The sequence below is a fragment of the Sphingobium fontiphilum genome, from assembly GCF_014196635.1.
GTDB classification, from domain to species: Bacteria; Pseudomonadota; Alphaproteobacteria; order Sphingomonadales; family Sphingomonadaceae; genus Sphingobium; species Sphingobium fontiphilum.
Genome location: NZ_JACIEB010000004.1, coordinates 224,700 through 279,032, shown reverse-complemented (window position 1 = coordinate 279,032; position 54,333 = coordinate 224,700). Strand labels below are relative to the sequence as shown.

Here is a 54,333-nt window from a genome sequence, read left to right as displayed (position 1 = left end):
GCGACATCGAGCTGCGCACCGTGGACGTCCACATCCGCCGCCTGCGCAAGGCGATCAATGCGGATGGCCATTTCCACGACATCATCCGCACCGTGCGATCGGCCGGTTACGCGCTGGATACCGAAGGGGCGGCCTGAGCCGTATCAGTCGGCGTCGGCCGCCAGATAGACGCGGTTGCGGCCATGTTCCTTGGCCAGATAAAGCGCGCGATCAGCGGCCTTGAGCGCGGCGCGCGGGTCTTCATAGGCGTGGACATTGGCGACGCCTGCTGAAAAGCTGATCTTTTCCATGCGTTCGCCGTTCGAGCGGTTGACCAGGTTGCGGCTGGCGAGATCGGCGCGCACCCCGTCGACCAGTTCGCACGCTTCCGGCGCGGTCTTGCCCCGGAACAGCATCACGAACTCCTCGCCGCCATGGCGAGCGACATGGCAACGGTCGTTCGACACCTTCGCCAGCAACCCGGCGACGAATTTCAGCACCCGATCGCCCGTGTCATGGCCGTGGGTGTCGTTGATGATCTTGAAATGGTCAATGTCGCAAAAGGCGACGCTGATCTGTTCGCCCTGGGCCTGGGCGAGCAGCAATTCTTCCTTCAGCACCGATTCGAAGGCCCGGCGGTTGGGGAGCCCGGTCAGATGGTCATGTTCGGCGGCGCGGCGCGCGCTTTCCAGGCTGGATTTGAGCGCCTGCGTCTGCTTCTGGCTTTCGCGCATCTGGTTTTCGACCTGGCGGGTCTTTTCAACCATCGACCGGGTCAGGTTGACCAGTCGCGACAGCACCGGAGCGGCATTCTCGCCATCGGCCAGACCCTTGGCCTGTTCCTGCAGGGCGGCGCCATAATCCTTGGCCGAATTGCGCGATTCGTGGACGAGACCGCCGAACTGGGCAAGATTTTCCTCGACCTTGTCGAGCATGGTCGCGAGCGATTCGGGCGTCACTTCGTCGGCGCGCTGTTCGGCGACGACGCTTTCGACCCAGCCGTTGGTGATCTTGCCGCGCTCCATCAGCACCGCCTTGATCGCCTTTTCCACACCGATATTGGCGCCGGTCATATAATCCAGCGCGACGCTGAAATTGAGCGGGGTCAGATCAAGGTCGTGGGCGAACAGGAAATCGCCGATGTCGCTGTATAGCTGGCGGCGGCGATTGATTTCGCGCATCATCGAATTGTTGGCGTTGCGCGCCGGCGGCCCCGGCTCGGGTTCATCCTCGCTCTTGCCTGAAAGCCCCCTTGCCCACCGCGTCAGGCGGTCGGTCAGTCCATGCTGCGCATTGGCGGAAGATGATGTCGCGTTTGCCATGCCCGTCATAACGACAGCAGAACGACAAGGTTAAGGGCGCGGCAAAGATTTTCACGGGAGGCTGGCGGCCCCCCTCAAATATCGGCGGCGATCAGCCAGTCGCGGAACAGGTGAACAGCCCGCGTCTGCAGCGCGCGCGGGCGGCAGACGAAGAAATAGCGATAGGGACTTTCAACCGAAGTGGTCGGCAAAAGGCGCACCAGCCGGGGATCGGCCGCTTCGCGGAAATGGCTGCTGTGCATGACCGCAACCCCCAGCCCCTGCGCCGCCGCCTCCAGCATCAACTGGCCCGAATCATAGCTGTCGATGGCGGCTGGTTGCAGGTCGGGCAGGTTGACCGCTTCCTTCCAGGCTTCGAACGCCAGCGCCATGTCGCGGTGGAGAAGCACGGTCTGGCCCGCCAGATCCGCCGGGTTGGCCAGAACATGCGGCCCTTCCGCCAGCGCCTTCGCACCGATCAGATAGACTTCGTCGCGATCCAGTTCGTGGGCGTAGAGCGCCGGGTCGATATCCTTCGCCAGCACGATCGCGGCATCCAGCCCCTCGCCCAGGCGCGCGACGGCGTGAGGCGTGGTTTCGATGTCGAGGTGAAGTTGCGGGTGCATCTGGCGCAGTCGCCCCAGATGCGGGAAGAGCCGCTGGGTCGCGAACAGGGGCATGACCGCCAGCCGCAGCCGCAACTGGTTGCCGCCATTCTGGATATTTTCCAGCGCCTGGCTCATCGCGTCGAGCGCGGGCGCCAGCTCCTCCAGCAGCCGCTGCCCCTCCGCATTGATTTCCAGCGCCTGATGCTTGCGATCGAACAGCGGGCGGCCAATGAACCGCTCGAGCGCCTGCACACGGCGGCTGAGCGCCGGAGTCGACAAGGCAAGTTCTTCCGCCGCCGCCTTGACCGAACCAAGGCGCGCGACCTGAACAAAGGCCTCCAGGGCCGTCAGGGGCGGTAAACGTCGCATTTCCGTCTTTTCAATCCGAAGCCTTCTGGCTGTTGCGTCGCGTCATTCCTGCTTATCGTTACGCAATCAAGCCCGTTCCTTCATCCTGCCGCGCATGATCCTGAAAAGTCGCGCACAAGGCAAGATGCAATATGGGCAACGGCCCGATCAAATTTTGCACTTGCGAAATATCATGCTGCAGTGCATATAGAAAAGGCCTTTCAGGCATCCTCTCCTAAAACTTCCGGGCCGGCGTTCGCGTCGGCCCTTTTTTTTGTGCGCCGATAGGGTCTTACACCCGGGCCGATCCGTTCCTACCTACAGGCCACAAAGCAGCAGGAACGAGGATCGCCATGGCCGATCAGGAACAGGAACAGCGCCGGATACAGGTGGCCAACGCCCGACCGGAAGATGCGGGACGCGGCCTTGCGCGCATACCGGTCGCGGTCATGGCCCAGCTTTCGCTGAGCGAAGGCGACGCGATCGAGATCGTGGGCAAGCGCAGCACGCCCGCGCGCGTGGTTCGCCCCTATAAGGAGGACGAAGGGCTGGACGTGATCCGGCTGGACGGCCTGCAACGCGCCAACGCCGGCGTCGGATCGGGCGATTTCGTCGCCATCAACCGCATTGATCCGCGCCCGGCGCAGCGCGTCGTGTTCGCACCCGCACAAGATAATTTGCGGCTCCAGGGCAATCCCGAGGCATTGAAGCGCGTCTTTTTCAAACGGCCGCTGACCGCCGGCGATGTCGTCGCCACGGCGGGGCAGCAACAGGTCGACCGGGCCGACATGCCCGCCCATCTGCGCCAGATGCTGGCGGCGCCCGCCTATGCGCTTCAGGAAATCCGGCTGGTCGTGGTGTCGACCACGCCCAAGGGCATTGTCGAGATCAGCGCCGAAACCGAAGTCGAATTGCGCGCCGAATATGAGGAGCCGCGCGAGGCGCGGCGGGCGGACGTCACCTATGACGATGTCGGCGGCATGGCCGAAACCATCGACCAGTTGCGCGAAATGGTGGAATTGCCGCTGCGCTACCCCGAACTGTTCCGGCGGCTGGGCGTCGATCCGCCGCGCGGCGTGCTGCTCCACGGTCCGCCGGGCACCGGCAAGACCCGCCTCGCCCGCGCGGTCGCCAATGAATCGGAGGCGGAATTTTTTCTGATCAACGGGCCGGAGATCGTCGGATCGGCCTATGGCGAATCGGAAAAGAAGCTGCGCGAGATATTCGAGGAGGCGGCCAAGGCCGCGCCCTCCATATTGTTCATCGACGAGATCGATTCGATCGCGCCCAAGCGGGGCCAGGTGACCGGCGAGACGGAGAAGCGGCTGGTCGCCCAGTTGCTGACGCTGATGGACGGGCTGGAGCCGCGCACCAATCTGGTGGTGATCGCGGCGACCAACCGGCCGGAGGCGATTGACGAGGCGCTGCGGCGTCCCGGCCGGTTCGACCGCGAAATCATCGTCGGCGTGCCCGACGAACGCGGGCGGCGCGAGATATTGGGCATCCATACGCGCGGCATGCCGCTCGATCCGGGCGTCGACCTCAATGAACTGGCGCGCACCACTTACGGCTTTGTCGGCGCGGACCTGTCCGCCCTGACGCGCGAAGCCGCGATCGAGGCGGTGCGCCGGTTCATGCCGCGCCTCAATCTGGACGATGGCACCATCCCGCCCGAAGCGCTGGACGAACTGAGCGTCACGCGCGACGATTTTCTGGCCGCGATCAAGCGCGTGCAGCCATCGGCGATGCGCGAGGTGATGGTGCAGGCGCCCAATATCGGCTGGTCCGATATAGGCGGCCTGGACGACGCGCAGATGCGGTTGAAGGAGGGGGTCGAACTGCCGCTCAGAAACCCGCAGGCCTTCCGTCGCCTGGGCATCCGCCCGGCCAAGGGCTTCCTGCTCTATGGGCCGCCGGGCACCGGCAAGACATTGCTGGCGAAGGCGGTCGCGCGCGAGGCGCAGGCCAATTTCATCGCCACCAAATCGAGCGACCTGCTGTCCAAATGGTATGGCGAAAGCGAGCAGCAGATCGCCCGGCTGTTCGCCCGCGCGCGGCAGGTGGCGCCGACCGTCATCTTCATCGACGAACTCGACAGCCTGGTCCCCGCGCGCGGCGGGGGCTTGGGCGAACCGGCGGTGACGGAGCGGGTGGTGAACACCATCCTTGCCGAGATGGACGGGCTGGAGGAATTGCAGTCCGTCGTGGTGATCGGCGCGACCAACCGGCCGACCCTGATCGACCCGGCTTTGCTGCGCCCCGGCCGCTTCGACGAGCTGATCTATGTGCCCGTGCCCGACGAGGCTGGACGGCGGCGCATATTGGGCATCCATATGAGCAAGATGCCGGTAAGCGAGGATGTCGATCTCGACGCGCTGGCGGCGGCGACGGACCATTTCACCGGCGCGGATCTGGAGGATCTGGTGCGCCGCGCGGGCCTGAGCGCGCTGCGCCGGTCGCTGGACGTCGAGACGGTGACGCAGGCCGATTTCGACGCTGCGCTGGCCGACACCCGCGCTTCCGTCACGCCCGAAATGGAGCGGGAATATGGAGAAATCCGCGCGAAGCTGAAGCAAAGCGCGATGCAGGTCGACCCCATCGGCTTCGTGTCGCCCGGCATGTTGCGCCCGCGCGACTGAACCGCCGGGGGCGGCGGGGCGCAACCTTGCCGCCCCTTCCGGCGTTCAGCAAAGGGGTCGGATCGAAGCGAACGCCTTGCATCCCGGCCCGCCATCTGCGACGCGATGGCCAACGGGCCTGTCGCAAGGGAATGATCGGACTTTCATGGCTTTTGACACAGGCAAACGGACGCAAACGCCCCTCTTGAAGCGCGGCGGCGCCTTTTTCCGCCAATGGATGCTGTTTGCGCGGCAATTTGCGCGCCATCCCGGCATGGTCGGGTCGGTCATCCCATCGTCGCCCGCGCTGGTCGACGCGATGCTGGAACAGGTGGACTGGGCATCGACCCGGTTGTTCGTGGAATATGGGCCGGGCATGGGCACCTTCACCCGCACCGTGCTGGAAAGGATGCGGCCCGACGCGACCTTGCTGGCGATCGACCTCAATCCCGATTTCGTCGGCTGGCTGAAACGCGAGATTCATGATCCCCGCCTGCATGTGGTGGAGGGTTCGGCAGCGGACGTGCGCCGCTTCATGGCCGGATGCGGCCATCAGGCGGCCGACTATATCCTGTCGGGCCTGCCCTTTTCGACGCTGCCCAGGGGCGTGGGCGAGGCGATCGCATCGGAAACGGCCGCTGCCCTGCGCCCCGGCGGGGAATTTCTGGTCTATCAATATTCCGCCTTCGTCCGCCCTCTGCTGGAGCCGCGCTTTGCCGATGTGCAGGACAGAATCGTGTGGATGAACATTCCCCCTGCCCGCATTTTCCGGGCCACCCGCACCGCCGCGCTGGCACAGGCGGCCTGACCGCCGGTTTCATCCCAAACCCCCGGCCCAAACCCCAAAAACGCCCGCGCCGTTTGACTTCGCGATGCCATCGGGTAACCAAGGGCCTGAGACGCAAGGGGATTTTGGCGCAATGGGGACGGCCGCCCAACACGGGGAGGACTGGGCAGATCTGTTCCTTTCAGCGGCGCTGGAACCCGAAGGCTGGGATGCGGCCATCCGGGCGATGGCGCACGCCACCGGATCGCGCCATGGCCAGTTGATCGGTTTCGGGCGCGATACGGCTGCCTTCAACTGGATCAGCGACATCGACGCAAGCCTGGTCGCGCGAGCCGCAGCCATTGACCTCAACCGACCCGATCTCAACTTTCGCATGGGCGCGGACCGGATCGCGGGTCGGCCCGACATTGTGCACGAGGCCCATTATGATGTGGCGCGGCGAAAACTGGCCGAGGACGACTATCTCGACCTGTGCGCCGAATTCGACATTTTCAACGGGTGCCAGACGCGATTGCTGGCGGAGCCGGGCATGATGATCGGTCTGGCCCTGTTGCGGGGCACGGATGACGGCCGCACCACGCAGGAACAAAGGGCGCTGTTCGCCGAGATTGCCGGCCATGCGCGCGCTGCCGTCCGGTTGCAGAAATCGGTCGAGGAACAGGGCTTTGCCCTGTTGGCCGGCACGTTCGAAAGCATGTCGCGCGCCTGTTGGCTGATCGATTCGAGCGGCCGTGTCGGCGGCATGTCCGCCAGGGCCGAGCTGCTGCTGTCCGAAGGCAGGCTAAGGATCAGCGATCGGCAATTATCCACCGGGCGAGCGGACGAAACCCGCGCCATTGCGCACGCCATCCGCAAGGCGCTGACCAGCCCGCCCGCCCCCGCAGATCCCATCGCCCTGTCTGGCGAGGATGGCGGCATCGCCCTGTTGCTGGAAGTGCATCCCCTGCCCGCCCGGCCATGGGCGTTGCCCTTTGCCCCGCGCGCCATCGTCGTCGCGCGGCTGGGGGAAGCGACCGACAGGCATGTTGGCATATTGATGCGGACATTCGGGCTGACCCGGTCCGAAGCCGATATCGCCGTGCGGCTGGCGTCGGGCGAGGCCCGCGCCGCAATCAGCCTGGCGCGGGGTGTTTCAACCGAAACGCTGAAGGCGCAGATTCGCAGCATCTATGAAAAGACCGGCTGCAATCGCGAATCGCAACTGGTTCGCCTCGTGTCGCTGACCGGCTGCTGATTTTTCTGCCGCTTGCCCTCTTCCATACCCCGCGCGGGGTATGGCGGCGCCCACCAGCCGGGTTAATCCCGGTCCAAGGCAGCCGGACCATTCGCGACCCATGGTCCGGCTGCTGCTTTCATGGCGTCGGCCTTTCATGTTAAGGGGTGCCCGATTTCGGTACGAGGCCCTGCAATGAACGACCTGACCCAGACCCCTGAAATGCTGATCGCGACCATGGGCGCGCGGGCGCGCCGCGCCGCTGCGGCTCTGTCGCAGGCCAGCGACGCGCAGAAGGCCGATGCGCTGATCCGGGGCGCGCAGGCGCTGCGCGGCCAGTCCGCCGCCATCATCGCCGCCAATGCGCGCGACATGGAAAGCGCCACCGATAACGGCCTGTCCCCCGCCATGCTCGACCGGCTGCGGCTGGATGCCGCGCGGGTCGAAGCCACGGCCGCGGGCGTGGAGCAGGTCGCGCGGCTGCCCAATCCGCTGGGCGAGGTCATCAGTCGGCAGGTGCGGCCCAATGGGCTGGAGCTGACCCGCGTGCGCGTGCCCCTTGGCGTCATCGGCATCATCTATGAAAGCCGCCCCAATGTGACGGCGGACGCCGCCGCCCTGTGCCTGCGCGCGGGCAACGCCGTCATCCTGCGCGGCGGCAGCGAGGCGAGGGAAAGCAACCGCGCGATCCACGCCGCGCTGGTGCAGGGCATTGTCGAAGCGGGCTTGCCCGCCGACGCCGTGCAGCTCATCCCCACGACCGACCGCGCCGCCGTTGGCGCGCTGCTCAAGGCGGCCGAGCATATCGACATGATCGTGCCGCGCGGCGGCAAGAGCCTGGTCGCGCGCGTGCAGGAAGAGGCGCGCGTGCCGGTTCTGGCCCATCTGGACGGCATCAACCACAGCTATGTCGATGGCGCGGCCGACCCGGCGATGGCGGAAAAGCTGGTGGTGAACGCCAAGATGCGGCGCACGGGCATTTGCGGCGCCACCGAAACGGTGCTGATCGACCGCGCTTATGGCGCGGCGCCCGCGCTGGTGAAGGCCTTGCTGGAAGCGGGATGCGCCGTGCGCGGCGACGAGGCGGTTCAGGCCATGGACGCCCGCGTTGCCGCCGCCAGCGAGGAAGACTGGGACACCGAGTATCTCGAGGCCATCGTGTCGGCGCGCATTGTCGATGGCGTGGACGACGCCATCGCCCATATCGCCGCCCATGGCAGCCACCATACCGATTGCATCATTACCGATGATGCGGCCGTGGCCGAGCATTTCCTGAACGCCGTCGACAGCGCCATCGTGATGTGGAACGCATCCACCCAGTTCGCCGATGGCGGGGAATTTGGCCTGGGCGCGGAAATCGGCATTTCCACCGGCCGCCTTCATGCGCGCGGCCCGGTCGCCCTGGAAGGATTGACCACCTATAAATGGATGGTGCGCGGCACGGGGCAAGCCCGCCCCTGATGGTGCCGCGAGCGGAGGCCGTTCAGGCCTTCGCCACCCGGTCGCGCATCGTCTGGCTGGCGCGGAAGGTCAGCACGCGGCGCGGCTCGATGGGGACTTCAACGCCGGTCTTGGGATTGCGGCCCATGCGCTGGGTCTTGTCGCGCAGGACGAAGGTGCCGAAGCTGGAGATTTTCACATTTTCGCCGCGCGCCAGCGCGTCGGTCATGTGATCCAGTATCGATTCGACGATCGCCGACGCTTCCGCCCGCGACAGGCCGATGTGGCGGTTGAGCGATTCGGCAAGGTCGGCCCGCGTCAAGGTTCCGCTTCCGGTCATCCGATCCCCTTTGTGCGCCCGAAATCCTCCCGATGACCGATGGACGCGATCAGTCGAATGAAATGTGCGGGATTTGCAAGGCTTTGGCAAGATCAGGCGGAAATGATCGCGCAACAATGGCGGCGATTACATGCGCAGGACGCAGGCGCCCCATGTAAAACCGCCGCCCATCGCTTCCAGAACGACGATGTCGCCCGCCTTGACGCGCCCGTCGCGCACCGCCACGTCAAGCGCCAGCGGCACCGATGCGGCCGATGTGTTGGCATGGCGATCGACCGTCACAACCACCTTGTCAGGCGACAATTTCAGCTTGCGCGCGGTGGCGTCGAGAATGCGGGCATTGGCCTGATGCGGGACCAGCCAGTCGATGTCCTGCGCGCTCAGGCCCGCAATCGCCATCACCTCGGTCAGCACCGACGCCAGGTTGACGACGGCGTGGCGGAACACTTCCTGCCCCTTCATCCGCAATTTGCCGACGGTCTGCGTCGTCGAAGGCCCGCCATCGACATAGAGCAACTGGTTGTGGCGGCCATCGGCATGCAGCTTCGCCGCCAATATGCCGCGTGCGCCATCCTCGCTCTCTTCCGCGCCGAGCACGATGGCGCCAGCGCCGTCGCCGAAGAGGACGCACGTGGTGCGATCATCCCAGTCGAGGATGCGGCTGAAGGTTTCGGCGCCGATCACCAGCGCGCGCTGCGCCGCGCCCGAGCGGATCATGCTGTCGGCCACGGTCACCGCATAGAGAAATCCCGAGCAGACGGCGGCAACGTCGAAGGCGACGCAATCTTCAATGCCCAGCGCCGCCTGAACGATGGTCGCGCTGGCGGGGAAAGTCTGGTCCGGCGTTGCGGTGGCGAGGATGATGAGGTCGATCGCCGATGCGTCGATGCCGGCGGCGGCGATCGCCGCGCGGGCGGCGTCGGTCGCCAGGCTGGACGTGGTTTCGCCTTCGCCGGCGATGTGACGCTGGCGGATGCCGGTGCGTTCCACGATCCATTCGTCGCTGGTATCGACGCGCTCCGCCAGCTCGGCATTGGAGACAGCATGGACGGGCAGGGCCGAGCCCGTGCCCAGAATGACGGAACGGCGAATCACTTGGCGGCGGGCTCCAGCATGGGGGCGGGCCTGGCGAAGGCTGGAACATTGGCCATGTCGGCGGCGATGCGCCGGGTGATGTCCTCTTCCAGCAGGCGGGCCGCGACATGCACGGCATTGGCCACGCCGGTATCGTTGGCGCTGCCATGGCTTTTCACCACCACGCCATTGAGCCCCAGGAAAACCGCGCCATTATGGTTGTTCGGATCAAGATGATGCTTGAGCAGATGCATCGCGGGCTTTGAAATCAGGAAACCCAGTTTCGAACGGATAGAACTGGTGAAGGCGCGCCGCAGCACGTCGGTGACAAAGCGCGCCGTGCCCTCCGCCGTCTTGAGCGCGACATTGCCCGAAAAGCCGTCACACACGATGACGTCGCATTCGCCGCTGGCGATCTTGTCGCCTTCGGTGAAGCCGTCGAAGCGCAGCGGCAATACGGTCGCGCGCAAGATTGCGGCGGCGTCGCGAATCTCGTCCGTGCCCTTGAGGTCTTCCGTGCCGATGTTGAGCAGGCGAACGCGCGGCTGTTCCAGATCGAGAGCGATTCGCGCATAGGCGGCGCCCATCACCGAAAATTGCACCAGATTGCGGGCGTCGCATTCGGGATTGGCGCCCAGGTCGAGCATGACGACATCATTGTCGCCCAGCGTCGGCAGCATCGCGGCCAGCGCGGGGCGGTCGATGCCCGGCATGGTGCGCAGCGCCAGCTTGGCCATCGCCATCAATGCGCCGGTATTGCCAGACGAGACAGCCGCGCCGGCGTCGCCCGATTTGACCGCGGCGATCGCCTTGGCCATCGAGCTGTTCTTCTTGCGAATGGCGACGCTGGGCTTCTCGCTGCCATCGACCACCGAATCGGCATGGACGATTTCCGACGCGGCCCGCAAATTGGGATGCCGGTCGAGCGCGGCCTTGAGCCGCGCTTCGTCGCCGAACAGGATGAAACGCAGGCCTTCGTGGCGGCGGCGGGCGAGCGCGACGCCCGCCATCATCACGCGCACGCCTTCATCTCCGCCCATCGCGTCTATGGCGATTCGCGGTTGGCTGCTCACTGTTTCACCCCGATGGAAGGAGGAAAAGGACGTTTAGGCCCCGACGGCCAGAACTTCACGGCCGTTATAGTGGCCGCATGCGTCGCAGATATGATGCGGACGCTTCAGTTCGCCGCAGTTCGAACATTCCTGGAATGCTTCGACCTTCAGCGAATCGTGGCTGCGGCGCATGCCGCGGCGGGACGGGGACGTTTTCCTCTTGGGGACAGCCATGTCGGCACCTGTTTCCGTATATTAAAATGTCTGTTGCGACGAGCCGAAATCCACAAAAGGAACTGACGGCCATAGAGCCGCAGACCCGTGCGGCCCGGTCGATCACGAAGCCCTGCGCCTATAGCGTTTTTTGGATGAGGCGCAAGACATTCCTTGCAATCGGCCCACCCCTTGCGCGCGCCCGGTCCGCCCGCCATGGTGCGGCCCGAATGGTCCCAGGGGGGAAGAATGATGATGCTGCCGATCGCTCTTACCTTTGGCGCGGGCTGCGCGCTCCTCAATATCTGGCTCGGCTGGCGCTGTGCGCAGGTGCGGATCAGGGGCAAGGTGCTGCATGGCGACGGCGGCGATCCGCTGTTGGCGCGGCGGATGCGCGCCCATGCCAATTTCATCGAATATACGCCGATCACGCTGCTGCTGCTGCTGCTGGTTGAACTGGCATGGGGCGAATCGCCCTGGCTGTGGGGTGCGGGCGCGATTTACCTGCTCGCGCGAATCGCCCATGCTTTCGGGATGGACGCGGACAAGCCGACGCCGGCGCGCGGGGGCGGCATCATGGCGACCTGGCTGGTGACCATCGGGCTGGCGCTGGCGGCGCTCTATGCCGCCTATGCCCATGGATCATCGACGCCCGCGCCCGCAGCCCTTTCGGCCCAGGTCTGACGCCCATGCCCCCGGTCGAGCGGATCGGCGGCCGTCGGCTGCTGTTCGTGATGGCGGTGGAGGCCGAATATGGCCCGCATCTGCGCACGCGCTTCACGCCGCTGATGACCGGGGTTGGGCCGGTGGAGGCGGCGATGACGACGGCCGTCGCGCTGCATGACCTGGAAGCCGCCGGACAGCGGCCCGACATGGTGGTGTGCCTGGGGTCGGCCGGGTCGCGGCGCTGCGCGCTGGGCGAGATTTTCCAGGTGACGAGCGTGGGCTGGCGCGACATGGACGCCTCGCTGCTGGGCTTTCCCAAGGGCGTGACGCCGTTCATCGACCATCCCCCCGCCCTGCCGCTGGCGACGCCGCTCGCCCTGCCCGGCGCAAGCCTGTCGACGGGCGCCAATATCGTGGGCGGCGACGCCTATGCCGCCATCGAGGCCGACATGGTCGACATGGAGACATTCGCGGTCGCGCGGGCCTGCGCCCGGCACGATGTGCCGCTGATGGGCCTGCGCGGCATTTCCGACGGGCCGGGCGAGATCAGCGGCATTGATGACTGGACGGCGCTGCTGCACCTGCTGGACGAGCGGCTCGCGCTGGCGGTCGACGGGCTGGAAGGGGCGCTGATCGCCGCCTGAGGCGCGCTGGAAGCCCCTTCAGTCGCCTTCGAAGGCGAGCAGGGCCTCGGCCGCCACGCCGTCATTGCGCAGCAGGTCCATGCCGCCCAGATCGGGCAGGTCGATGGCGAAGAGCGCGAGCATCAGTTGCGCGCCCTGTTCGCGGAGCAACTGCGCGGCGGCGAGCGCGGTGCCGCCGGTGGCGATCAGGTCGTCGACCAGCACCACCCGCGCGCCCACGGGCACCTGCCCCTGATGCAGTTCCAGCCGGTCCGCGCCATATTCCAGCACATAGTCGATGCCCACCGTCGGGCCGGGCAGCTTGCCCGCCTTGCGCACCGGCACGAAGCCCGCGCCCAGCACGCGAGCGAGCGCGGCGGCGAGGATGAAGCCGCGCGCTTCGACCCCGACCAGAAATTGCGGCTCCAGCGGCCTGATCCGGTCGGCCATGCGGTCGATCAGCTCGGCAAAACCGGCGGGATCGGCGAGCAGCGTGGTAATGTCGCGAAAGGCGATGCCGGGCTTGGGGAAATCGGGGATCGTCCGCACCAGCGCGGTCAGGCTTTCCAGGCTCATATTGGCAGGCTCCCTTGGGATCACTCCATGAAAAAGGGGGCGGGTCCGTGCGGACCGCGCCCCCGTTTCTCTTTCACCGGCGCAGCGCGCGCCGGGCCGGTCAGGCCTTCTTCTTCTTGTCCGCCCAGATATTCTGGTAGGACATATAGGCCAGACCCGTGGCGATCAGCAGGAAGATGATCGTCGCCAGACCCGCCGTGCGGCGATTTTCCAGCTTGGGTTCCGCCGTCCAGGTCAGGAAGGCGGCGACGTCCTTCGCCATCTGGTCGACGGTCGGCTTGGGCTGGCCCTCGCCATAGGTCACCTGGCCTTCGGCCGTCAGCGGCGGCGCCATGGCGAGGTTGAGGTTGGCGAAATAGGGGTTGTAGTGCAGCCCTTCGGGCGTCTTGGCGTCCGGGAACTTCTTGAGCAGTTCGGCGGGCTGTTCACGATAGCCGGTCAGCAGCGAGTAGACATAGGCCGAACCATGGTGGCGCGCCTTGGTCATCAGCGAAAGATCCGGCGGGATCGCATTGTTGTTCGCCGCTGCCGCCGCGACATTGTTCGCGAAAGGCTTGGGGAAGTGATCGGCCGGAACCGGATCGCGGCCCGTCATCTCGCCCGTCTTGGGGTCGACATCGGGGGTCTTGATCGCCCACTGCTTCGCGATGGCCTTCACCTCGGCTTCGTTATAGCCGAGCGCCTCAAGGTCGCGGAACGCGACGAATTTCAGGCTGTGGCAGGCCGAGCAGACTTCCTTGAACACCTGGAAGCCGCGCTGGAGCTGCGCCTTGTCATATTTGCCGAACGGGCCGTCGAACGAGAAGTCCACATGCTTGGGGGCAAGGTGAAACTCATGCTCGACCGTCGGCGCGGGCGGTTCGGAGATATAGGCTGCCGCGCCCATCAGGAACGAGACCAGCAGCCAGCCGGCGAAAAAGAGGCCGACGAGGAATGCGCCAATGCGAACCATGATTATGTCGTCCCCTTATTCGGCCGGAACCGCGGCGGCTTCGCCGTCGGTCGCGCCATATTTGGCCAGCACCGCTTCGGTGATCGAGCCGGGAAGCGGCAGCGGCTTCTCGAACCGCGAGATCAGCGGCAGGATGATCAGGAAGTGGGCGAAATAATAGGCCGCCGCGACCTGAGAGATCATCACGAAGGGTTCTTCCGCCGGCGCGCCGCCGCAATAGCCCAGGATCGCCACGTCAGCGAGCAGGATCCACCAGAACTTCCGGAAGGTCGGGCGATAACGGCCCGAACGCACCGGCGAGGTGTCCAGCCAGGGCAGGAAGAAGAGCAGCAGGATCGACGCGAACATCGCCAGCACGCCCAGCAGCTTTGCGGGGATGAAGAAGAAGTCCACCGTGAAGGCGCGCAGGATCGCGTAGAAAGGCCAGAAATACCATTCAGGCACGATGTGCGCAGGCGTCGAGAGCGGGTTGGCTTCGATATAATTGTCCGGGTGGCCCAGGAAATTGGGCGCGAAGAACAACAGGACCGAGAAGCAGATCAGGAAAACGCCCAGCCCGAAACCGTCCTTCGCCGTATAATAGGGGTGGAAGGGCACAGTGTCCTGCGGCCCCTTCACCTCCACGCCGGTCGGGTTCGAGGAACCGGGAATATGCAGCGCCCAGATGTGCAGGATCACCACGGCGGCGATCACGAAGGGCAGCAGGAAGTGCAGCGAGAAGAAGCGGTTGAGCGCGGCGTTGCCCGGCGCGAAACCGCCCAGCAGCCAGGTCTGGATCGGTTCGCCCACCACCGGGATGGCGCCGAACAGGCCGGTAATCACCTTCGCGCCCCAATAGGACATCTGACCCCAGGGCAGCACATAGCCCATGAAGGCGGTCGCCATCATCAGCAGGAAGATGACGAGGCCGAGCAGCCACACCATTTCGCGGGGCGCCTTGTAGGAGCCGAAATAAAGGCCGCGGAAGATGTGGATATAGACCACGATGAAGAAGAAGCTGGCGCCGTTGGCGTGGGCATAGCGCATCAGCCAGCCCGCGTTCACGTCGCGCATCGTCTGTTCAACGGTGCTGAAAGCCACCAGGTCGTTGGCGCCATAGTGCATCGCCATGATGACGCCGGTGACGATCTGGATCACCAGCGCGAAGCCGGCGAGCACACCGAAGTTCCAGAAGAAATTGAGGTTGCGCGGCACCGGATAACCGGCGCCGATCGCATTGTAGACGAAGCGCGGAAGCGGCAGCTTTTCGTCGATCCACTGCATCAGGGGATGCTTGGGAGCATATTGCTCAGCCCAGGGAAAGCCCATCGTTTCTATCCTCAGCCTACGAGAATGGCGGTATCGGAAGTGAAGCTGAACTTCGGCACTTCCAGGTTCTTGGGCGCGGGGCCTTTACGGATGCGCGCGGCGGTGTCGTAGGACGAACCGTGGCAGGGGCAGAAATAGCCGCCATATTCGCCCTTGTTCTCACCCTCGCCAGCGCCCAGCGGCACGCAACCCAGATGGGTGCACACGCCCATGGTGACCAGCCACTGCTTCTTGCCGTCGACGGTGCGTTCCTCCAGCGTCTGGGGATCGCGCAGGGTCGACGCATCGACCTTGTCCGCTTCCTCGATTTCCTTCGGGGTCAACTGCCGCACGAACAGCGGCTGCGACCGGAAGGTCGTCTTGATCGCCTGACCCGGCTGGATCGACGACAGATCGACTTCGGTCGACGCGAGCGCCAGCACGTCGGCGCTGGGGTTCATCTGGTTGACCAGCGGCACGACAACGGCGACCGCCCCGGCGCTGGCAAAGCTGACCGCCGCGATATTGATGAAGTCGCGGCGACGCACGCCATCTTCACCGGCCAGACCTTCGGTTTCGGTAGTTTCAACGCTCGCCATGCATTCATACCCTCAGCAAGAACGTCCCTGTCCGCGCCGCATTGCCGTTACCGGCTTTGATTATCAGGGGATTTGAGGCGAACATGACGAACGACCCCCGCTTTCCCCCGGCGTGGTTCGCGGGTCTGATAGCCACAGGATGGGGGCTTTGCCAACAGCAAACTGGCGCACACTATGACAAATTGCCGCGCTGCGTTATGGGCGGGGCCATGCGTATCGCCCTCTATCAACCCGAAATCGCCGGTAATGTCGGCGCAATACTTCGCCTGGCGGCCTGTTTTCAGGTGCCTGTCGACATCATCATGCCGACGGGTTTCGCTTTTTCGGACGCGAAGCTGAAGCGCGCGGCGATGGATTATGGGCAGGCCGCCGATGTGACCCGCCACGCCAATTTCGACGCATTTCTGTCGATACAGCGCGGTGCGGGCCGACGCATCGCCTTGATGAGCAGCCATGCCGCCACCCGCCTGCCCGAAGTCGCCTTCCGCGCCGACGACGTGCTGCTGATGGGATCGGAGGGCGCGGGCGTGCCCGACGATGTGCGCGACCTGGCCGATATTCGGGTGCGAATCCCCATGGCGCCGGGTTTCCGGTCGCTCAACATCGCGGTGTCGACCGGCATCGCCGTGGCGGAGGCGCTGCGCCAGACCGGCGGCTTTCCCGATTAGCCGAATCGGGCGGCGGATCAGCGGCGCAGCAGCAGCAGCCATTCCTCGTCGACCGGCGCGTCGAGCATCTGCTGGCGCGTCAGGGGGACGACGCCGTCATTGGGATCAATGCGCGAGAGCGAAAAGCCGGGCGCCAGCATCCGGTCGAGGAAACCGGCGGGGTCGGCATAGCGGCAGGTGCACCATTCCAGCGCCACCGCGCGCAGGGCATCGCCCGCCAGCATCTTTTCCATGCCGTCCCAGATCACCGGTTCGCTGCCCTCCGCATCGATCTTGGCGAAGGCGACCCGCATCGCGTCGGGATGATCGTCGAACCGCCGGGTGGTGAGCGGCACGGCAAGGCCATAATGACGGTGCGTTTCCGTGGTGATGAACGCGCCGCCCGCCTGTTCGGGATTACAATAAAGCGTCACCGACTCCCCCGACACGCCGGTCAGCGGTTCGGGTTCGAGGGCGACGACGGGTTCAAAGCCGTTGGCATGAAGGCTTCGGCGCAACAACGCCGCGACCTGCGGATTGGGTTCGAACGCCAGCACCTTGCCGGACGGCCCGACCAGATCAGCCATCAGCAGCGAAAAATAGCCCAGATTGGCGCCGACATCGGCCACCACCATGCCGGGGGTGACGATCCGCGCGATTTCCTCCGTCAACCAGAGTTCCCAGAAGCCGTCGAACATCAGGTGGACCGAAATGGCGTAATCGCTGGGGTCGACATACATTTTATAGCGGCCCAGAACCCGTGTGACCGCCAGCCGGTCACTGGCCGTCACCGTCCGGCACAGCGACCGGACGCGATGCTGGGTGACAAAACGGTCGCCCCGTCGCAACTGACGGAGCAACTGGCGGCGGCCCAGCAGGGTGGGCCGCAATCGGTAAAGGCTGCGCTTGATCGCTTCAATCATTCAGACGCCGCCCCTCATGCCCGCTTGCCGCAATCGCGACCGTGGGAACAGAAGTCCGCGCGCCCGTCAATAGCGCCCGCCCCGACAGGGGCCTTCTTACCCCCTTGAAACTTGGCCCGGCGGCGGGCATCGCGAGGGCCGCAACGCGCAAGGACCATCGCCACATGCTTATCCTCGACCCCCAGCAACAGGCCGCCCGCACCTGGTTTGAAAGCCTGCGCGACCGGATCTGCGCCGCGTTCGAGGCGATCGAGCGGGAAGCGGGAAGCGATGCGGCGTTCGACTATACGCCCTGGGACCGCGAGGCCGACGGCATCGCGCCGGGCGAAGGCGGCGGCGGCGTGCGCGGGGTGATGAAGGGCAAGGTTTTCGAGAAGGTCGGCGTCAACGTGTCGACCGTGGGCGGGGCCTTTTCCCCCGAGTTCGCCAAAAGCATCAACGGCGCGGCCGACGATCCGCGCTTTTTCGCGACCGGCATCAGCCTGGTCGCGCATATGGCCAATCCGCATGTGCCCGCCGTGCATATGAACACGCGCTTTCTGGCCACGACGAAACGCTGGTTCGGCGGCGGCGCGGACCTCAATCCGCCCATTCCCTATGATGAGGACACCGCCGATTTCCATGCCGGGCTGAAGGCGGCCTGCGACGCCCATGACGCGGACCATTATCCCCGGTTCAAGGCGTGGGCCGACGAATATTTCTTCATTCCCCATCGCGGCGTGCATCGCGGCGTGGGCGGCATATTCTATGACCATCTCGAATGCGCGGACGATGCGGCGTTCGACGCCCATTTTGCCTTCACCCGCGCAGTGGGCGAAGCGTTCCTTGCTGCCTATCCACCCATCGTGCGGCGGCGCATGGGCAGCGAATGGACGCCCGACGATTATGCCCGGATGCTGGAATGGCGGGGGCGTTATGCCGAATTCAACCTCGTCCACGACCGGGGCACATTGTTCGGCCTCAAGACCGGCGGCAATATCGACGCGATCCTGATGAGCCTGCCGCCCATGGCAAGCTGGAGCTGAACGCCATGGCGCTAACCCCCGTGGACGGGCGACAGATCGCCACCATCGTCACCCATCTGGAAATGCGGGAGCGACCCAGGCCCGCCCCCTTCCCGCCCGCGCCGCTGCGGCTCGTGCCCTGGAAACAGCCCGACCTTGCCGCCTATCGCGCGCTGTTCCGCCGGGTGGGGGAAGACTGGATGTGGTTTTCGCGGCTGGTGATGGCGGACGAGGATGTGCTGGCCATCATCCGCGATCCGGCGGTGCAGATTTTTGCGGTGACCGATCTGCGCGGCCATGAGGTGGGCCTGCTGGAGCTGGACTTTCGCGTCGCGGGCGAATGCGAACTGGCCTTTTTCGGGCTGGTCAGTGCGCTCAATGGCCGGGGCTATGGCAAATGGCTGATGGCGCAGGCCAAATCGCTGGGCTGGCGAAAGGATGTGACGCGGCTGTGGGTGCACACCTGCACGCTCGACAGCCCGGCGGCGCTGCCCTTCTATATCCGGTCGGGCTTCACGCCCTTCGCCCGCGAGGTGGAGATTTTCGACGATCCGCGCCTGACCGGCCATATGCCGCCCGATTGCGCGCCGCAGATCCCGAAACTGGGATAACCCCGGTCAGGCGTCGGCGGGCTGAAGCTGGCGGTAGAGGCGCGCCAGCGTCGCCAGCATATAGACGAGGATCACCGTCGACACGACCAGACCGACGCCCATGGCGACCGTGCGCGCCACCTCCCGCTCCATCATCAGCCCGAACAGCACGCCCGACACCAGTTGCGCCGCGCCGCTGACGATGAAGGACAGGAAAATGATGGCGACGAGGAAGCCGAGCAGGCGCAGCAGGTTGCCCGCCGTCATCCGCCAGGACGCCCGCAGACTGTCGCGCACGCCCAAAGCGGTGTCGATGACCACCGGATAAAGCATGATGAGCCGCCCGGTCAGGATGATCGAACCCACCACAGCGGCGGCGGCCATCAGCGCGGCGAGGAAATAGGCGAGGGTCGCCGACAGGGCGGCCAGCACGCCGACAACCAGCGCCGCGACCAGCACCACGCCCGCGACCAGCGCGGAAAACAGCAGGAAAGCGCCGATCAATATCGGTGCGCGCGTGAGGGCGAGGCGCAACGCCTCCCCCACGCTGATGCCCGGACGCAGCGCCAGCGCCAGCACGCCAAGCGCGCCGAACAGCTCGACGATGTTGGCGACGAGCGCCAGCAGCCAGAAGCTGGCGGGAACGTCGGGCATCGCCCCCTTGCCGCCATTTTCGATCCACGCGACAAGTTCGGGCGGCATCAACGCCTGCCCGGCAAAGGCCGGCACGGCGATGAACAGCATGGCCACGGGCAACAGCAGGGCGCTTTCCCGGCCGACAAAGGCCATGCCCTCTTCCCACGCCTTGCCCACCGACAGCCTTGCCATTGCCCAACCCTCATCACCATCTGCCCGGACATGGGCGCGCGCAGACTTGATCGCTCGCCCCGCTCAAGTCAAGGAAGGCCCATGCCCATCGACAAGCCACGCGATTCCAGCCCCGACGCCGCCGTAGAATGGCGGGTGGACGCCGCGCCCGTGCCCTATCCCGATGCGCTGGCCGACATGGAGGGGCGCGCCGCCGCCATCGCAGCCGGGGAAGCGGGGGAGCGCGTCTGGCTGCTGGAGCATCCGCCGCTCTATACCGCCGGGACCAGCGCCGATGCGGCCGAACTGCTCGACCCGCGCTTTCCGGTCTACGACGCGGGGCGCGGCGGGCGTTACACCTATCATGGACCGGGGCAGCGCATCGGCTATTGCAACATCGACCTGGGCGCGCGGGGCAAGGATGTGCGCAATTTCGTCCATAATCTGGAAGGCTGGCTGATCGCCGCGCTCGGCGACCTGGGCATCGCCGCGCGCCGGGCCGATGGACGCATCGGCATCTGGACGGACAATCGTCAGGGGCAGGAGGCGAAGATCGGCGCCATCGGCGTGCGGGTGCGGCGGTGGGTGACGCTGCACGGCTTTGCCATCAACGTCGATCCCGACCTGTCGCATTTCACGGGCATCGTGCCGTGCGGGATCAGCGAATATCCGGTGACGAGCGTCGCCGATCTGGGCCTGAGCCCCTCCATGGCTGCGCTGGACACAGCGTTGCGCGCGCATTTCCCGGCCTTTCTGGCGGCCCTGCGCAAATGCCCCCCGGGGGTTGAGCAATGCGAAACGCGCGTTTAGGGTCGCGCGTCGCCGGTGGGGGGCCGCCGGGTCAAAGCCGATAACAATGGAGAACCGAATGCGCCCGGCCATCATCCTGCCCGCTGCCCTTGCGCTCTGCGCGCTGCTGTCCGCCTGTGGCGGCGGCGACAAGGGCGGCAACGCCATCCAGATGAAGGATATGGAAGTGGTCGACGGCACCGCCACCGACGCGATGACCGATCTGGACGGGGTACAGAGCGAAGGCGCGGCCGTCGCCCTGCCCACGGCCAATACCGCCGCCCCGGCCGCCGACAATGCCGCCAGGCCCGCAGCCCCCGCCCCGGACGCGGAGGTCGTGGCCGACCAGTGATCTTGGCAACGGGCGCTGACCGGTTCATACAGTCGGCCCTGTAAGGACAATCAGAGACACGCGCCCATGTTCACCGCCCCGATCCGGTCGATCGCCGCCAGCGCCCTGATGGCGCTGGGCGCGATGGCCCAGCCCGCCGCCGCCCAGTTTTTCTGGTCGCCGCCCGATTTTTCGGCCGCGCCTTTCACCGACGAGGCCGCCGCCGTTTCTCTGGAACTGCCCGGCGCGACACCGGCGGAACTGCGCGCTGGCATGGTGTGGAACCTGCGCGCCGCGCTCAATGTCGCGGCGCTGCAATGCCAGTTCGAACCGACATTGCTGGCGGTCAGTAATTATAACGCCGCCATCGCCCACCATGACGCCGAACTGGATGCCGCGGTGAGCGGCCTGCTGGCCTATTTCCAGCGGGTGAAGGGCAAGGGCAAGGCGGGCCAGTCGGCCGCCAGCGATTACGACACCCATATCTGGTCAACCTATTCCACGGTCCACGCCCAGCGCGGCTTTTGTCAGGCGGCGGGCGAGGTCGGGCGGCAGGCGATCTTCGCGGATCGCGGCAAGCTGTATGAAGTGGCGCAGACGGGGCTGCCCTCGATCAAGAAGGCGCTGATCCTGGCGGGCGAGCAGGTCTATGGCGACCCAGGCAGGCTCTATACCCCCACATTGCCGCCGCTGGAGGCGAAGTGCTGGAAGAAGGGCAAGATGAAGCCGGAATGCCAGCGAAGCTGGAACGCCCGCTTCGCCGCGCGCCCTTAGGATGGATCTAACGCAGGCCCAGATATTTGTGGGCCTGCACCGTCAGCCGCCATTGCGGCCGGGCCAGCACGAAATCGACCGCCGCCTGCGCATTGTCGCGGGCGTTGGCGTCGTCCAGCGGCTGGACCAGCCGATGCGCGAAGGACCAGCCCTCCATCGCCGCGACATCATCGCCCGAATGGCCGTCACCCGGTTGCGGCCAGACCAGTTTCAGTTCGTCGCCGCTGGTCTGGACGACGGTGCTCCCCGCCTTGGGGCTGATGCAGACCCAGTCGATGCCGGGATGGACGGGCAAGGTGCCGTTGCTCTCGATCGCGATGGCGAAGCCGCGCGCATGGAGCGCGTCGACCAGCGCGTCGTCGACCTGCAACATGGGTTCGCCGCCGGTCAGGACGATATAGCGCCCATCCTCCCCCTCGCCCCAGAAACCAAGGGCTGCGGCGGCCAGCGCATCGGCATCGGCGAACTTGCCGCCGCCATCGCCATCGGTCCCGACGAAATCGGTATCGCAAAAGCGGCAGACGGCGGCGGCGCGATCCTGTTCGCGCCCGCTCCACAAATTGCAGCCGGCAAAGCGCAGGAACACCGAACGACGGCCCGCCTGCACCCCTTCGCCCTGGAGCGTCAGGAACATTTCCTTGACGGCATAGCTCATGGGGTCAGGGCTTCGTCGCGTAGAGCGTGGGATCGGGCAGGCCCGCTTCCTCAAACCCCCTGGCGCGCAATCGGCAGCTGTCGCACAGGCCGCAATGCTTGCCGTCGGGCGTCGGGTCATAGCAGGACCAGCTCATGCCCGCGTCCAGCCCCAGACGGTGCGCCTCACGCACGATGTCTGCCTTTGTCATATGCTGGAGCGGCGCATTGATGTGGATGGGACGGCCCTCCAACCCGGCCTTGGTCGCGAGGGTCGCGAGATTCTGGAAAGCGGCGATGAATTCGGGGCGGCAATCGGGATAACCGGAATAATCGAGGGCGTTGACGCCGATGAAGATGTCGCTGGCGCCCGATGCTTCGGCCAGGCCCAGAGTGAGAGAGAGGAAGATGGCGTTGCGCGCGGGGACATAGGTGACGGGGATGCCGTCCCCCAGGCCGCTTTTAGGCACGGCGATGTCGTCGGTCAGCGCCGACCCGCCAAAGGCGGTGAGGTCCAGCGGCAACATGATGTGGCGCATGGCGTTGAGCGCGGTCGCGATCTTCTGCGCGGCGCGCAGTTCGATACGATGGCGCTGGTTATAGTCGATGGTGAGCGCGAGCAGGCGGTAGCCCGCTTCCCGCGCCAGGCCACCCGCGACCATGGAGTCGAGCCCTCCGGAAAGGAGGACGACGGCGAATTTTTGTTTATTGGCGATCATGGACTTCGCGCTAGTCGCCCCGGACGCTCAGCGCAAGCGGTCCGGTCACCGACAGGCGCCGACTCGGCGCGCCTCCATGGTCCAGGCGAAGGGCGCGCCGCCGACGACCCCTTGCGACCGGATCTGCGCCAGGCGCGAGGTTTCGATGCGGATGTCCGTGCGGCCGCTGCCCGCCCCGCCGCATTCATAGCTGACCGACAGGCTGCGCTGCGTTTCCGCCAGAACATAACGCTGGCATTGCGAGCGGGGATGTTCGACCTGGAGCAGTTGTTCAGGGTTGGCGACGCACAGGCGCCGCACCTGCGGTTCGCCGCGGGCGCGCAATTCCCACGCGCCCGGCTCCAGCTGGCGCAGCAATCCGGGCGCCTGGGCCGCACTGGCCATCGCCGAAAGCATCATCAATCCGCCCAGAACGGGCACAAGCCGAAATGTGAACGCCATTAACTTTCCGCACCCTCAAAAAAACGCCCTGTGGCAAGGGGGAAGCCACATGGCAGGGGAAGCGCGACCTTTGTCTATCCATCGCTTGTGCGACGGGATTGCGGCATTTTGATAGCCAAATTGCCGCCAAACGCCCTAATGACAAATTTCGTTAGCGATTGTGCGCTGCGTCACGCCCTTGAGGGGGCAGGGTGATTTCTTCAGTGCTGGCTGCCGAAACTGTCCAGCGTCAGCGGGAAGAGGCGCGAACAGAAGGCGCAATCGACGGTGATGACGCCGTCGTCGCCCGCCATATCCCTGCGCTCGTCAAGCGGAAAACGGCCGATGACGTCGCGGATATGATCGACATTGCACCGGCATCCCTTAGACAGCGGCGTCGCGGTGGTGATCCGCACTTCCTCTTCCTCATGGAACAGGCGCCACAATATGTCGGTCAGCGGCAATGCAGTGTCGGTCAGCTCATCATCCCTGAGCGTGCCCGCCAGCGCCTGCACATGCTCCCATTCCGGGTGATCGTGGCGGACATGCAGGCGTTCGCGCCCCACTTCGCCCTCGGGCAGATGTTGCAGCAACAGGCCCGCCGCGATGCAGCCCGCGCCCGCGTCGTGGCGCACGGCGATATGGACGATGCTGGGTATCTGTTCGGACTGGAAGAAATAATGTTCCGCCGCCGACGCCAGCGAGGCCCCTTCCAGCGGCACGATGCCCTGATAGCGTTCGCCGGTGGTCGCAAGGTCGAAGGTGATGGCGAGATAGCCCTTGCCAAACAGGCCGAACAGCGACGGGTCCGTGCCCAGTTCGACCAGCCGGTCGGCATCGAACTGGGCATAGCCGCGCAGTTCCCCGCCGCGATAATCGGCGACCAGCAGGGAAACGACGCCATGTTCGGTCTGCGCCTGCAACGTCATCTGCCCGTCCACATCCTTGAGCGTGCTGCCGAGCAGCGCGCCCAGCACCAGCGCTGAGCCGAGCAGCCGCTCGATCGCCGGGGGATAGGCGTGGGCGGACAGGATCGCGTCCAGCACCGGGCCGAGCCGCACGATGCGGCCGCGCACGTTGCGCGACGGGATGGTGAAGCCCTGCGCCTGATCGAGATGGGGATGGGGGGTCAATGACTGCTCCGAAAGCGCCGAAGATGGGGTGCGCGCCGAAAAACTCAACCCAGACGGCCGAGCGCCCAGAGCAGCACCGATTTCTGGGCGTGAATGCGGTTTTCCGCCTCGTCCCAGATCAGCGATTGCGGACCGTCGATCACCGCCTCCACCACTTCCTCGCCGCGATGGGCGGGCAGACAGTGGAGGAATTTGGCTTGCGGCTTCGCCCCCGCCATCAGGCCGGTCGTGACCTGATAGGGCATCATCGCGGCCAGCTTTTCGTCGGCATGGGCCTGACCCATCGACACCCAGGTGTCGGTGACGACGACATCCGCGCCCGCCACCGCCTGCGCCGCGTCGCGGGTCAGCGTGATGGTCGATCCCGCCGCGCGCGCCGCATCGGCAAAGGAGGGATCGGGATCATAGCCCTGCGGAATGCCCATGCGCACGTCGAACTTCATCAGGCCGGCCGCCTCGATGATCGAGTGGAGCACATTATTGCCATCGCCCAGCCAGGCCCACTGGCTGCCCGGCAACGCCAGGCCATGTTCGACCACGGTCAACAGGTCCGCGACGATCTGGCACGGGTGCGACAGGTCCGTGAGGCCGTTGATGACGGGGACGCTGGCGTGGTGCGCCATTTCCTCGATCTTGGCATGATCGTCGGTGCGGATCATGATGACGTCGCACATGCGGCTGAGCACGCGCGCGGTGTCGGCGATGGTTTCGCCGCGCCCCAACTGGCTGGTCGCGCCGTCGAGAATCAGCGACGTGCCGCCCAACTGGCGGATCGCCATGTCGAACGATACCCGCGTGCGGGTCGAGTTCTTTTCAAAGATCATCGCCAGCGTGTGGCCGGCGAGCGGCGCGTCGGCATCCGCCGCGCCTTTGGGCCTGCCCGCGCGCGCCGCCTTCCGGTCGATGGCGTCGGCGATCATCGCGGCGATGGCGTCGCCGCCCGCATCGGAGAGATTGAGGAAATGCTTGGTCATTGGGTTTCCCCCATTTTCCACCGCCCCGTTCGGTTCGACTAGCCTTCGAGCGAAGCCGAGAAGGCGTATCGAGAACGGTTCTCGACAAGCTCGAACCGAACGGAGGGAACAGTGTCAGGCCGCCTTGGCTGCCGCGAAGGTCCGCGCACCGGCGGAAATCTTCTCGATGGCTTCGGCGATATGGCTTTCTTCGATCACCAGCGGCGGCAGGATGCGCAGCACATTCTGCCCCGCCGAAACCGACAACAGGCCGTGACGGTCGCGCAGATGGCCGACAAAGGCGCGCGCGTCATAGGCGTCCTTCATCCTGACGCCCAGCATCAGCCCCATGCCGCGCACATCCTCGAACATGTCGTCATGGTTGGGGATGAGCTGTTCCAGCGCGGCGCGCAGACGCGCGCCCATGGCCTTCACATGGTCCATGAAGCCGGCGGCCAGCACCTCGTCCAGCACCGTCTGCCCCACGGCCATGGCCAGCGGATTGCCGCCATAGGTCGATCCGTGGGTGCCAAACACCATACCCTTGGCCGCTTCTTCCGTCGCAAGGCATGCGCCCAGCGGGAAGCCTGCGCCGATCCCCTTGGCCACCGCCATGATGTCGGGCGTGATCCCATAGTGTTCGTGCGCGAAGAAGGTGCCGGTGCGGGCATAGCCGCATTGCACTTCGTCGAGGATCAGCAGCAGGCCATGTTCGTCGCACGCAGCGCGCAGCCCCTGAAGGAAGGCCTGGGTCGCAGGCGTGACGCCGCCTTCGCCCTGCACGGGTTCCAGCAGGAAACCGGCGGTGCTGTCGTCAATCTGCGCCAGCGCGGCGTCGAGATCGTTGAACGGCACCACGGTGAAACCGGGCAGCAAAGGTTCGAAACCGTCGCGCATCTTGGGCTGGCTGGTCGCCGAAATGGTGCCCAGCGTCCGCCCGTGAAAGGCGTTGTCGAAGCTGATGATCCTGTGCCGGTGCGCCTGCCCGTTGGCATAATGGTAACGGCGCGCGGTCTTGATCGCGCATTCCACCGCTTCGGCGCCCGAATTGGTGAAGAACACGGTATCGGCGAATGTGTTGTCGACCAGACGCTGCGCAAAGGCCTCGCCCTGCGGCGAGCCATAAAGGTTCGACGTGTGCATCAGCGTCGCTGCCTGTTCCGCGATGGTCTTCACCAATTTGGGGTGGCCATGGCCCAGCAGGTTGACCGCGATGCCGCTGGCGAAGTCCAGATAGCGTTCGCCGCGCTCCCCGATCAGGTAGCAACCCTCGCCTCGCACCGGACGCACATCGCACCGGGGGTAAACGGGCATGAGCGGCGTAATCGACATCTTACCTTCCCTTCTGGTCCATGTGCGGCGGGTATGCGAACAGGCAGAAACGCAAAAAGGCGACCCCCGCCGGGCCGCCCTTTGCGAGGCTCGCCTATACAGGGGCGTGTGCGGGGTGGTCAACCCGCGCGCCGCCCCCGGTCTTTCAGCCGATCTGGTTCCAGGCGTCGGCGATTTCAGCGATCATGGCGCGGGCCTGATCGATATCCTCCGGCTTGCGTTCGCGCGCGCCCTCCAGCAGCAGGCGGCGGCCTTCGCGATAGATTTGCGCCAGGCCCATGGCGATGTCGCCGCCCTTGTCGAAATCCAGGCTGGATTCGAGCGCGAACAGGATGGAAAGGGCGCGCGCCTGCTTGTCCGACGCCTTCAGCCGGTCGCCCTGACGCTCGGCGAGCGCGGCGGTGTCCAGCGCGAGGAGCAATTCGTCGAACAGGATGCGGACCAGCCCGTGGGGCGTCGCGCCTTCGGTCCGGCTGCCCGAGTGGACCGCCGCATAACGCCGCATCGCCGTGCCGCCCGCATAACCCTGATTATACAACATCGTGCCTGATCCCCGGTCTTAATTGTCTTTGCTGTTGGTCCAGATGGCGACCTGTTGCTCCAGATAGCTCTGGGTCGCCTTGAGCGCCGCAAGGCGCGTCTCCATCTTGGTGTAGACGGTGGTGAGCTGCGCCTGATAATCGGTCATCTGCTCGTCGAGCTTGCTGAGCTGTTCGGTCAGCGTTTCAGCCAGCTTCTTGTATTTTTCCTGCGCCGTCGCCAGCGGGCCATCCTTTTCCTGGATGGCGTCGCGCACCCGGTCCATCAGCCCGGCAAGGCCCGGATTGCTGTCCGACGACACCGCCGGATTGAGCATCTGGGTGATGGCCGAAGGATCGGCCGCGATGGCGGCGTCCAGCCTGTCGGTGTCGAGCGCGATGGTGCCGTCGCGATTGGTCTTGACGCCGATGTCGACCAGATTGCGATAGGCGCCGCTGCTGGCGAGATCGGTGGACATCATCTGCGACAATTGCCGCTTCATGTCGCGCACCGCCGCTTCGCTGTTGAGCACGCCGCTGCCAACGCCATTGACGCCCGAGGCCGACGCGGTGTTCAGCCCCTTCATCAGCGTGTTGTAGGCGTCGACAAACTCCACCACCAGATCGCGAAGGGAGCTGGTCGGTTCGTTCATGCCCAGCGTCACCAGCGTGCCCGGCGCGGCCTTGTTGAGGTCGATGCGCAGATTGGCGATGGCGGTGTCGATGGTGTTGCTGCTGTAATGCTGCTCCACGCCGTCGAGCACGATGATGCTGTCCTTCGCCTGCGTCAGCCGGCTGGCGCCGCCGGTCGTCCCGTCCCAGGTGAAGGCGTCGAGGCTGGCGTCGCCCGATGTCTTTTCCAGCGTGAAGGCGTTGGCCTCGCCGGTCGCGCCCTTCATCACCAGCCGCGTGCCCTGATTGTCGGTGATGACCGACGCGGTGACGCCCAGGCCCGCCGCGTTGATCGCGCTGGCAAGGCCGGCATAGCTGTTGTTGGCCGATGTGATGGAGATGGTCGCGCTCTGGCCGCCGACGGTCAGCGTGAAATCGCCCATGCCCACGGCCGACGCGGAGGTCGCGCCCGGAACGATGGCGGAGGCGAGCACCTGCGCCGAGGCAAGCTGCTGCACCTCCAACTGGGCGGGCAGGTTGGGCACGCCGCCGGGCAGCAGGCTGACCGCCGCGATGCTGGTGTCGTTCGATGCGGGCGTACCCGAATAGCCGGCGCCCGACAGCAGGCTGTTCAGCGCGTCGGCGAAGGTATCGAGCGAATCGGAGGCCGATGCGAGCGCGGAGATGCGCGCGCTGTTGGTGGACTGGCGGCCGGTGATCGCCTGTTCCTTGGGCTCGCGCGTGGCCGAGACAAGGCTGGATACCAGCGACGAGATGTCGATGCCCGACCCCACGCCGAGCGCGCTCGTAATGCTGCTGCTGACTGAGGTGGGCATGGCTCGTCCTTTCACTTGCGAAGAACGACCCTAGGCCAAAGACCTTTAGGAATGTTTTTCTCGAAAGCGCCCCGATCAGGCCGCCGACGCCAGCATTCCTTCGACGGTGCCGGGACGGATAGCGGCATGGGCGGCGATCGCCTGGGCGCGTTGCCGCGTGATCCGTTCGGCCAGGCCCACGGCCAGTTCCAGTTCGTTCCTGTCCGCTGGCGCAGGGGGGATGATGACCACCGGCACCGGCATCAAAGAGCGGATGGCGGCGTCCGCGCCGGCGACGGAAGCGTTGAGCCCATCGCTGCGGTCGCGCAATTCGGCCAATATGTCGGCGATGCGGGCCTGCATCTGCGCATATTCGGCGGCGCCCGCCAACTCTTCATCGACGAGGATCGGCGCATTGTCGCGGTTGAAGCCCTGCCGGGGGGCATTGTCGAGATCCGACCCCTTGGCCCCGGCGGCGCGGATGGCCGCGACCGGGCTTGTCGCGCGAGTCGCCGACCGGTCGACCGGCGGGATTTCGCTGCTTCGGGACAGAAAGTCGCTCATGACACACCATCTTTGTGCGTCCCCGTGAAGAAAGGACGGACAGGTGCGGCTAAACTTTAATTCACCTTGTTATTATTTCGCAGGCGCACATGTTTTTCCGCAGGAGCGCGCAGGCGCCAGGCCAGCAACGGCGGCAACAGCGCCGGGCCGGGTATCCCGACGCTTCCGGCAACTATCTGAATGAGCGGCAGGAAAATGACGGCAAGCAGCAGGCCGCGATCGCGCTCCTGCGGCAGCAGCAGCGCGGCCATGATGGCGAGCGCCAGGCTGTCATAGGACAGCATATAGGGCGTCGCCGCGATGGCGCAGGCGAGGAACAGCGCATGGGCGCCAATGTCGCGCGAATCGGGACGCTGGCGGAATCGCCGCCAGACCAGCGCCGCCGCGATCAGCGACAGCGCGCCCTGCGCCGCGCCCGCGGCATCGCTCGCCACCCCCGCGACACGCAGGTTCATGAACAGGGTCGGCATGAACGGCCCGGCCAGATGGTCGGGATCGGACAGGATCAGCGACTGGTTGGCGATCCCCTGTTCCAGATAGACGCGCCATATGTCCGCCCCCCACAGCACCGCCGTCAGCCCGGCAAGGCCCAGCGTCACCGCCCCCGCCGCAAGGATCGCGCGCCAGTTGCCGGTGGCGATCAGCAGGATGGGGAAGAGCAACCCGAGCTGCGGCTTGACCGTCAGCAGGCCAAGCAGCGCGCCCGCAATCCAGGGGCGGCTTTCGCGCCAGCGAAGGACAGCGAGGATGATGGCGGCGGCGAGCGCGGCGAACTGCCCCGACATCATGCCGAAGATGGCGGCCGGGCACAGCAGCAACGCGACGATCAGGCGGGCGTCGCGGGTCCACAACCGCAGCGCGGCAGCGAGCGCGCCCGTGCCGATCAGCGTCCACAGCGCCAGCGCCACGCCATAGGGCAGCAGGCCGAAGGGCGCGCCGACGAGCAGGGTGGTAGGCGGATAGGACCATTGCTGGCCCGGATAGCCCGGCCCGACCAGCGCGGCGACCGTGTCGGCATAGGCGGCAAGATCGTAGAGGCGGGCCGGATCGTCGCCCCATGCGGCGCGCCCGACGATCCACAGGTTCAGGAAATCGCGGCCGACGACCAGCCCCGTGCCGTCGCGCCATATCCCCTGCCCGGCCGCCAGGGTGAGCGCATAATAGGGCAGGTAAAGCCCGGCGAGCAGCAGCGCGGCAAGGCGCAGCGTCGCCCACGGGTCGTGCGGGTCAGAGCTTGCGACCGTCGGCATCGAAGCGCAGATCCTGCGGCACGGAAATGAAGGGGCGATCCATTTCGGTCGCCATCCTGTTTTCGACGCGGAAGACGAAGGCGAGGATGGTGGCGACCGCCATATACAGCCCTTCGTTGACGATCTGCCCCGCGCGCGAGGTGAAATAGACGGCGCGGGCGAGTTCGGGATATTGCAGCACCGGCACGCCATTCTGATCGGCGAGCTCGCGAATGGCGGCGGCGATGGCGTCGCGGCCGCGCGCGACGACCACCGGGGCCATGTCCTGCCCCGGCTTGTAACGCAGCGCGACCGCGAAATGGGTCGGGTTGGTGATGACGACGCTGGCTTCCTGCACCGCCTTGCGGGTCGAGCCGGACAGCACCTCGAACTGGCGGCGGCGCAGATGGCCTTTGAGTTCGGGCGAACCTTCGCTGTCCTTGTGCTCGTCCCTGATGTCCTGCTTGCTCATGGCGAGGCGCTTGCCGCGCTGGAAAATCTGCGCGGGCACGTCGATCCCCGCGATCAGGAACAGCGATCCCGCCATCACCAGACAGACGAACATGAACATGCCGCCCAGTTCGCTGATCGCCGGGGCGAGGCCCGCCCGGCCCAGCCCGGCGATGGCGGCGAGCCGGTCCCAGACCAGCCACACGCCGATGCAGCCGAGCAGGCCGACCTTGGCGATCGATTTCACCAGTTCAGTGAGGCCCTGCATCCCGAACATGCGCTTGAGGCCGCTCGCGGGGTTGAGGCGCGACATTTTGGGGGCGAAGGCGCCGGGGCGAAAGCCGAAGGAACCGAGCAGGGCGGGCGCGGCGATAGCGGCCAGCAGCGTCGCCAGCAGCACGCCCGCCACCGGCAGGGCGACGCCCGACAGCAATGCAGCCCCGCGCGCGGCCGGCGCGAAATCGGTGATGTCGGACCGGCGGAAACGCAGCGCCTCCACCATCATGTCGCGCAACGCCTCGACCAGGGTCGGGCCGGTGACCGCCAGGCAGCCGATGCCCGCCATGACCACCAGCGCCGTCGCCAGTTCGCGCGATTGCAGGATGTCGCCATTTTTGGCGGCTTCGTCCAGTTTCTTCTGGGTCGGTTTTTCGGTCTTGTCGCCGCCGCTGTTGCCGCCCGCCATGTCAGCGGCCCTCCGCGATCGACTGGGCCTTTTCCAGCCCCGCCTTCAGCGAGATGGTGATGCCTTCGCCCATGATCGGCAACGAAATGGCCATCAGCACAAGGCCCGCCATCAGCGCGACCGGCATGCCGACGGCGAACAGGTTGAGCGACGGCGCGGTGCGCGCCAGCATCCCCATCACCACCTGCACCAGCACCAGCGCAAAGGCGACCGGCAGCGCAATGGTGACGCCAGCGCCCAGCAGCGCGCCGCCAAATTCGACCAGGCCCCAGATGGCGTCGTTGGACAGCAGCGGCCCGCCCGGCGGCAGCGCGGTGTAGCTTTGCACGACGAAGCTCGCCAGCATCAGGTGGCCGTCCATGGCGAGCAGCATGAAGGTGGCGAGGACCGAGAGAAACTGGCCGACGACCTGCGTCGGCTGGCCCGATGCCGGATCGACCATGGCGGCAAAGCCAAGGCCCATGGCGTTGGCGATGGTTTCGCCCGCGACGAAGGCGGCGGCATAGCCGATCTGGACCGCAAAGCCCAGCGCCAGCCCGGCAAGCACTTCGCCCGCAACCAGCATGAAACCCTGAAAGCTGGCGACGCCGTCGGCGGGCAGCTCTATGGTCACGCTGTTGAGCGCGGCAAGGCCAAGGCCCAGCGACAGGATCAGCCGCAATTGCAGGGGAACGCCGTTCGCGCCGAACACAGGCGCGGCGATGAAGGCCGCGCCGGGACGGATCATGGCGATCAGCCAGATCCACAATTGCGTTTCGACGCCAGCGAAGCCCGGTGCGATCATTGCAGCAGGTCCGGTATCCGTTCGAATATCTCGCGGGTGAAATCGGCGATCAGCACGATGATCGAGCCGCCGAAAATCGCCAGCATGACGCCGACGACGATGATCTTGGGGATGAAGGACAAGGTCTGTTCGTTGATCGAGGTCGCGGCCTGCACCATGCCGATCACCACGCCGGCGAGCAACGCGGGGATAAGGATGGGGGCGGCGGCGAGCGCGGTGATCCACAGCGCCTGCTGCGCCAGTCCCATGAAGAAATCGGCGTTTTCCATGGCCCCTCCCCGTCAGGTCGCGAACGAGCTGGCGAGGCTGCCCATGGTCAGCGCCCAGCCGTCGACCAGCACGAACAGCAACAGCTTGAACGGCATGGAAATGATGGTGGGCGACAGCATCATCATGCCCAGCGCCATCAGCGTCGATGCGACCACCAGGTCGATGATGAGGAAGGGCAGGAAGATCATGAAGCCGATCTGGAACGCGGTCTTGAGTTCGCTGGTGACGAAGGCGGGCAGCAGGATCGAGAAGGGCACGTCCGCCGCCGTGCGGAAGGGCGGCGCTTCGGCGAGGTTGGCGAACAGTTTGAGGTCGGTCTCGCGCGTCTGCTTGACCATGAAGCCGTGCAGCACCTTGCCAGAGCGGCCGACCGCTTCCTCGATGCTGATCTGCCCCTTGCCATAGGGGTCGAACGCCATGCCGTTGATCTGGTCTATGGCCGGGCGCATGACGAACAGCGACAGGAACAGGGCGAGACCGACCAGCACCTGGTTGGGCGGCGTCTGTTGCAGGCCCAGCGCCTGCCGCAGCAGCGACAGGACGATGATGATGCGGGTGAAGCTGGTCATCATCAGGATGAGCGACGGCAATACCGTCAGCAGGCTCATCAGCACCAATATCTGGAGCGAGAGCGAGAGCGAGCGGCCGTCGCCGGAAATCTGGCCCATGGCGCGGGTCAGCGCGCCGCCATTGTCGACCGGCGGTGCAGCCGGGGGCGCGGCGGGCAGCGCCTGCGCCAGCGCCGGATCGACGAGCATGACGCCCGCAACCAGCAGCCCCGCGCCGATCAGGAAGTGATTAGCGCGCACGGGTGGTTTCGCCTTCCGCGATCTTTTCGATCCGGCCGCGGGTGACCGACAGCAGGATGCGGCGCCCTTCAAATTCGACGACGGCGAGCTTGCCCGATGTCCCCATCGGCAACGCCTCCAGCAGTTTGACCATCCGGTCGCCCTGCTGCGCCATCATGCCGGGCTGATATTTGCGCCACAGCCACAGCGCGCCGAACGCCATGCCGCCGACCAGCGGCAGCATGATGAGCAGCTTGACGAAATACCAGAGCATCAGGAACGCCGTTCGACGCCGGCCAGCCGGGTTTCGGCCGCCGCAATGTCGACGATGCGGATGCCGTAGCGGCCGTTCACCGTCACCACCTCGCCCTTGGCGATCAGCGCGCCGTTGACCATGATGTCGAGCAGTTCGTCGGCCTGGCGATCCAGTTCGACGATGCTGCCTTCGGCAAGGTCCATGACTTCGGCCAGACGCAGGGATGTCGAACCGACCTCCACCGACATGCGGACGGGAATGTCGGCCAGCAGCTTGAACTGCCGGTTGTTGGCGAGGCGCGCGAAACTGTCCTCGCCCTTGCCCTCGACGCGGGGGGCTTCGCTCATGTCGCTCATTGGTCTGGTCCCTGTACGAGTTTTTCGATCTGGAATGCGGCGCGGCCGTCCTGTTCGCCGACGGTGCCGTGGGCGATCACGCGATCGCCGACGATCAGCGGCAGGCTGCGGCCGATGTTGACGGGAATGATGTCGCCGACCTTGAGGCCCATCAGTTCCGACAGCGAAAGATTGGGACGCGCCAGCACGGTGCGCGCGGGCAGGCGGATGTCGCGCATCCGCCGGGCGATGCGCGCCTGCCACAGCGGGTCGGGCTGGCATTCGTCGTCATGGACGCGATTGCCCATCAGCGGTTCGACCCCGCGCAGCGCGGCGAGCGGGAACAGCAGGTCGACGGGCCAGCTCTGTTCACGGGTCAGGGTGAGGGTGAAGCGCTGGAGCACCATCTGTTCGTCGGACGCCGCCGCCGAAGCAAAGCCGACGCCGGTTTCACGCACGATCAACGCGGGTTCGATGGGCAGGATGTCGACCCAGCTTTCGACCAGGCGCAGCATCAGCGCATCCGACAGCCGGGCGATCAGCCGTTCCTCGGTCGGCGTGAACTCGCCGCGCTCGGCCATCGGCCGGTTGCCGATGCCGCCATAGAAACAGTCGACCAGCGTGGAAATCAGAGTCGCGTCGAAACGCAGCAGCATCTGGCCCTTCAGGGGCGCGACCCGATAGCAGCCGATGGAGCAGAAAGCGGGCACTTCGGCGGCCCAGCGGGCGAATTCCATGACCTGGGCGGATTGCGGTTCGACAAGGGGCCGCACGCCCGCGATCGGTTCGACGATCGCGCGCAGACGCCGGCCGAGCTTTTCGCCCAGCCGGTCCATGCCCGACAGGATAACCGGCACCTGCGGTTCATTGCGACCGAAGGCAAAGGATGGAATGGCGTTCATCAGTGTCCCCTGCCTGTCGGGGCGGGGGACATCCCGACCGTTCAGGCAGGGCTATAGAATAACGAAACTGGTAAAATTTGCGTTAACCCCGGTGTCGCCATCGTTGGCGGCATGGCCTACCCGTCATGTCCGACGTCGCTGTTCCAGCCCGGTTTTCGGCAAGCAATCCGCCAATTTCCGCCAATTTCATGTCACTGAATGACAAAGTTGGTGAAATAGACATTGTCGACGCCGCCATAGCCGGTTTTCTGTTTCAGAACGTCGTTGATGATGGTCTTCATCTTGCCCTGCAATTGCTGCTTGCCCTCGGGCGTCGCCAGCGTCGCTTCGGGCTGTTGCGCCAGCATCATCAGCACCTGGCTGCGGATCGCCATTTCATGCGCCTTGATCGCGTCGATCACCCGCATGTCATAATAGGTCGACACCGCCACGCTGATCTGGGCGAAGGCGTCGGTGTCCGACATGTTGGAGGTGAAAGGCGCCTGAATCTGGAAATAGGTCGCTTCATAAGCGGCGGGATTGCCCGGCGTCGGCAGGTCTTCGCCCTTGCCTGCGGGATGATGCGCGGCCGCTTCGCCGCCCGCAGACGCCGAACCGCCATGGCCGCCTTCGCCGCCGCCATGCGCCTTGGCGATGTCCTCGGCGCTTTCGCCCTTCAGCACCAGCACCGGCTTGTTGGGGTCTTCCTTGGGGCCTTCTTCCTTCTTGGAAAACATGCCCGTGGCATAAAGGCCGCCGACAGCGCCGCCGCCGCCGACCAGCAGCCCGACGACCAGCATCAGCACCAGCTTCATGCCGCCGCCCTTTTTCTTCGCTGGCTTGGCTTCGTCACTCATCGGATCAAGTCCCCCGGATTTGCCGCCGCTCAGGCGTAACGGGCGCGGCCGGCGATTCGGGTCATGTCGCCCGCTTCGCCACCATCGCCATGGTTAATAACGGCGGGATCGGTCGCCGCTTTATGGGCGGCGCCGAAATTTTCCTGACCCGGAGCGCGGCCCTGACCGCCCTGCCCCCCGCCCTGGCCCATCGACTGGGCCAGCGACTGGGCGTTGTGGCCCTGATTCGATCCCCCCTGTTGTTGGGAGAAGGATTGTTGCCCCGCGCTCTGACCGCTGCCCTGATCGCCGCGCGCGCCGTCGCTGGCGGATGTGGCCTGCCGTTCGACCTTCACATCGGCGATGCGGACGGCCGACAGCGCCGAATCGGCGCGCAACCGGTCGCTATCCTGCTTCAGCGCTACTTCGGCGGCTTCGGTGGCGACGCCCAATGTGACCTGCGCGCCGTCGCTGCCCTGACGAATGGCGATGTCGACCGGGCCAAGGTGCGGCGCGTTGATCTGAAACCGGCCCTGCGCGCCATCCCTGGCCAGACCGGCGATGTCGCGGGCCAGCCCGTCGATCCACTGGCCGTCCAGGCCCATGTCGACCACCTGCCCGGTCAGCACGGCGTTGAGGTCGGGCGTCGGCGCGGCGGGCATGATCGTGACCGGCGCGGCCATAGCGGGCTGCGCTGCGACCGGCATGGCCGGGACGGGCGCGGCGGCGACCGATGCAGGGCCGGCGCTGTCGGCAGTCGCGACGACCTTGTCGGTTGAGGACAAGGGGGTTGCGGGCGCCGGGTTTGCGGGCGCTGCCGTCCGGCCGCTCATGCGGTCGCGCACCAGTTGCAGCAGGCTGACAACCTCCGAACGGATCGGCCCCTGCGCGCGCGCCGGACTGGCTTCGACCCGCGAGACCGGGGTTTCGGCGGGCTGTTCGGGCATTTCCGGCGTCGGCATTGCCGGCGATGCGTCAACGATCGGCGGCGAAGCGGGCGTCGGGGCCGACCGGTCGATCGCGGGCAACGGCGCGGGCGTTTTGGCGGGCGCTTTGGCCGGCGCTTGGGCAACGGTGAGCGGCTGCATCGGCCGGGCCGGGACGGGCGCGGACGAGGGGCCGGCCGATGGCGCGACCAACGCGCTGGCGGCAGACGGCTCCGCGGCGCTGACATCGCCGATGGGCGCGGGCGCGACCTTTGCTCCGGCAGGCTCCGGGGCGGCGGGAGGCGCGACCGCCGGGGCCATCAATGGCTCGGCCGGATCCTGCGCCGGTGGCGTCGTGGCAGGCGCTGCGGGCGGCGCGGCGTCCTCGACCGGGCCAGCCATGGTCTGCGCGATCTGAACGGGGGCGGCGACCGGCGTTGCAGGCGTGCTGACGGCGCGCTGCGCCATCAGCGCGGCATCGGTCGCAGGGGATAAGGCGACCTTCGGGCTGGCTTGTGCGGGCGAGCGAGCGGCGACTGCGACCTTGTTGTCGATCATGGGCGCAACGTCGCGCGCCGAACGGGCGTCAGTCTGCGTCGGGGCCGCTTGCGCATCGCCATGGGGCGTGGCGGGCTGCGGAGAATGAGGCTGGGCTTCGGCCATGACCCGGTCCCCCGGCGAAGGCGCGGCGGCGACCGTCATGGGCGCGGCCTTTGGCGCTGGAACGGGCTGGTTCACAAGCTCCATGGTCGCAGCGCGCTGCGGCGCGGGTTGGGCGATGGCGCTCCGCTGCCGGGGCGAAACGGGGGTTTCGCGGGAGCCGGGCTGGATGACGGGGGCGACCATATCGGCGCTGGCAGGAAGCGGCTGGTCGAGAGCCTGGGCCTCAGGAGCGGCGGGCGCGGAAAGCGGCGATGCGACCGGCGCGGGGGGAGCGGCTATCGCATCGGGCGAAGGAGCGTCTGGCGCGGGGGCGACCGGCGCAAAGGGAGCGGCGTGCGCCGCCGAAGGAGCCATCGGCGCGGGGGCAACCGGATCAAGGCGCGCGGCCGACGCGCGGCCGACCGGCGCGGGGGTAGCCGGATCAAGGGGTGTGGCCGGGCGGACCTGCACCGATTCGGCCGTCTGTGGCGCGAGCGGGACCGGAGCGTCGGGAACAACGACCGCAATCACCGGAGGCGACGGGCTGCCGGCCTCGGCCGCCTGAACGGGGCTTTCATCCGCCGGGCGGCGATCGCTTTCGTCCGCGCCTTCGGCCTCCGCCGGGGCCTTGGGCGAAGGCTCCAGCGCAGCGGGCGAATCATTTGCGACGGAGGGATATTCCGGCGCTGCGTGGATCGGCATCGGGTGCCGGGCGAGCCGGGCGGCGGGCTGCGCCGCTGCTGCTGCCGGGGCGGCGGCGATGGGCGGTTCCACTGGCAACGCCGCAATGTCATCGACCGGCATGGGCAGCGGCTGAGCCACCGGCGCGGGCGCAGGTTCAACCGCCTGAGCCAGGGGCGAGGCCGGGGCATCGGCCAGGGGGCGAACTATCGGCTGCCGGGCGACCGGCGCTTCCTCAGCCGCCATCGCTTCCGGCAGATGCGGGGCGGCGGCCGGCCGCGCAACCGGTTCGGCCGGATCGGCAGGTGTCGGCGCGGGCTGGCGCGTCGCCGCGACGGGTTCTGCGGCATCGAGCGGGGGCTCGGCGGGCCTGTCCTCTTCGCCATAGGCAGCCGCAAGGGGCGACACAGGGCTAGCGGCAGGCCGGGCGGCCGGCGCTTCTAGGGGCGTTTCCTCCAACACGACCACGGGCGCATCCACCGGCGCAGGCGCAGCCGGTTGGTCCTCCCCCCGCGCAATCGACGGAGCGGCGACGGGCGCGGGACCGGCGAGGTCAGGCGTATCGGCTTCCACCATGGGTGGCCGCGCAACGCAGGTTTGCGCCGGATCGCTCGCACGGCGAATCAAACGGGTGAGGCTGGCGGCGCCATCCATCAAAGCGCGGGCTTCGGGCTGCTGTGCGCTCGCCGCATCCACGGGTGCGTCAGCGGTCAGGGGCGGCGCTTGGGCGGCGGGCGCGACCCGGACGGGCTGCTCCCGGACAGGCGTGTCGTCGATCGCCGTCAACGGCGCATCGACGGTTGTGGATGCCGCCGGTTCATCCTCCCCGCGCGCGATGGCCGGAGCGGCGACGGGCAGGTCGGGCGTATCGGGCTTGGGCAGCGGCGGCCGCGCAACGGAGGTTTGCGCCGGATCGCCCGCGCGGCGAATAAAGCGCGTCAGGCTGGCTGCGACATCAACCGGGGCTTTGGCTGCGGGCTGCTGCGCAACCGGCGCATCATCGGGCGCAAGCGGCGTGTCAGCCACCGGCATATCCGCATCGGGCGCGACCGTTCCCGCCGCGCTCATCAGCGGCGAGGGCGCATCGTCCATCCCGGCCATGATCGCGGCGAAGCCGGCGTCGCCATCGCCCGCCGGCGCGCGGGTGACGGCTGTGCCATCCACCGGTCCGGCAGGCTGAAACAGGGCCTTGAGGCTCGCAAAAATATTCACTCGCTGTCCCCCGTTCTTTGCATCCGGCGATAGCGGGGCAGCGCCGCCAGCCGGTTTTCCCGCCATTCTTCAAGCTGCGCATGGGCGCGGTCCTTGAGCCGCGCGGCGATTTCGCGCTCGCGGCTGGCGATCATCGACAGATCCTTCTTCTGCTCCACGCGGCGATTGGCGTCGTAGAGCGCGCCGTCGAGCTGGCGGCCCGCCTGTTCCAGCCGCCCGGCCAGTTCCTGCATCGCCGCGAAACTGGCGCCATTGGCCATGCCTTCGTTGCGGAACAGATCGGCGCGCACCCGGCGCAGCCGTTCGGCATTATGGGCGATGCTGTTCGCTTCATCCTGCGCGCGCACGGTTTCGGCGACCGACATGGCGTGCTGCACATGGCGCACGCGCAGCACCCGGTGGCGGCGGTCAACCAGCCCCTTCATGCGCCGAACTCGGCGATCAGCGCGTCGGAGCTGGTGTCAAGGTCTATGCGGCTCTTCACATCCTGCCGCAGGAAATCGAGCACCTCCTGACGGCGGCGCACCGCCTCGTCGATCACCGGGTCGTTGCCGGGGCGATAGGCGCCCATCAGGATGAGATCCTTGTTTTCCTCATAAGCGGCCCACAGGCGGCGATAGGCGGCGGCGGCGGCGAGATGGTCGGGCGGCACCACATCGGCCATCACGCGCGACAGCGACTTGCCGATGTCGATGGCGGGGAAGATCGCCTGTTCCGACAAATGGCGGGAGAGGACATAATGGCCGTCGACAATGGCGCGGGCGGCGTCGACGATCGGATCGTCGGTGTCGTCGCCATCGGCCAGCACGGTATAGAGCGCGGTGATCGACCCGCCGGTGCGCGTATCCACGCCCGCCCGCTCGACCAGCCGGGGGATCAGCGACAGGGCGGACGGCGGATAGCCCTTCATCGCGGGCGGCTCGCCCAGCGCCAGGCCGATTTCGCGCTGGGCATGGGCGCAGCGGGTCAGGCTGTCGATCAGCAGCAGCACCTTCTTGCCCCGCGCGCGGAAATATTCGGCGATGGCCGTCGCCCGCGCGGCGGCGCGCAGGCGCAGCACCGGGGGATGATCGGCCGGCACGGCGACGACGATGCTCTTGTGCATCGTGTCCTTGACCTTGGTCTCCAGGAAATCGCTGACCTCGCGGCCGCGCTCGCCGATCAGGCCGGCGACGACGATGTCGGCCTCCGCCCCGGCGATCATCTGGCCCATCAGCACCGATTTGCCGACGCCCGACCCCGCGACGATGGCGATGCGCTGGCCGCGCCCGGCGGTGAGCAGCGCGTTGACGGCGCGGACGCCGAGGTCAAAGGGTTCGGTCACCCGGCCCCGGTCGAGCACATTGCCGCGCACGCCGCCCAGCGGCCATGTGCCCCCGGCTATGATCGGCCCCTTGCGGTCGAGCGGCTGGCCCATGGCGTCGATCACCCGGCCGATGAGGCCATCGCCGACCTGCACCATGTTCGCCTGGCTGTCGGGTTCGACGCGTGCGCCATTTTCGAGCGGCGCGTCGAAATCGAGCGGCACCAGCAGCGTACGGTCGCCGCGAAAGCCCGCCACCTCCGCCCGCGCGATGGTGCCGTCGCTGGCGATCACCCGCGCGCCAGCGCCAATGGGGCGGCGGAAGCCGGTGACTTCCAGCATCCCGGCATCATGGCTGACCAGCCGACCGACATGGCGCGGCAGGCGGCTGTGCACCTGTAGATGGTCGAACAGCGTTTCCGCCTGGGCGATCTGGGCGCGGATCATGCCCGGCCCTCCATGTCGTCGAGCATCGCGCGCAGGCGGGACAGGCGCACGTCCGGCCCGTCCTCCACCCAGCCATCGGCGGTGTCGAGCCGCACGCAGCCGCGCTTCAGGGTCGCGTCCGGCACGATCCGGGCGTCGAGCGCGATGCCTTCGATCAACGGCATGTCGTCGGGATGCAGGTGCAGGGCGCTCTTGCCCTCATTCTCGTCGATGAAGGCGGCGACGCTGTCGCACCGCTGACGCAGCAGATCGGCGTCGACGGCGACTTCGCCGACAATCTGTTCGACGAGGCGAATGACGGCGGCCGACAACATGGTCGACAATGTGCCGCTGGGCGCTGGGGCCAGCATTTCCATGGCCTGCGCCAGCCGATCGCGGGCGGCGTCCTGCGCCTCGCCCGCTTCACGGGTGACGCGGCAGCCTTCGTCAAAACCCTGGGTGAACGCCTCGATCCGCGCCTGTTCGATAAGGTCCATCGGGCTGGGTTCGACCGGCATCGCCGTTTCGCCGCGCAGCCTGGCGGTCGCCTGCGCGGGGGGCGCGGTGTAAAGGCTGCGGAACGCGCCGCCGCCAAAGCCTGCCTCGCGCATGGACGACAGGCCGACGCTGCTCGCCTCCTGCGCCTCGTCGGCGTCCCAGACCCTAGACAAAATCATTCCCCTTGCCGCCCAGCATGATGGTGCCGGCGTCCGCCATGCGGCGGGCGGTGGCGATGATGAGTTTCTGCGCGTCGATCACTTCGGCGAGGCGGATCGGCCCGCGCTCCTCGATCTCGTCGGCGATGGCCTGGGCCGCGCGGGCGGACATGCAGCTGAAGATCTTGCCGCGCAGCATGTCGTTCGCGCCCTTCAATGCGACCACCAGGATCGAACTGTCGACGGTGCGCATGAGCGTGCCCAGATTCTTGTCGTCCATGTCGATGAGGTTGTCGAAGACGAACATTTCCTCCTCGATGGTCTGGGCGATGATCTTGTCGCGCTTGGAAATCGCCTTGATGATGCGCTGTTCATTGTCCTTGCGGACATTGTTCATGATCGCCGCCGCCTCGATCGTGCCGCCGCGCTGCGACGCAGCCCCCTGTTTCTTGGGCGACCCGCGCAGCAGCAGTTGTTCGAGGTCATCGAGCGCATCGTTCGACACCGGGCCAAGCGTGGCGATGCGATAGATGATGTCCTCCTGCATGTCGGCGGGCAGCAATTGCAGCACGTCGGCGGCGACCGGCGCCTCCAGATGGGCGAGCACGATGGCCATGATCTGCGGGTGCTCCGCCTCGATCAGCGCCGCGACCTCCTTCGCGTCCATCCATTTGAGCATTTCAAGCTGCGTCGAGCGCGTAGGCGGAGTGATGCGCGCCAGGATGGTTTCCGCGCGCTCCTCGCCCAGCGCCTTGGTCATGGCGCCGCGAATATGACGGGTCGCGCCATAGCCGATGGTGGTGCGCTTCTTCGCCTTGGTGACGAAATGATCGAGCGCCTCGTTCACCTCTTCGGGCTCGACATCGGCGACGTCATACATGGCGTAGCCAAGCTGGCGGACCTCGTCGGGCTCCAGCCGGGCCAGGATCTGCGCGGCTTCGTCCTCGTTGAACAACATCAGCAGGACGGCGGCGGCGGCGCTGCCCTTCAGCGCCTCCGGCCGTCCGGGGACGATCTCAGGCATTTTCCTTTTCCTTCTTGTTGTCCTTCAGAAGGTCGCGGACCACCAGGGCGGCGCGATCGGGATCCTGCTTGACGAAATTGCGGATAAGGTCGGCGCGCTGGGCATAGTCATAGGTCGACGAGATCATGTCGAGCGTGACCGGCCGTTCCGGGTCAGGCGCCTCGGGCGCTGCGCGAGTCAGTTCCTGCGAGATTTCGCGGCCGATGCGCTGGCCCTCTGCGGCCTTTTCGGCGGCGGCAGCCTCCTGCATGGCGGCGCGGCGCTTGAGCAGCGGGCGGCCGATGCCGAAGATCAGCAGCAGCGCGACGAGCAGCGCCGAACCGTTGCGGGCGAGCGGCGCGACCCAGCTTGCCTCATACCAGAGGGGGGCGATCTCGGCGGGCCTGGCGAAGCTGCGCGAGGACAGCGCGACCACGTCGCCGCGCGCCTGATCGAAGCCGACCGCGCCCTTGACCAGCGCCTCCAGCGCCGCGATTTCGGCGGCGGAGCGGGGCTTGCCGTCCGGGCCATTGTCCAGCGCCACGGCGACCGACAGGCGCTGCACCGTGCCCACGGCGTCGCGGGTGACGCTGACTTCGCGGCCCAGTTCAAAGCTGCGGTTGAAGGTTTCCTCCGTCTTCATCAGCGGATTGGGCGGCGTGCCGGGCTGTTGCGCCGCGGCCTGCCCCTGCTGCACGGCCTGGCCATTGGGGTTGGTCTGGGTGACGGTGGGGTTGACGGGCGCCTGGTTGGACAGCGCGCCTGGGATGCCACTGGCTTCGCCCGCGCCCTGACCGCGCGGGTCGGACGCCCAGGTGCCCTGTTCGGTGCGCAGCCGCGCCTCGTCCTGCGGATAGGTTTCGCGGGTCGCCTGCCGCTCGGCGAAATTGAGTTCGGCATGAACCTCGGCCGAGAATTTGTCGGCGCCCAGGATCGGGGTCAGCAGCGCGACCAGCGAGCGGCGATAGCGGTCCTCGATCCGGTTCTGCACCGCCAGCTGACGATCATCGGCGCTGTTGCTGTCATTGTCGCTCAAAAGGCGGCCATTCTGGTCGACCACCGAAATCTGGTCGGGGCTGAGTTCGGGAATGGACGAGGCGACGAGGTGGACGATGGCGCTGACCTGTTCGTCGGTCAGCGTCCGGCCGCTGGCGAGGCGCAGCATGACGGAGGCCGAAGGCTTGGCGCGGTCGCGCAGGAAGACGCTGGGCGGCTCGACGGCCAGATGCACCTTGGCGCTTTCCACCGAGTCGATCTGTTCAATGGTGCGGGCGAGGTCGGTTTCGCGGGCGGAGCGCAGCTTTTCGCCTTCCACGGCGCGCGATGCCCCCATCGGCAGGCTGTCGATCATGCTGTTGCCGTCGGGCGCGCTCTTGGGCAGGCCTTGCGCGGCCAGCGTCATCTTCGCCTTGAAATAATCATCCTCGGCCACGGTCATCGTGCCGGAATTGTCCATGTCATAGCGGATGCCGCTCTGGTCCAGCACCTGCGCCACGGCCGACTTGTCGGCGTCGGGCAGGCCCCGGAACAGGTCGCGCTGCGGCGGTTCGCGCAGCGCCATCCAAGCGAGCGCCGCCGCGCTGACGACGCCCAGCAGGCCGAGCAGCGGCAGGCTGCGCGCCACGGCGGGCTGTTTGATGAACCCCATGAAGCGGGCGCGGATCGCGTCGATCCCGTTGCCGCCGGCACGGGGCGCGGTGGAGGCCGGACCGGCCGGCAGGGCGGGCTTGCCGCCGTCAATGGTCAGGGCGTTCTCGCTCATCGTTTATACCGGCATGCTCATGATGTCCTTGTAGGCGGACAGGAGTTTGTTGCGGACCTGAAGCGTGGCTTCAAAGCTGATCGACGCCTGCTGCTTGGCCAGCATGACGGCGGCGATGTCGGTGGTTTCGCCGCGTTCGAACGAGGCGGCTGCCTCGCCCGCCTGGCTCTGGAGGCCGTTGACCTGTTCCAAAGCGGATTTGAGCGCATCGGTGAAGGCGCCCGGCTTTGCGCCATCGACACCCTTCGTCGCGGCGGCGTCGGTCGCGCCGCCGGTCTGCGCGACATCCCGCAGCGCCGCGTTCTTTTGCAGGATGGCCGCGCGGATCGCCATCACGCTGTCGGTCGGGGATACGCCGTTGATCGCCATGATCTACACCCTCCCCTTAAGCCGCGGCCAGCTCGCGCATTTCGGCGAGCCGATAGCGCAGCGTGCGTTCGGAAATGCCGAGCTTCCGCGCGGCGGCGGCGCGGTGGCCGTCCGTCTCGCGCAGCGCGGCGCGGATCGCCTCCAGCTTGGACAGGCGGGCGACATCTTTCAGCGCGACGGTGGCGGATGGCGCGGCGGCGGGCGCCACGACGCGCAATGACGGCGCGCCGGCGATATGCAGGTCTTCCGCCTCGATCCGTTCGCCTTCGCGCAGCACCAGCGCGCGTTGCAGCACATTGCCCAGTTCGCGGGCGTTGCCCGGCCAGCCATGGGCGGCCAGCTTGTCCATCGCGGCGGCGGTCGGCCAGGCGAAGGCGTCGGGCTGGCGCAGCAGGATGGCGGCGGCGATGGCGGCGATGTCGCCGCGCCGTTCGGCGAGCGGCCGCAGTTCGAGCGGCATGACGTTGAGCCGCCAGTAAAGATCTTCGCGGAACCGCCCGGCCGCGCATTCGGCGGCCAGATCGCGGTTGCACGCGGCGATGATGCGGACATTGACCGGCACCGGATGGGTCGCGCCCACCGGCAGCACTTCGCCTTCCTGAAGGGCGCGCAGCAGCTTGGCCTGAAGCGCCAGCGGCAGTTCGGCGATTTCGTCGAGAAACAAGGTGCCGCCGTCGGCCGCCAGGAACAGCCCCTCCGACGCATTGGCCGCGCCGGTGAAGCTGCCCTTGCGATGGCCGAACAGCATCGCTTCCATCATGGTTTCGGGCAGCGCCGCGCAATTGACGGCGATGAAATCATGGGTGGAGCGGCCCGATTGCAGGTGCAGGAAGCGCGCCATGCCCTCCTTGCCGGTGCCGGTGTCGCCCTGGATCAGCACGGTGGCGTCGCTGCGCGCGATGCGCCCGGCCAGCGTCATCAGCCGCGCGCTGGCGGCGTCGCCGACGGCGGGCACCATGGCGGGGCGGGCGAGTTCAGCGATCAGCGCAAAGGCGAAGCCCATGTCCTCCAGGCCGAAGGCGACGCGCGCAGGCATGCCATTGGCCGCCGCGATCATCGTCGGCGCGCCCCGGCGCACCTCCACGATGATGTCGCGATGGGTGGCGTTGGCGATTTCCTCCGCCAGCAACAGGCGCATGGCGTTTTTTTCACGCGGCGCATCCGCTTCGACCACCCGGATCGGGTGAAAGCCGTTTTCCAGCCAGTGCTGCAACCCCGGCAACAGGGCGCACAGATGGCGGCTCATGTCCAATGACGACATGGTTGGTCCCCAATTTTGTGGCCGGTTTGTGCCCCCGCACGCCCCAGACCCCTTCGATGGGAACAATCTGCGCCTTCGTGGTTAGCATCTGGTTAATTTCGTTAAGCCCTTGCCGGGCAGCGGCAATTTTCTTCCGCCTGGAGCGGCAAAATTTGCGGAAATGGCTGCAATCCGCGATTTTCCAGCTCCGTGAAGAAAAAATGACTGGCGGGATTAAAGCAAATCCGCGCCGCGCCGTTTTCCCCCTACGAGGCCGCAGCAGCCACATGGCGGCGACCTGAGTAGTGAAGGGAAAGGGAACACCATGACTGTTATCGGAACCAACTCGTCGGCGCTGCGTGCGGCCAATGCTTCCACGATGGCCAGCAAGTCGCTGCAGGTGTCGATGGAACGCCTGTCGACCGGCAAGCGCATCAACAGCGCGAAGGACGACGCCGCCGGCCTCGCCATCGCCGCCACCATGACTTCGCAGATCAAGGGCATGACCCAGGGCATCCGCAACGCCAATGACGGCATCAGCCTGGCGCAGACGGCGGAAGGCGCGCTGGGCGAAATATCGAACATGATGCAGCGTATGCGCGAACTGACCGTCCAGGCGCTGAACGGCACCAACGACACCGACGCCATCGCCAACATCCAGTCGGAAATGGACCAGCTGTCCACGCAGATCACCGACACGCTGACCAACACCGAATTCAACGGCACCAAGCTGTTCGACGGTTCGGCCGCGACGGTGACAATCCAGGCCGGCGCCAACTCCAGCGACACCATCGACATCACGCTCGACGACCTGCTGGGCGACGCCGACATTGGCGCCATTGTCGGCGCAACCGCTTCGACGATCGACCTGTCGACCGCGACCAGCGCCGACCTTGACCTGTTCGACACCGCCATCGGCGTGGTTTCGACCAGCCGCGCCGACCTCGGCGCCGTGCAAAACCGCCTCGAATCGACGATCAACAACCTGACCGCGAACGTCGCCAACCTGTCCGACGCCCGCAGCCGGATCGAAGACGCCGACTTCTCGGCTGAAACGACCGCCCTCGCCAAGCAGCAGATCCTGAGCCAGGCGTCGACCGCGATGCTCGCCCAGGCGAACCAGTCGCAGCAGGGCGTGATGAAGCTGATCTCCTAATCGGCGCAACGGAAATGGAAGGCTGAGGTATTGGTCACCGCCAGCCGACCATGACGCCCCCGGCGCATCAACAGTCCCCACCGCGCCGGGGGCATCACCTTCGATCGAACGGCCAGCCCAAAGAGAAGCCTCCGTCCCCCCGGGCGGGGGCTTCATCGCATTTGGCGAGCGCGCCCATTGAATTGCGACGGCGACGCCCCAATGACGGGCCGATGACGCCAATCGACCGACGCGCGATGATCGCCGCCAGCGCCGCCGCCCTGATCGCGCCCGCCGCATTGCGAGCGGCGAGCCCGGGCCAGCGGTTTGACTGGGACGGGCTGGTGGCGATGGCGCAGCGATTGGCGGTCCGCCCCTTCGCGCCCGCGCCACCCCATCCCGGCGCGCAACGGGTCGACTATGATGCGCTGCACGCCGCGCGCTTCCGCGACGACCGCACGCTGTGGAACGAACGGGGCGACGATGTCGGCATCCGCTTCTTCCCGCTCAGCCGATCCGCGCCCGAACCCGTGACCATCCATGTCGTGGAAGGGGGGCTGGCCCGCCCCCTCGCCTATGATCCCGCCATGTTCGACGCGCCCGCGGGCAATGCGGTGGCGGCCCTTGGGACCGGTGCGGGCTTTGCCGGTTTCCGCGTGATGAACCGGGCGCGTGACGCCGACTGGCTGTCGTTCCTGGGCGCCAGCTATTTCCGCGCGGCGGGCGCGGAGCGGCAATATGGTCTGTCCGCCCGCGCCGTCGCCATCGACAGCAGCGTGGGCGGCGAGGAATTTCCGCGCTTCACGACATTTTGGCTGGAACATGGCGGTCCCGGCCGCCTGATCGTCCATGCGTTGCTGGACGGGGCGTCGATCACCGGGGCATTCCGGTTCGTCTGTTCGCTCGACAGGGATGGCGTGCATCAGGATGTGACCGCCGCCCTCTTCCCCCGCCGCGCCATCCGCGAACTGGGGTTGATGGCGATGACCAGCATGTTCTGGTACGATCAGGCCAACGCCAAATATGCGGCGACCGACTGGCGGCCGGAAATCCACGATTCCGATACGCTGGCCATCCGTTCCGCCGATGGCGCGGCCCATGCCCGGGCGCTGGTCAATCCGCGCGCGCCCCATGTCTCGGTCTTTGCCGAACCATCACCGCGCGGCTTCGGCCTGATCCAGCGCGACCGGAATTTCGACCATTATCAGGATGACGGCGTCTTCTATCACAAGCGCCCGTCACTGTGGGCGACGCCCGCCGCGCCAACGGGCGCAGGCGATGTGCGGCTCTATGAGTTTCCGACCGACAGCGAATATACGGACAATGTGGTCGCTTACTGGACGCCGGCCGCCCCCGCCACGCCCGGCCGCCGGATCGACGCCGCCTATCGGCTGGACTGGACATCGGGCGAACCCGCCATCGCGGTCGCCCGGCTGGCCAATGTCTGGCGCGGCCGGGGCGAAGGCGACCGGGTCGAGCGACTGTTGTTCGACTTTGCCGGTTTGCCGGACGGCGCAAAGCCCGATCTGTGGTGCGAACTTGATGGCGGAAGGGTGGTGAAGCAGGCCGCCTATCCGGTCATCGGCCAGCCGGGCCTGTATCGCGCCGTCATCGACCTGCGTCCCGACGCCCCGGCGGTCGGCGTCAGAGCGCAATTGCGAAGGTCAGGCGCCGCCATCAGCGAAATGGCCCATTATCGGGTCGACGCCTGAACCGCGCGTTTTGCCGCAGTGCAAGGAACGAAACTCTACCCCCGTGGTTTTGAAGCGCCTAGGGTCACTATGTCAGGTCTGTAATGAACCGTAATGCAACAGCGCGTTTGTCCGGCGCGCGGGCCGGTCTCGCCATTGGCCGCATGCCCCCGGAAACGCCCATGGCCATGCCGATACAGGATTTCAGCGCGCGACCGCAGCGCCCGCTCGCTTCCTCGTCGACGCCCGGTCTGGTCGCCCGGCGCGCGCTGGTGATCCTGCTGGCGCTGCTGCCAGCCGCTTTTGCCGCCCATGCGCTTTACGACGCGATCGGCCAGGACGGGCTGACCGCCTGGGAGGGGCTGTATATGGCCCTGTTCCTGCCGCTGTTCGCCTGGATCGCCTTCGGCTTCGCCACCAGCCTCGTCGGCTTCCTGCTGCTGGCGATGAACGCGGGCCAGCCACGGCGCAAATTGCCGCCCGTCGGGCCGCTGGCCAGCCGCACCGCGATTCTAATGCCGATCTGCAATGAGGATGTTGTGGGCCTGTTCGGCCGCCTGTCGATGATGGAACGATCCCTCGCGCAGCTTGCGGGCAAAGACGACTTCGCGTTCTTCATCCTGTCGGATTCCAGCGCCGAAAATGGCGCGGGTGAAGAAAGGCTGTTCGACGAACTGCGCGGCTCCTTCACCCTGCCCGTATATTATCGCCGCCGCACGCAGAACATCGCCCGCAAGCCGGGCAATATCGCGGACTGGGTGCGGCGCTGGGGCGGCGGCTTCGATCATATGATCGTGCTGGACGCCGACAGCCTGATGAGCGGGCAGACCATGGCCCGGCTGGCGGTCGAGATGGAACGCCACCCGCAGGTCGGCCTCATTCAGACCATTCCCGAAGTGGTGGGCGCCGCCACCCTGTTCGCCCGCTGGCAGCAATTCGCCAATCGCCTCTATGGCCCGGTCGCGTCAGCCGGGATGATCTGGTGGGCGGGATCGGAAGGCATGTTCTGGGGCCACAACGGCATCGTCCGCGTTTCCGCCTTCGCGTCGAGCTGCGGCCTGCCCGAACTGCCCGGCCGCGCGCCCTTTGGCGGCCATATCATGAGCCATGACATGCTGGAGGCCGCGCTGTTGCGCCGCCGGGGCTGGCATGTCCACATGGTGCTGGTCGAGGATAGTTTCGAGGAATTTCCGCCCTCCCTGCCCGATCTTGCGACGCGCGACCGGCGCTGGTGCCAGGGCAATATCCAGCATGTGCCGCTGCTGACCCGGATAAGCGGCCTGCATCCGGTCAGCCGCTTTCAACTGCTGGTGGGCGCATCGGCCTATATCACCTCGCCCATGTGGCTGGCGCTGATCCTGGTGGTGGTGGGCGGCGGCTGGGCCGGATGGTGGGCGGCGGACAATGTCCTGCCCGCGGGCGGCCTGATCGCGCTGACCATAGCGATGCTGTTCGGGCCGAAGGTCATGGCGCTGGCCCATGCCCTGTCCAACGCCGACCAGCGCGCCCGCTTTGGCGGCGCGGCGCGGCTGTCGGGCGGCGTGGCGGTGGACATCATCCTGTCGATCCTGATGGCGCCGATCGCCATGGTGACGCAGACCGTGAACCTCGCCACGGTCCTGATGGGACGCAAGAGCAGTTGGAACGGCCAGACCCGCGATCGCGACGGCGTTGACCTGTGGTCGGCGGCGCGCCTGTGCCGTTATCACCTGATGCTGGGCGCGCTGCTGGCGGTGGGCGCGTGGCGGGCGGGCATTTCGCCCTGGCTGATCGCGCCGATCATCGTCGGCCTGATGCTCTCGCCGCTGTTCATGGCGCTGACCGCGCGCAAGGATTGGGGCATGGCGGCGCGCGAAGCGGGTCTGTTCCAGGTGCCCGATCCGTGGTGGCGGACGCCCCATTATCAGCCGCTGCGCCATCGCTGGGTGCAGATCGAGCCGGATCAGGTGCTGGCCGCGCCGCCGACCGAGCGGGGCTGGCGGCTGATCCGCAACCGGGCGCGACGTTAAAAATCAGTCCCAGTCGCGCAGTTTCTCGCGCAGCTTGTCGAGCGCGGCCTTCTTGATCTGGCATACGCGCGCGGCGCCAATGTCCAGCGTCCGGCCGATTTCCTCCAGATTGAGTTCCTCGACGAAATAGAGTTGCAGCACCAGCGCCTCGCGCTGGGGCAGTTCGCCGATATATTGGGCAAGCGCGGCCTTGAGCGATTCGCGCTCCATGGCGTCGTCAGCCCGTTCCTCGACATCGGCGAACCACATGGACTGGTCCGAATAGACTTCGTCCATGCTCATATGCTGGGTCATTTCGGCGCTGTCGGCGATTTCGCGATAGTCGGCCGGTTCGATCCCCATTTCGGCGGACATTTCCGCTTCCGACGGCGCGCGGCCCAGCCGCTGTTCCAGCTTCGCCCGGGTCGCCGCCAGTTGCTTGCGGCGCGCCATGGCGGAGCGGCACAGGGTCGAATGGCGGCGCAGATGGTCGATCATCGCGCCGCGCACGCGCATCTGCGCATAGGTGGCGAAGCCAAGGCCGCGATCCTCGAAACCATTGGCGGCCTCGACCAGCGCGACCATGCCGATTTGCAGCAGGTCCTCGATCTCGATCGCGCTCGATACCCGGCCATGGACATGCCAGGCGATCTTGCGGACCAGCGGCATATAGCGCCGGGCGAGCTGCTCGGGCGTTTCCCGCCCGGCCTGCCGGCCGTAGATATTAGGGTTCGCGCCCCCCGTGACCTTGTTGATGAACATCGTTCAGACGACTCCTCAGGCGACTTTCTCGCGGCCCGGCAGCGGGTCGTGGCGCGGCTGGGGCCGGGATTCGCCACCGACCACGGCGACAACCTCCACGGCCTTGCCGTCGGGGATTTCCAGGAAGGACAGCACCGGCGTTTCGGGCAGGTGCGGCTTGAACAGCCGGGCCAGCGCGCGCCGGGCGATGGGCGAAGTGACAATGGCGAAGTTGCGCGCCTGCGCCAGGATCGGCCGGGCCGCGTCGATCACCGCTTCGATGATGCGGTTGGCGAGCGCCGGTTCGATGGGGTGCTTGGCGTCGCCCGCAACGCGCATGGCCTGCGCCAGCAACGCTTCCAGATCGCCGTCGAGAGTGATGACGGGCAGCGGCATCTTGACCGGCACCAGCCCCTGGATGATGAGCGATCCGATGCGCTGGCGCACCGCTTCGACCAATTGCTCGTGGCTCATGTCCGGCCGGGCGGCGTCGATCATCGCCTCGCAGATGCGGCGGAAATCCTTGAGCGCGATTCCCTCCGCCAGCAAAGCGCGGCACAGGGCCGAAATCTGCGCGAGGCTGAGCATGCCCGGCGTCAGGCCATCGACCAGTTGCGGCGCGGCGTCCTTCAGATTGTCGAGCAGCTTGCGGGTTTCGTCGAGGCCGAACATCTCGCTGGCGTTCATGGCGATGAGCTGGTTGAGGTGGGTGGCGACGACCGTCGGCGGATCAACCACCGTATAGCCCGCGACCACCGCTTCGCTGCGCTTGGCCGGCGCGATCCACACCGCGTCAAGGCCGAAGGTCGGATCCTTGGCCGGGCGGCCCGCCACCGTGCCTTCCAGCGCGCCGCTGTCGAGCGCCAGCAGATCGTCGGGGAAAATCTCGTCCTCGCCCACGACCACGCCCGCGATGGTGATGCGATATTGATTGGGTTCCAGCGCCAGATTGTCCTTCACCCGCACCATCGGCACGACAAAGCCCAGTTCCTTCGACAATTGGCGACGAATGCCCGTGATCCGCGCCATCAGCGGCGCGCCCTTGCGCTCGTCGACCATGGCGATCAGGCCATAGCCGATCTCCAGCCCCAATATCGCGCCGTCCGACACGTCGGTCCATTCGATCTGCGCCGGGTTGGGCGGCGGGGCGACGGGTTCAGGCTCGGCCGCCTTGGTCTGCGCGGCCTTGCGCAGATGCCAGGCGATGCCGCCCGCGATGGCCGCGGCGGGCAGGACGATCATGTGCGGCATACCGGGCAGCACGCCCAGAAAGCCGAGGATGGCGGCGACCGGCGTCCAGGCGCGGGCCGAACCGAACTGGCCGGTGATCTGCGAGCCGAGATCGTCCTCCGCCTTGACGCGGGTTACGATGGCGGCGGCCGCGATCGACAGCAGCAGCGCGGGGATCTGCGCCACCAGCGCGTCGCCGATGGCCAGCATGACATAGGTCTGCGCGGCGTCGCCCATCGACAGGCCGTGGCTGACCACGCCCAGAATGATGCCGCCGACGATATTGATGACCAGGATCAGGATGCCCGCGACGGCGTCGCCCTTCACGAATTTGCTGGCGCCGTCCATGGAGCCATAGAAATCGGCTTCGGTCGCGACATCCTGTCGGCGCTGCTTGGCCTCTTCGGGGCTGAGCAGCCCGGCGTTGAGGTCGGCGTCGATCGCCATCTGCTTGCCGGGCAAGGCGTCGAGGGTGAAGCGGGCGGACACTTCCGACACGCGGCCAGCGCCCTTGGTGATGACCACCAGGTTGATGATCATCAGGATGGCGAAGACGAAAATGCCCACGACATAGTCGCCGCCGATCAGGAAATGGCCGAAAGCCTCGATCACATGGCCGGCCGCATCCGACCCTTCATGCCCCGACACCAGCACGACGCGGGTGGAGGCGACGTTGAGCGCGAGGCGCAACAGGGTGGCGAACAGCAGCACTGTCGGGAAGCTGGAGAAATCGAGCGGCTTGGCGGCGTTGAGCGCCACCATCAGCACCGCCAGTGAAATCATGATGTTGGTGATGAACCCCACGTCCAGCAGAATCGCAGGCACCGGCACCATCATGAACAGCACGACCATCAGCGTGGCGAGCGGCAGCACCGCCCCCTTGGCCGTGTTCATCCATATCTTCGTCTTGAGCTGGGCGGGACTCATCGGATGGGCTTACCTTCCAAGGGTGGCGAGCATGAGATAGGCGAGGCGCGCGGTTTGCGGCCGCAACGACACGCCATAATCGGTCTGCGATTCCAGCCGCTGGGTCGCGATGCGGACATAGTCGGCGGGCTGCACCGTCTGGGCGTTGGCCGGCAGGTCCGCCTGCGCATATTGGACATTGGCGCCCACGGCATCGAAGCCCTTTTGCAGTTTGGCGGCGAAACGGTCGCGAATGTCGGCGAAGCTGCGGGCATTGCCCTGCTTGTCATAGAAAATGGAGCGGTTGGCGCGCGCGGCGGCCGGGAACATCGACGCGGCGGTCGCGCCGGGCGCGCGGTCATGCACCGCCAGGAATTTCGACGCGCCGCCCACGCCCAGAAAATGGGCGAGGTAAAGATCGACCGATTCGGCCTGACGGCCCAGCTTGCTCTCCAGCGTCGCCTTGTTGTCGGCGGCATGTTGGGCGGCCATGACCGACGCGGTTTCGGGATGTTTGCGCAGGTCGAGGATCTGCTGCCGCAAATCCGGATCGGCGACATAATAGCGGCCATTGCTGCCCCGGCTGATCGCGTCTGCGGCCCAGCCAAGTCCATATTCGCCGCCATGCTTGTCGACAACGGCGAGCCAGCTCTGGTCGATGAACTGAT

The 54,333-nt window shown here is 66.6% G+C and carries 58 protein-coding genes (2 of these 58 running past the window's edge); 17 read left to right on the top strand and 41 right to left on the bottom strand.

Translation table 11 applies throughout. The features are described 5' to 3' along the window. Positions 1 to 137 carry the 3' portion of a phosphate regulon transcriptional regulator PhoB gene (gene phoB, locus GGR44_RS10560; protein ID WP_183955541.1) on the top strand. The gene continues 565 nt to the left of window position 1, outside the view, so only the last 137 of its 702 coding nucleotides appear in the window; the start codon falls outside the window, past its left edge; its stop codon occupies positions 135 to 137. A gap of 6 nt (positions 138 to 143) precedes the next feature. Here the strand turns inward: phoB and GGR44_RS10555 are convergent, their stop codons facing one another. Together GGR44_RS10555 and GGR44_RS10550 are read right to left on the bottom strand one after the other, a co-directional pair. Beyond that, positions 144 to 1,301, bottom strand: coding sequence for a GGDEF domain-containing protein (locus GGR44_RS10555; RefSeq protein WP_183955624.1), 1,158 nt, complete (start codon positions 1,299 to 1,301; stop codon positions 144 to 146). Positions 1,302 to 1,375: 74 nt separating this feature from the next. Next, a complete protein-coding gene (locus GGR44_RS10550) occupies positions 1,376 to 2,257 on the bottom strand; it encodes a LysR substrate-binding domain-containing protein (RefSeq protein WP_183955540.1) in 882 nt (293 codons plus the stop codon). A 332-nt stretch (positions 2,258 to 2,589) separates the two neighbouring features. Between GGR44_RS10550 and GGR44_RS10545 the strand changes: the two genes are divergently transcribed. From GGR44_RS10545 to GGR44_RS10530, 4 genes are all read left to right on the top strand, one after another. After that, entirely contained in the window at positions 2,590 to 4,875 is a 2,286-nt protein-coding gene (locus tag GGR44_RS10545) for a CDC48 family AAA ATPase (RefSeq protein ID WP_183955539.1), read from the top strand. Positions 4,876 to 5,020: 145 nt separating this feature from the next. Beyond that, positions 5,021 to 5,662, top strand: coding sequence for a class I SAM-dependent methyltransferase (locus GGR44_RS10540; protein ID WP_183955538.1), 642 nt, complete (start codon positions 5,021 to 5,023; stop codon positions 5,660 to 5,662). A gap of 112 nt (positions 5,663 to 5,774) precedes the next feature. Beyond that, positions 5,775 to 6,875, top strand: coding sequence for a helix-turn-helix transcriptional regulator (locus tag GGR44_RS10535; protein ID WP_183955537.1), 1,101 nt, complete (start codon positions 5,775 to 5,777; stop codon positions 6,873 to 6,875). A 174-nt stretch (positions 6,876 to 7,049) separates the two neighbouring features. Next, positions 7,050 to 8,315, top strand: coding sequence for a glutamate-5-semialdehyde dehydrogenase (locus GGR44_RS10530; protein WP_183955536.1), 1,266 nt, complete (start codon positions 7,050 to 7,052; stop codon positions 8,313 to 8,315). Between the two features lie 22 nt (positions 8,316 to 8,337). On the opposite strand, the gene GGR44_RS10525 is transcribed toward GGR44_RS10530, so the two are convergent. The 4 genes from GGR44_RS10525 to rpmF all read right to left on the bottom strand — a co-directional run bounded on the left by GGR44_RS10525 (position 8,338) and on the right by rpmF (position 10,994). Then, positions 8,338 to 8,634 carry an integration host factor subunit alpha gene (locus GGR44_RS10525; RefSeq protein ID WP_183955535.1) on the bottom strand — a complete coding sequence of 99 codons (297 nt, stop codon included), beginning with the start codon at positions 8,632 to 8,634 and terminating at the stop codon, positions 8,338 to 8,340. A gap of 126 nt (positions 8,635 to 8,760) precedes the next feature. Continuing rightward, a complete protein-coding gene (locus GGR44_RS10520) occupies positions 8,761 to 9,729 on the bottom strand; it encodes a beta-ketoacyl-ACP synthase 3 (protein WP_183955534.1) in 969 nt (322 codons plus the stop codon). Continuing rightward, positions 9,726 to 10,748, bottom strand: a complete 1,023-nt coding sequence (gene plsX / locus GGR44_RS10515; RefSeq protein ID WP_221214347.1) for a phosphate acyltransferase PlsX — start codon at positions 10,746 to 10,748, stop codon at positions 9,726 to 9,728. The genes GGR44_RS10520 and plsX overlap by 4 nt, the downstream gene beginning before the upstream one ends. 66 nt (positions 10,749 to 10,814) lie before the next feature. Then, positions 10,815 to 10,994, bottom strand: coding sequence for a 50S ribosomal protein L32 (rpmF, locus tag GGR44_RS10510; protein WP_183955532.1), 180 nt, complete (start codon positions 10,992 to 10,994; stop codon positions 10,815 to 10,817). 231 nt (positions 10,995 to 11,225) lie between these two features. Between rpmF and GGR44_RS10505 the strand changes: the two genes are divergently transcribed. Beyond that, positions 11,226 to 11,657, top strand: a complete 432-nt coding sequence (locus GGR44_RS10505) for an MAPEG family protein (protein ID WP_183955623.1) — start codon at positions 11,226 to 11,228, stop codon at positions 11,655 to 11,657. A gap of 5 nt (positions 11,658 to 11,662) precedes the next feature. Then, positions 11,663 to 12,283: a 5'-methylthioadenosine/S-adenosylhomocysteine nucleosidase gene (locus GGR44_RS10500; protein WP_183955531.1), complete on the top strand. Its 621-nt coding sequence runs from the start codon at positions 11,663 to 11,665 to the stop codon at positions 12,281 to 12,283. 18 nt (positions 12,284 to 12,301) lie between these two features. Here GGR44_RS10500 and GGR44_RS10495 read toward each other — a convergent pair whose 3' ends face one another. The 4 genes from GGR44_RS10495 to petA all read right to left on the bottom strand — a co-directional run bounded on the left by GGR44_RS10495 (position 12,302) and on the right by petA (position 15,676). Continuing rightward, a complete protein-coding gene (locus GGR44_RS10495; protein ID WP_183955530.1) occupies positions 12,302 to 12,838 on the bottom strand; it encodes an adenine phosphoribosyltransferase in 537 nt (178 codons plus the stop codon). A gap of 100 nt (positions 12,839 to 12,938) precedes the next feature. After that, positions 12,939 to 13,790 (bottom strand): cytochrome c1, encoded by an 852-nt coding sequence (locus GGR44_RS10490; protein WP_183955529.1) that lies wholly within the window; start codon positions 13,788 to 13,790, stop codon positions 12,939 to 12,941. Between the two features lie 15 nt (positions 13,791 to 13,805). Beyond that, entirely contained in the window at positions 13,806 to 15,098 is a 1,293-nt protein-coding gene (locus GGR44_RS10485) for a cytochrome b (protein ID WP_183955528.1), read from the bottom strand. Between the two features lie 11 nt (positions 15,099 to 15,109). Further along, positions 15,110 to 15,676, bottom strand: a complete 567-nt coding sequence (petA, locus tag GGR44_RS10480) for a ubiquinol-cytochrome c reductase iron-sulfur subunit (protein WP_183955527.1) — start codon at positions 15,674 to 15,676, stop codon at positions 15,110 to 15,112. A 209-nt stretch (positions 15,677 to 15,885) separates the two neighbouring features. On the opposite strand from petA, the gene GGR44_RS10475 reads away from it, so the two are divergent. Next, the gene (locus GGR44_RS10475) at positions 15,886 to 16,344 is read left to right on the top strand and encodes a tRNA (cytidine(34)-2'-O)-methyltransferase (protein ID WP_246344532.1); all 459 of its coding nucleotides are present in this window, start codon (positions 15,886 to 15,888) and stop codon (positions 16,342 to 16,344) included. A gap of 17 nt (positions 16,345 to 16,361) precedes the next feature. On the opposite strand, the gene GGR44_RS10470 is transcribed toward GGR44_RS10475, so the two are convergent. Continuing rightward, positions 16,362 to 17,246, bottom strand: a complete 885-nt coding sequence (locus GGR44_RS10470; protein ID WP_183955525.1) for an FkbM family methyltransferase — start codon at positions 17,244 to 17,246, stop codon at positions 16,362 to 16,364. Between the two features lie 164 nt (positions 17,247 to 17,410). On the opposite strand from GGR44_RS10470, the gene hemF reads away from it, so the two are divergent. Beyond that, entirely contained in the window at positions 17,411 to 18,271 is an 861-nt protein-coding gene (gene hemF, locus GGR44_RS10465) for an oxygen-dependent coproporphyrinogen oxidase (protein ID WP_183955524.1), read from the top strand. Positions 18,272 to 18,276: 5 nt separating this feature from the next. Beyond that, positions 18,277 to 18,861, top strand: coding sequence for a GNAT family N-acetyltransferase (locus GGR44_RS10460; RefSeq protein ID WP_183955523.1), 585 nt, complete (start codon positions 18,277 to 18,279; stop codon positions 18,859 to 18,861). Positions 18,862 to 18,867: 6 nt separating this feature from the next. Here the strand turns inward: GGR44_RS10460 and GGR44_RS10455 are convergent, their stop codons facing one another. Then, positions 18,868 to 19,668 (bottom strand): DUF7847 domain-containing protein, encoded by an 801-nt coding sequence (locus GGR44_RS10455; protein ID WP_183955522.1) that lies wholly within the window; start codon positions 19,666 to 19,668, stop codon positions 18,868 to 18,870. Between the two features lie 81 nt (positions 19,669 to 19,749). Here GGR44_RS10455 and lipB point away from each other — a divergent pair, with 81 nt between their 5' ends. From lipB to GGR44_RS10440, 3 genes are all read left to right on the top strand, one after another. Continuing rightward, positions 19,750 to 20,457, top strand: coding sequence for a lipoyl(octanoyl) transferase LipB (gene lipB / locus GGR44_RS10450; RefSeq protein WP_183955521.1), 708 nt, complete (start codon positions 19,750 to 19,752; stop codon positions 20,455 to 20,457). Positions 20,458 to 20,515: 58 nt separating this feature from the next. Next, positions 20,516 to 20,788, top strand: a complete 273-nt coding sequence (locus tag GGR44_RS10445) for a hypothetical protein (protein WP_183955520.1) — start codon at positions 20,516 to 20,518, stop codon at positions 20,786 to 20,788. 66 nt (positions 20,789 to 20,854) lie between these two features. Then, positions 20,855 to 21,541, top strand: coding sequence for a hypothetical protein (locus tag GGR44_RS10440; RefSeq protein ID WP_183955519.1), 687 nt, complete (start codon positions 20,855 to 20,857; stop codon positions 21,539 to 21,541). Between the two features lie 7 nt (positions 21,542 to 21,548). Here GGR44_RS10440 and queE read toward each other — a convergent pair whose 3' ends face one another. The 26 genes from queE to GGR44_RS10310 all read right to left on the bottom strand — a co-directional run bounded on the left by queE (position 21,549) and on the right by GGR44_RS10310 (position 45,995). Continuing rightward, positions 21,549 to 22,196, bottom strand: a complete 648-nt coding sequence (gene queE / locus GGR44_RS10435; RefSeq protein WP_183955518.1) for a 7-carboxy-7-deazaguanine synthase — start codon at positions 22,194 to 22,196, stop codon at positions 21,549 to 21,551. Between the two features lie 4 nt (positions 22,197 to 22,200). Continuing rightward, positions 22,201 to 22,893 (bottom strand): 7-cyano-7-deazaguanine synthase QueC, encoded by a 693-nt coding sequence (queC, locus tag GGR44_RS10430; RefSeq protein ID WP_183955517.1) that lies wholly within the window; start codon positions 22,891 to 22,893, stop codon positions 22,201 to 22,203. Between the two features lie 45 nt (positions 22,894 to 22,938). Next, positions 22,939 to 23,334, bottom strand: coding sequence for a DUF3617 domain-containing protein (locus GGR44_RS10425; RefSeq protein ID WP_183955516.1), 396 nt, complete (start codon positions 23,332 to 23,334; stop codon positions 22,939 to 22,941). Between the two features lie 200 nt (positions 23,335 to 23,534). After that, positions 23,535 to 24,446: an Hsp33 family molecular chaperone HslO gene (gene hslO, locus GGR44_RS10420; protein ID WP_183955515.1), complete on the bottom strand. Its 912-nt coding sequence runs from the start codon at positions 24,444 to 24,446 to the stop codon at positions 23,535 to 23,537. A gap of 44 nt (positions 24,447 to 24,490) precedes the next feature. Then, positions 24,491 to 25,420 carry an ornithine carbamoyltransferase gene (argF, locus tag GGR44_RS10415; protein ID WP_183955514.1) on the bottom strand — a complete coding sequence of 310 codons (930 nt, stop codon included), beginning with the start codon at positions 25,418 to 25,420 and terminating at the stop codon, positions 24,491 to 24,493. A 114-nt stretch (positions 25,421 to 25,534) separates the two neighbouring features. Continuing rightward, the gene (locus tag GGR44_RS10410) at positions 25,535 to 26,731 is read right to left on the bottom strand and encodes an aspartate aminotransferase family protein (RefSeq protein ID WP_183955513.1); all 1,197 of its coding nucleotides are present in this window, start codon (positions 26,729 to 26,731) and stop codon (positions 25,535 to 25,537) included. A 145-nt stretch (positions 26,732 to 26,876) separates the two neighbouring features. Further along, positions 26,877 to 27,272 (bottom strand): flagellar export chaperone FliS, encoded by a 396-nt coding sequence (locus GGR44_RS10405; protein ID WP_183955512.1) that lies wholly within the window; start codon positions 27,270 to 27,272, stop codon positions 26,877 to 26,879. Between the two features lie 18 nt (positions 27,273 to 27,290). After that, on the bottom strand, positions 27,291 to 28,697 hold the full coding sequence (gene fliD, locus GGR44_RS10400; RefSeq protein ID WP_183955511.1) for a flagellar filament capping protein FliD: 1,407 nt from the start codon (positions 28,695 to 28,697) through the stop codon (positions 27,291 to 27,293). Positions 28,698 to 28,772: 75 nt separating this feature from the next. Next, positions 28,773 to 29,240 (bottom strand): hypothetical protein, encoded by a 468-nt coding sequence (locus GGR44_RS10395; RefSeq protein ID WP_183955510.1) that lies wholly within the window; start codon positions 29,238 to 29,240, stop codon positions 28,773 to 28,775. A gap of 56 nt (positions 29,241 to 29,296) precedes the next feature. Beyond that, entirely contained in the window at positions 29,297 to 30,490 is a 1,194-nt protein-coding gene (locus GGR44_RS10390; protein WP_183955509.1) for a glycosyltransferase family 87 protein, read from the bottom strand. Continuing rightward, a complete protein-coding gene (locus GGR44_RS10385) occupies positions 30,468 to 31,604 on the bottom strand; it encodes an EscU/YscU/HrcU family type III secretion system export apparatus switch protein (RefSeq protein ID WP_183955508.1) in 1,137 nt (378 codons plus the stop codon). Before GGR44_RS10385 ends, GGR44_RS10390 begins: the two co-directional genes overlap by 23 nt. 1 nt (position 31,605) lies before the next feature. Beyond that, the gene (gene fliR, locus GGR44_RS10380; protein ID WP_183955507.1) at positions 31,606 to 32,388 is read right to left on the bottom strand and encodes a flagellar biosynthetic protein FliR; all 783 of its coding nucleotides are present in this window, start codon (positions 32,386 to 32,388) and stop codon (positions 31,606 to 31,608) included. Further along, positions 32,385 to 32,657, bottom strand: coding sequence for a flagellar biosynthesis protein FliQ (fliQ, locus tag GGR44_RS10375; protein WP_183955506.1), 273 nt, complete (start codon positions 32,655 to 32,657; stop codon positions 32,385 to 32,387). Before fliQ ends, fliR begins: the two co-directional genes overlap by 4 nt. Positions 32,658 to 32,669: 12 nt before the next feature. Then, positions 32,670 to 33,416 carry a flagellar type III secretion system pore protein FliP gene (gene fliP / locus GGR44_RS10370; protein WP_221214346.1) on the bottom strand — a complete coding sequence of 249 codons (747 nt, stop codon included), beginning with the start codon at positions 33,414 to 33,416 and terminating at the stop codon, positions 32,670 to 32,672. Positions 33,417 to 33,456: 40 nt separating this feature from the next. Then, on the bottom strand, positions 33,457 to 33,720 hold the full coding sequence (locus tag GGR44_RS10365) for a FliO/MopB family protein (RefSeq protein ID WP_183955504.1): 264 nt from the start codon (positions 33,718 to 33,720) through the stop codon (positions 33,457 to 33,459). Next, positions 33,720 to 34,058, bottom strand: coding sequence for a flagellar motor switch protein FliN (gene fliN, locus GGR44_RS10360; RefSeq protein WP_183955503.1), 339 nt, complete (start codon positions 34,056 to 34,058; stop codon positions 33,720 to 33,722). The genes GGR44_RS10365 and fliN overlap by 1 nt, the downstream gene beginning before the upstream one ends. After that, complete coding sequence (locus GGR44_RS10355; protein ID WP_183955502.1) at positions 34,055 to 34,939, bottom strand: flagellar motor switch protein FliM; 885 nt, start codon at positions 34,937 to 34,939, stop codon at positions 34,055 to 34,057. Before GGR44_RS10355 ends, fliN begins: the two co-directional genes overlap by 4 nt. A 191-nt stretch (positions 34,940 to 35,130) precedes the next feature. Next, the gene (locus tag GGR44_RS10350; protein WP_183955501.1) at positions 35,131 to 35,775 is read right to left on the bottom strand and encodes a flagellar basal body-associated FliL family protein; all 645 of its coding nucleotides are present in this window, start codon (positions 35,773 to 35,775) and stop codon (positions 35,131 to 35,133) included. Positions 35,776 to 35,804: 29 nt separating this feature from the next. Next, a complete protein-coding gene (locus GGR44_RS10345) occupies positions 35,805 to 39,215 on the bottom strand; it encodes a flagellar hook-length control protein FliK (RefSeq protein WP_183955500.1) in 3,411 nt (1,136 codons plus the stop codon). Beyond that, positions 39,212 to 39,640, bottom strand: coding sequence for a hypothetical protein (locus tag GGR44_RS10340; protein WP_183955499.1), 429 nt, complete (start codon positions 39,638 to 39,640; stop codon positions 39,212 to 39,214). Before GGR44_RS10340 ends, GGR44_RS10345 begins: the two co-directional genes overlap by 4 nt. Beyond that, on the bottom strand, positions 39,637 to 40,965 hold the full coding sequence (locus GGR44_RS10335) for a FliI/YscN family ATPase (RefSeq protein WP_183955498.1): 1,329 nt from the start codon (positions 40,963 to 40,965) through the stop codon (positions 39,637 to 39,639). The genes GGR44_RS10340 and GGR44_RS10335 overlap by 4 nt, the downstream gene beginning before the upstream one ends. Continuing rightward, positions 40,962 to 41,621, bottom strand: coding sequence for a FliH/SctL family protein (locus tag GGR44_RS10330; protein ID WP_183955497.1), 660 nt, complete (start codon positions 41,619 to 41,621; stop codon positions 40,962 to 40,964). The genes GGR44_RS10335 and GGR44_RS10330 overlap by 4 nt, the downstream gene beginning before the upstream one ends. Beyond that, on the bottom strand, positions 41,608 to 42,624 hold the full coding sequence (fliG, locus tag GGR44_RS10325; RefSeq protein ID WP_183955496.1) for a flagellar motor switch protein FliG: 1,017 nt from the start codon (positions 42,622 to 42,624) through the stop codon (positions 41,608 to 41,610). Before fliG ends, GGR44_RS10330 begins: the two co-directional genes overlap by 14 nt. Then, a complete protein-coding gene (gene fliF, locus GGR44_RS10320) occupies positions 42,617 to 44,365 on the bottom strand; it encodes a flagellar basal-body MS-ring/collar protein FliF (protein ID WP_183955495.1) in 1,749 nt (582 codons plus the stop codon). Before fliF ends, fliG begins: the two co-directional genes overlap by 8 nt. Before the next feature lie 3 nt (positions 44,366 to 44,368). Further along, a complete protein-coding gene (gene fliE, locus GGR44_RS10315; protein ID WP_183955622.1) occupies positions 44,369 to 44,728 on the bottom strand; it encodes a flagellar hook-basal body complex protein FliE in 360 nt (119 codons plus the stop codon). A gap of 22 nt (positions 44,729 to 44,750) precedes the next feature. Continuing rightward, positions 44,751 to 45,995: a sigma 54-interacting transcriptional regulator gene (locus tag GGR44_RS10310; protein WP_183955494.1), complete on the bottom strand. Its 1,245-nt coding sequence runs from the start codon at positions 45,993 to 45,995 to the stop codon at positions 44,751 to 44,753. Here GGR44_RS10310 and GGR44_RS10305 point away from each other — a divergent pair. The 4 genes from GGR44_RS10305 (at position 45,986) to mdoH (ending at position 50,809) form a co-directional block, all read left to right on the top strand. Then, a complete protein-coding gene (locus GGR44_RS10305) occupies positions 45,986 to 46,276 on the top strand; it encodes a hypothetical protein (protein WP_183955493.1) in 291 nt (96 codons plus the stop codon). The two genes, GGR44_RS10310 and GGR44_RS10305, sit on opposite strands and share 10 nt — an antisense overlap. Before the next feature lie 23 nt (positions 46,277 to 46,299). Beyond that, positions 46,300 to 47,130, top strand: coding sequence for a flagellin N-terminal helical domain-containing protein (locus tag GGR44_RS10300; protein WP_183955492.1), 831 nt, complete (start codon positions 46,300 to 46,302; stop codon positions 47,128 to 47,130). Between the two features lie 212 nt (positions 47,131 to 47,342). Further along, positions 47,343 to 48,821, top strand: a complete 1,479-nt coding sequence (locus GGR44_RS10295) for an OpgD/OpgG family glucan biosynthesis protein (RefSeq protein WP_183955491.1) — start codon at positions 47,343 to 47,345, stop codon at positions 48,819 to 48,821. Positions 48,822 to 48,904: 83 nt separating this feature from the next. Further along, positions 48,905 to 50,809: a glucans biosynthesis glucosyltransferase MdoH gene (mdoH, locus tag GGR44_RS10290; RefSeq protein WP_183955490.1), complete on the top strand. Its 1,905-nt coding sequence runs from the start codon at positions 48,905 to 48,907 to the stop codon at positions 50,807 to 50,809. Between the two features lie 3 nt (positions 50,810 to 50,812). Here the strand turns inward: mdoH and GGR44_RS10285 are convergent, their stop codons facing one another. The 3 genes in view from GGR44_RS10285 to GGR44_RS10275 are tightly spaced (at most 15 nt apart) and all read right to left on the bottom strand, a layout consistent with a single transcriptional unit that may run on beyond the window. Then, positions 50,813 to 51,550, bottom strand: a complete 738-nt coding sequence (locus GGR44_RS10285) for a FliA/WhiG family RNA polymerase sigma factor (RefSeq protein ID WP_183955489.1) — start codon at positions 51,548 to 51,550, stop codon at positions 50,813 to 50,815. A gap of 15 nt (positions 51,551 to 51,565) precedes the next feature. After that, positions 51,566 to 53,686: a flagellar biosynthesis protein FlhA gene (gene flhA, locus GGR44_RS10280; protein ID WP_183955488.1), complete on the bottom strand. Its 2,121-nt coding sequence runs from the start codon at positions 53,684 to 53,686 to the stop codon at positions 51,566 to 51,568. A gap of 9 nt (positions 53,687 to 53,695) precedes the next feature. Further along, positions 53,696 to 54,333 carry the 3' portion of a lysozyme family protein gene (locus GGR44_RS10275; protein ID WP_183955487.1) on the bottom strand. It continues 190 nt past the right edge of the window, so 638 of the gene's 828 nt are visible here — the last part of the coding sequence; its start codon lies beyond the right edge, outside the window; the stop codon is at positions 53,696 to 53,698.

What these genes read in the sequence shown, in the direction of transcription:
- GGR44_RS10385 (WP_183955508.1), bottom strand. Translation starts at nt 31,604, where the DNA reads ATGGCGGGCGGCAACAGCGGCGGCGACAAGACCGAAAAACCGACCCAG.
- GGR44_RS10395 (WP_183955510.1), bottom strand. Translation starts at nt 29,240, where the DNA reads ATGAGCGACTTTCTGTCCCGAAGCAGCGAAATCCCGCCGGTCGACCGG.
- GGR44_RS10300 (WP_183955492.1), top strand. Translation starts at nt 46,300, where the DNA reads ATGACTGTTATCGGAACCAACTCGTCGGCGCTGCGTGCGGCCAATGCT.
- GGR44_RS10455 (WP_183955522.1), bottom strand. Translation starts at nt 19,668, where the DNA reads ATGGCAAGGCTGTCGGTGGGCAAGGCGTGGGAAGAGGGCATGGCCTTT.
- fliR (WP_183955507.1), bottom strand. Translation starts at nt 32,388, where the DNA reads ATGATCGCACCGGGCTTCGCTGGCGTCGAAACGCAATTGTGGATCTGG.
- fliP (WP_221214346.1), bottom strand. Translation starts at nt 33,416, where the DNA reads ATGCTCGTCGATCCGGCGCTGGCGCAGGCGCTGCCCGCCGCGCCCCCG.
- GGR44_RS10335 (WP_183955498.1), bottom strand. Translation starts at nt 40,965, where the DNA reads ATGATCCGCGCCCAGATCGCCCAGGCGGAAACGCTGTTCGACCATCTA.
- GGR44_RS10535 (WP_183955537.1), top strand. Translation starts at nt 5,775, where the DNA reads ATGGGGACGGCCGCCCAACACGGGGAGGACTGGGCAGATCTGTTCCTT.
- GGR44_RS10530 (WP_183955536.1), top strand. Translation starts at nt 7,050, where the DNA reads ATGAACGACCTGACCCAGACCCCTGAAATGCTGATCGCGACCATGGGC.
- GGR44_RS10485 (WP_183955528.1), bottom strand. Translation starts at nt 15,098, where the DNA reads ATGGGCTTTCCCTGGGCTGAGCAATATGCTCCCAAGCATCCCCTGATG.
- GGR44_RS10470 (WP_183955525.1), bottom strand. Translation starts at nt 17,246, where the DNA reads ATGATTGAAGCGATCAAGCGCAGCCTTTACCGATTGCGGCCCACCCTG.
- flhA (WP_183955488.1), bottom strand. Translation starts at nt 53,686, where the DNA reads ATGAGTCCCGCCCAGCTCAAGACGAAGATATGGATGAACACGGCCAAG.
- fliF (WP_183955495.1), bottom strand. Translation starts at nt 44,365, where the DNA reads ATGAGCGAGAACGCCCTGACCATTGACGGCGGCAAGCCCGCCCTGCCG.
- GGR44_RS10350 (WP_183955501.1), bottom strand. Translation starts at nt 35,775, where the DNA reads ATGAGTGACGAAGCCAAGCCAGCGAAGAAAAAGGGCGGCGGCATGAAG.
- GGR44_RS10295 (WP_183955491.1), top strand. Translation starts at nt 47,343, where the DNA reads ATGACGCCAATCGACCGACGCGCGATGATCGCCGCCAGCGCCGCCGCC.
- GGR44_RS10390 (WP_183955509.1), bottom strand. Translation starts at nt 30,490, where the DNA reads ATGCCGACGGTCGCAAGCTCTGACCCGCACGACCCGTGGGCGACGCTG.
- GGR44_RS10405 (WP_183955512.1), bottom strand. Translation starts at nt 27,272, where the DNA reads ATGTTGTATAATCAGGGTTATGCGGGCGGCACGGCGATGCGGCGTTAT.
- fliG (WP_183955496.1), bottom strand. Translation starts at nt 42,624, where the DNA reads ATGCCTGAGATCGTCCCCGGACGGCCGGAGGCGCTGAAGGGCAGCGCC.
- GGR44_RS10310 (WP_183955494.1), bottom strand. Translation starts at nt 45,995, where the DNA reads ATGTCGTCATTGGACATGAGCCGCCATCTGTGCGCCCTGTTGCCGGGG.
- argF (WP_183955514.1), bottom strand. Translation starts at nt 25,420, where the DNA reads ATGACCAAGCATTTCCTCAATCTCTCCGATGCGGGCGGCGACGCCATC.
- petA (WP_183955527.1), bottom strand. Translation starts at nt 15,676, where the DNA reads ATGGCGAGCGTTGAAACTACCGAAACCGAAGGTCTGGCCGGTGAAGAT.
- GGR44_RS10445 (WP_183955520.1), top strand. Translation starts at nt 20,516, where the DNA reads ATGCGCCCGGCCATCATCCTGCCCGCTGCCCTTGCGCTCTGCGCGCTG.
- GGR44_RS10460 (WP_183955523.1), top strand. Translation starts at nt 18,277, where the DNA reads ATGGCGCTAACCCCCGTGGACGGGCGACAGATCGCCACCATCGTCACC.
- GGR44_RS10550 (WP_183955540.1), bottom strand. Translation starts at nt 2,257, where the DNA reads ATGCGACGTTTACCGCCCCTGACGGCCCTGGAGGCCTTTGTTCAGGTC.
- rpmF (WP_183955532.1), bottom strand. Translation starts at nt 10,994, where the DNA reads ATGGCTGTCCCCAAGAGGAAAACGTCCCCGTCCCGCCGCGGCATGCGC.
- GGR44_RS10425 (WP_183955516.1), bottom strand. Translation starts at nt 23,334, where the DNA reads ATGGCGTTCACATTTCGGCTTGTGCCCGTTCTGGGCGGATTGATGATG.
- GGR44_RS10505 (WP_183955623.1), top strand. Translation starts at nt 11,226, where the DNA reads ATGATGCTGCCGATCGCTCTTACCTTTGGCGCGGGCTGCGCGCTCCTC.
- fliN (WP_183955503.1), bottom strand. Translation starts at nt 34,058, where the DNA reads ATGAGCGACATGAGCGAAGCCCCCCGCGTCGAGGGCAAGGGCGAGGAC.
- GGR44_RS10545 (WP_183955539.1), top strand. Translation starts at nt 2,590, where the DNA reads ATGGCCGATCAGGAACAGGAACAGCGCCGGATACAGGTGGCCAACGCC.
- GGR44_RS10285 (WP_183955489.1), bottom strand. Translation starts at nt 51,550, where the DNA reads ATGTTCATCAACAAGGTCACGGGGGGCGCGAACCCTAATATCTACGGC.
- plsX (WP_221214347.1), bottom strand. Translation starts at nt 10,748, where the DNA reads ATGGGCGGAGATGAAGGCGTGCGCGTGATGATGGCGGGCGTCGCGCTC.
- GGR44_RS10440 (WP_183955519.1), top strand. Translation starts at nt 20,855, where the DNA reads ATGTTCACCGCCCCGATCCGGTCGATCGCCGCCAGCGCCCTGATGGCG.
- queE (WP_183955518.1), bottom strand. Translation starts at nt 22,196, where the DNA reads ATGAGCTATGCCGTCAAGGAAATGTTCCTGACGCTCCAGGGCGAAGGG.
- mdoH (WP_183955490.1), top strand. Translation starts at nt 48,905, where the DNA reads ATGAACCGTAATGCAACAGCGCGTTTGTCCGGCGCGCGGGCCGGTCTC.
- lipB (WP_183955521.1), top strand. Translation starts at nt 19,750, where the DNA reads ATGCCCATCGACAAGCCACGCGATTCCAGCCCCGACGCCGCCGTAGAA.
- GGR44_RS10330 (WP_183955497.1), bottom strand. Translation starts at nt 41,621, where the DNA reads ATGATTTTGTCTAGGGTCTGGGACGCCGACGAGGCGCAGGAGGCGAGC.
- GGR44_RS10555 (WP_183955624.1), bottom strand. Translation starts at nt 1,301, where the DNA reads ATGGCAAACGCGACATCATCTTCCGCCAATGCGCAGCATGGACTGACC.
- GGR44_RS10340 (WP_183955499.1), bottom strand. Translation starts at nt 39,640, where the DNA reads ATGAAGGGGCTGGTTGACCGCCGCCACCGGGTGCTGCGCGTGCGCCAT.
- GGR44_RS10490 (WP_183955529.1), bottom strand. Translation starts at nt 13,790, where the DNA reads ATGGTTCGCATTGGCGCATTCCTCGTCGGCCTCTTTTTCGCCGGCTGG.
- fliQ (WP_183955506.1), bottom strand. Translation starts at nt 32,657, where the DNA reads ATGGAAAACGCCGATTTCTTCATGGGACTGGCGCAGCAGGCGCTGTGG.
- GGR44_RS10305 (WP_183955493.1), top strand. Translation starts at nt 45,986, where the DNA reads ATGACGACATGGTTGGTCCCCAATTTTGTGGCCGGTTTGTGCCCCCGC.
- GGR44_RS10365 (WP_183955504.1), bottom strand. Translation starts at nt 33,720, where the DNA reads ATGCTCTGGTATTTCGTCAAGCTGCTCATCATGCTGCCGCTGGTCGGC.
- GGR44_RS10500 (WP_183955531.1), top strand. Translation starts at nt 11,663, where the DNA reads ATGCCCCCGGTCGAGCGGATCGGCGGCCGTCGGCTGCTGTTCGTGATG.
- hemF (WP_183955524.1), top strand. Translation starts at nt 17,411, where the DNA reads ATGCTTATCCTCGACCCCCAGCAACAGGCCGCCCGCACCTGGTTTGAA.
- GGR44_RS10525 (WP_183955535.1), bottom strand. Translation starts at nt 8,634, where the DNA reads ATGACCGGAAGCGGAACCTTGACGCGGGCCGACCTTGCCGAATCGCTC.
- fliD (WP_183955511.1), bottom strand. Translation starts at nt 28,697, where the DNA reads ATGCCCACCTCAGTCAGCAGCAGCATTACGAGCGCGCTCGGCGTGGGG.
- GGR44_RS10475 (WP_246344532.1), top strand. Translation starts at nt 15,886, where the DNA reads ATGCGTATCGCCCTCTATCAACCCGAAATCGCCGGTAATGTCGGCGCA.
- GGR44_RS10540 (WP_183955538.1), top strand. Translation starts at nt 5,021, where the DNA reads ATGGCTTTTGACACAGGCAAACGGACGCAAACGCCCCTCTTGAAGCGC.
- GGR44_RS10410 (WP_183955513.1), bottom strand. Translation starts at nt 26,731, where the DNA reads ATGTCGATTACGCCGCTCATGCCCGTTTACCCCCGGTGCGATGTGCGT.
- queC (WP_183955517.1), bottom strand. Translation starts at nt 22,893, where the DNA reads ATGATCGCCAATAAACAAAAATTCGCCGTCGTCCTCCTTTCCGGAGGG.
- GGR44_RS10355 (WP_183955502.1), bottom strand. Translation starts at nt 34,939, where the DNA reads ATGAACGCCATTCCATCCTTTGCCTTCGGTCGCAATGAACCGCAGGTG.
- GGR44_RS10495 (WP_183955530.1), bottom strand. Translation starts at nt 12,838, where the DNA reads ATGAGCCTGGAAAGCCTGACCGCGCTGGTGCGGACGATCCCCGATTTC.